The following is a 47,356-nucleotide window of genomic DNA, read 5'->3' as shown; positions in this document are numbered from 1 at the left end:
TCCAAGTAGGCGATACACACGAAGCCCGCCGGACCTCGCGGTCCGGCGGGCTTTTTGCTGCGTCCACTGACCCGCGCCTACTGGCCGGCGCCCCGCCAGACCTTCGCGTCGAGGGTCACGTTCTTGCCCTCCGTCTTGCCCTGGAGCGTCAGAAGACCGACGTCCCCCGAGCCGCTGACCAGGCAGAGCCGCTGCCCCACGGACAGGTTGTAGACCCAGAAGAAGTCCTGCGCCCCCTCCGCCTCGCGGCACGCGTCGGGGGTGGCCGGCTGGTCCGCGGGGAGCGGCGCGAGCGTGCTCCCCGACCCCGTGCCGGGCGACAGCTTGGCGCCGTTTTCGTACACGTCGTAGGTCAGATCCTCGCTCGGCTGCCCGTCGTCCGCCCTGGCCTGCACCGGCTCGTCCGAGAGGAACAGGTCCTGGCCGTCCGTCAGCACGATGCCGTTGTACGTCGACGGGGCCGGCGGCTCCGACGTCTCCGGCTCGCTCGTACCGGGGGACGGGGGAGCCGGAGACGCGCCGTCGTCCGGCGCCCCCGACGGCGCGGGCATCGCGGCGCCCCCGGACTTCCTCGGTGACGCGGGCGCGTTCGGCGAGGCGGACTTCGAGGGCGCGGCCGACTTCGACGCGGACCCCGTCGCCTCGGGCGCACCCGTAGCCACCTGGCCTCCCGCACTGTCGTCCCGCGTCCCGCCGCCCGGCACGAAGTACAGCGCGGCCGCCGCACCGCACGCGACCAGCGCGACCCCGGCGGCCGCCAACAGCCAGGCACGGGAACGCCTGCGCCGGGGACCGGTGCTCACGGCGGCGGTCTCGGCGCTCGCGGCCTTCGCGGGGTTCACGGTCGCGGGGGAGCCCGGCGAGGCGCTGTCGGGGGCCGTCGGCGGACGGCCCTCCTGCTGCGGCTGCACGTACTGACCGGGCGCGTCCTGCGCGAACGCGGCCGGCGGCCCGAACACCCCCGCGGGGGCGGAATGCACGGGATCTGCGGGATTTACGGGATTCGCGGGCGTCGCGGACTTCGCGTCGGAACCACCGGCACCGCTCGGCGGCGTCGCCGGGCCGGTCGGCGCCGCCCCGGCCACCCGCGCGCCCTCGACACGCGCCGCGATCCCGTCGGCGAGCTCGCCCGGCAGCCACGCGTCCGTCGCGGGCCCCGGACCACCGGGCTGCGCCTCACGTATCTTCTGGACCGACTCGATGACCTCCGTCACCGTCGGCCGGTCCTCGGCCTCCTTGCTGAGACAGCCGGAGACCAACTCCCGCAGGGTGTCCGGAACCTCGGACAGGTCCGGCTCCTCGTGCACCACGCGGTACAGCACCGCGTGCGGCTCGCCCTCCCCGTACGCGGTACTGCCCGTCGCGGCGAACACCGCGGTCTGGCCGAGCGCGAACACATCGGCGGAGCCGCTCGCGGAGCCACCGAGCACCTGCTCGGGCGCCATGTACGCGACCGTGCCCACGGCGCCCCCGCTGCGCGTCACGGACGTCGCGTCCGCCGCCCGCGCCACACCGAAGTCGATGACACGGGGCCCGTCGGAGGCCAGCAGTACGTTCGACGGTTTCAGGTCGCGGTGCACGATCCCCGCGTCGTGCACCGCCTGCAGCGCCTCCGCGATCCCGGCCGTCATCCGCAGCACCGTGTCCACCGGCAGCGGCCCGTGCTCGCGCACCGCCTCCGCGAGCGAGGGCCCCGGCACGTAGGCGGTCGCGCACCACGGCACCGAACTCTCCGTGTCGCTGTCGACGACCGGCGCCGTGTAGAGCCCGTGCACCTTGCTCGCCGCGGCGACCTCCGTGCGGAACCTGCGTCTGAACTCGGGATCCTCGGCCAGCTCGGGTCTGATCACCTTGACCGCGACGGCCCGGCCGCCCGGCGTGTGCGAAAGATAGACCCGTCCCATGCCGCCGGAGCCGAGCCGCGCGACCAGGCGGTAGCCGCCCGCGGTCCGCGGATCACGGTCGTCCAGCGGATCGAATTCACCGCTGCCGGGCTCCCTGTTCGCCCACACGTCCCGCTGCACCCCCATGTCCGTCGAGAGCTCCATTGCATCACGTGACGCACGGCACCCCCTCGGCGGTGCCGGGGCAACGCAAAAGACCCCAGAAGAATCTGGGGTCTTTCTCTGTGTCCGAGGGGGGACTTGAACCCCCACGCCCGATAAAGGGCACTAGCACCTCAAGCTAGCGCGTCTGCCATTCCGCCACCCGGACAAGGTGTCTGCCGCCTGTGTGCGGGGCGTTTCCCGCGGCGACACAGAGAACATTACCAGGGATTCCGAGTGCCTCGATCAGCCCCCCCCGGCCCGGCGCCCCGGCTGTGAACGGCGCATGACGAGAGGCGACCGGCCTTTGGGCACGAGGGCCGGGGGAGAGAGGATGAGGGGTATCCACGGCAAGAGAGGAAGCAGCGTGAGCGAGCCGAGCACGGGCAGGGCGGTCTCCGGGCAGGACGAGGTCGTCGACCTCTGCCGCGAACTGATCCAGATCGACACCAGCAACTACGGCGACCACTCCGGCCCGGGCGAGCGCAAGGCCGCCGAGTGGACGGCGGAGAAGCTCGCCGAGGTCGGCCTCGAACCGAAGATCTTCGAGTCCCACCCCGGGCGCGCCTCCACGGTCGCCCGGATCGAGGGCGAGGACCCGTCGCGGCCCGCCCTCCTCATCCACGGCCACACCGACGTCGTCCCGGCGAACGCGGCGGACTGGACCCACCACCCGTTCTCCGGCGAGATCGCCGACGGCTGTGTCTGGGGCCGCGGCGCCGTCGACATGAAGGACATGGACGCGATGACCCTCGCGGTCGTCCGCGACCGGCTGCGCACCGGCCGCAAGCCCCCGCGCGACATCGTCCTCGCCTTCCTCGCCGACGAGGAGGCCGGCGGCGTCTTCGGCGCCCGCCACCTGGTGCGCAACCACCCGGACCTCTTCGAGGGCGTCACCGAGGCGATCAGCGAGGTCGGCGGCTTCTCGTTCACCGTGAACGAGCAGCGCAGGCTCTACCTCGTGCAGACCGCCGAGAAGGGCATGCACTGGATGAAGCTGTCCGTGGCCGGCACCGCCGGGCACGGCTCCATGATCCACCGGGACAACGCGATCACCGAGCTGTCCGAGGCCGTCGCCCGCCTCGGCCGCCACCAGTTCCCCGTCCGTGTCACCAAGACGACGCGCGCCTTCCTCGACGAGCTGGGCGACGCCCTCGGCACCGAGCTCGACCCGGAGAACATGGAGGAGACGATCGCCAAGCTCGGCGGCATCGCCAAGCTGATCGGCGCCACGCTCTCCAACACCGCCAACCCCACCCAGCTGGGCGCCGGCTACAAGGTCAACGTGATCCCCGGCGAGGCCACCGCCAACGTCGACGGCCGCTTCCTGCCCGGCCACGAGGACGAGTTCCTCGCCGACCTCGACCGGATCCTCGGCCCGAAGGTCCGGCGCGAGGACGTGCACGCGGACAAGGCCGTCGAGACCACGTTCGACGGGGCGCTCGTCGATGCGATGAAGACCTCCATCGAGGCCGAGGACCCGATCGGCAAGGCCATCCCGTACATGCTCTCGGGCGGCACCGACGCCAAGTCCTTCGTGGAGCTCGGCATCCGCAACTTCGGCTTCGCGCCGCTGCAGCTGCCGCCCGAGCTGGACTTCGCCGGGATGTTCCACGGCGTCGACGAGCGGGTGCCGGTCGACGGCCTCAAGTTCGGCGTGCGGGTGCTCGACCGCTTCATCGACGCGTCCTGACGTCAACCCCGCGCAAGGCCGGAAATCGTTCGCACGTGCGTAATGAGCCGGAAAGAGTGAAAGGGGTCGTACGCTCGTAGCCTCATGAGTTCTTCCTCGTTACAGGGAGTGCAGTCCGCGGCTGGGACTGCATTGCCAACAAGGAGGAATAATGATCAAGAAGATCGTCGCCGCTGCGGCTGCCACTGGTGGTCTCGTTCTCGCGGGTGCGGGCATGGCCGTCGCCGACTCCGGTGCCCAGGGTGCTGCCACGCAGTCCCCCGGCGTCGTTTCGGGCAACGTCATCCAGGCCCCGATCCACGTGCCGGTGAACGTGTGCGGCAACACGGTCTCCGTGATCGGGCTGCTGAACCCTGCCTTCGGTAACACCTGCGCCAACGACTGACGTTGTTGTGCCTCACCCTTTGAGGGTTTGAGCCCACGGCCCCGGAGCGCGTCCCATGCGCTCCGGGGTCGACGGGTTGGACATGGTTCCAGGGCAAGACTTATTTAGGCAAGGCAGGGAAACCTATGCGACAGGTCATGCGGAAGGGCCTGATCACCGTGGCGGCGGCGTCCGGCGTCCTCGCCGTCACCGGTGGCTACGCGTCGGCCGACGCGGGTGCGAACGGCAGCTCCTCGGACTCGCCGGGCGTCTTGTCCGGCAACTCCGTCGAGGCTCCCGTGGACGTCCCGGTGAACGTCTGCGGCAACACGATCAACGTCGTCGGGCTGCTCAACCCGGCGTCGGGCAACGGCTGCTCGAGCTCTTCGGACGACAAGGCGGCCGACCAGCCCTCCGGCGGCGGCTCCCACGCGGGCGGGAGCAGCAGCGACTCCCCGGGCGTCGGCTCCGGCAACCACGTGTCGGTTCCGGTGAACGTGCCGATCAACGCGTGCGGAAACTCCATCGGCGCGGGCTCGGTGGGCAACGGCACGACCGGCAACGGCTGCTCGGGCGAGGACGAGAGCGGGGGCGGCAGCACGACCACGCCTCCCGCGGACACGAACACGCCGCCCACGCGCGGCGGGCACGGGCCGTCCGACCCGATTCAGGACCGGGGCACTCCGAACGCGCCGGGGACGCAGACCGTCGCCATGCCGAAGGGCAAGTCCCAGCTCGGACAGACCGGCAGCCCGCAGGCGACCGGGACGCTCGCGGAGACCGGCAGCTCGGTGCCGATCGGTGCCGTCATCCCGCTCGCCGGGGGCGCGCTGCTCGCGGGCGCGCTGCTCTACCGGCGGGCGAACGCCGCGGCGTGACATCGGGCGGTATCAGCGGCAGCAAACGGAGCGGGCCCCGTACGGACGGGGCCCGCTCCGTTTGCTCGCCTTGCTCTCAGGTCACCATGTGGCCCGCACCTGGCGGATGATCCGTCGACGCAGGCGCACGCGGCGACTGCCGTCGCGACGCAGGCTCAAGCGGTCCAACTCCCAGTGTCCGTACTCGGCATGGTCCGTCAGCAGACGCGTCGCTTCCTTGCGGGACACCCCGCGAGGTACGTACACGTCGACAAATTCGTATTCCGGCATCGCATCTATTGTGCGGGCAGCGGCCCGGTACGGATAGCGTCTGCACTATGTCTGATGCTGCGCAGCCCACCGCTGCCGAGGTACGCGCCGCCGCCGAGGCGGTCAAGGCTGCGCTCGACGCCCACTTGGCGGCCGTCGAGCGCCGGTCGGGAGAAGACGATCCGACCGTCTACGAAGCGTTCAACGAGCTCGCCGCGGCGGCCGAGGAGTACGACGAGCTCCTCTACGACCGCTACGACGAGGTCACCCCCTTCGAGATCCCCGGCGGCGAGGACTCGCTGCCGCCGTACGCGGGGCCGGAGGAGCCGAACGCGCTGAGCGTGCTGATCCGACGCGACTACGCCGTGGTCGAGCCGCAGCGACTGCTCTCCCAGGCCGGGCGGGTCGCCGACCTGGACGCGGACGCGGAGGCCGGGAACGGGGCGGGCAGCAGTGTGCATGCCGCGCTCGGGGTCCTCTTCGGCGAGTTCGAGCCCGATGAGATCGCCTCCCGGCACAAGGAGTTCGGCCTGGAGGAGGGGGACTCCACGCTCTGGGTCACGGCGTCGGACGACCCCGCGGAGCCCGGTGAGTGGCTGGAGGCCCCCTTCGAGCAGGTCGATCCGCAGCAGGTGGTGTGCCGCTTCGATGTGAGTTCGGTCTTCGACGACGACGAGTTCGACGACAGTGGCTCCGCCGAACTGGACGGGTCGCTGGAGGAAGTCGACCGCTGAGCCTCGCCGCGGATCGCCTGGCGGCTTTCACCAGGCGATCCCCGACGGCCACCCGTCCCCCGCCCACGGGGCTCCGCCCCGGACCCCGCGCCTCAATCGCCGGCGGGGCTGGAGAGGCCGGGGCTCGGTCCTGGGCCCCGCTGCTCAAGCGTCGGCGGGGCTGGGAAGGTCGGGGCTCTGCCCCGGACCCCGCTGCTCAATCGCCGGCTGGGCTGGAGAGGCCGGGGCTCGGTCCTGGGCCCCGCTGCTCAAGCGTCGGCGGGGCTGGGAAGGTCGGGGCTCTGCCCCGGACCCCGCGCCTCAATCGCCGGCGGGGCTGGGGAGATCGGGGCTCCGTCCTGGGCCCCGCTGCTCAAGCGTCGGCGGGGCTTGAAAGGTCGGGGCCTTGTCCCGGCCCCCGCTGGTCAATCGTCGCAGGGGACGGAATGGCCGGTGGCGGGTTAGGAAGCGGGGAGTTGGGAGCGGACCAGGCCGCGCAGGCGTGTGGTGCGGGGCTTGGCGGGGACCTCTGTCACCGCTCGGGGGAGGGCCGTGTCCACGCCGTGGACCACCGAGAGGTGTCGCTCACCGCGGCCGAAGGCCGTGTAGACCCAGGGGCGGCTGAGCGCCCGCGCCGCATCGCCCGGCAGCACCACCACCGCCGCCGGCCAACGGACGCCCACTGCCTGATGCCCGGTGACAGCCCACCCGTGGCGCACGGCACCCCGGTCCACCTGCTCCTTCGGCACATGGACGGGCGCGCCGTCACACTCGAGCCGCAGCCCCTCCGCGTCGGCCCCGACCACCACACCGGGCCGGATCCGCCCGCGCCCGGTCACGTACACCACCCGGTCCCCGGGGTCGAAGCCCCCGAACCGCCCCGGCCCCGGATTGAGCCGCTCCTTCAGCGCCACGTTCAACGCCCGCGTCCCCGCCGCGCCCCCGTGCCCCGGCGTGATCACCTGCGTCTGCTCGGCCGGCACTCCGATCGCCCGCGGCACCGAGTCCGCGACGAGCTGCACGGTGCGGTGGATCGCCTCGGCCGGGTCCCGCACCGGAACGATCACGACCTCCTTGCCGGGCGCCTCCACCTGGTTCAGCTCACCGATGCCGATACCGGAGACCAGCTCGCCGATCGGCCCGAAGTCCGGCGTGCGGGAGGCGATGCGCGGGCAGATCTCCGCCGCGGCGACGTCCGCGAAGACCCGGCCGGGCCCCGCCGACCACAGCGTCCCCGGATCCCCGCTGAGCACCAGGCACGTACCGTCGGCGAGCAGCTCCACGAGCATCGCGGCCTCGCCCACGTCCAGCTGCGGCGCGTCCAGGACGACCAGGAGGTCGAGGGCGAACGCCCCGTCCCGGTCCCGCCCCGGCCCCTCCGCCTGCGCGAGCAGCCCCGCGACGGTCGCGGTGGCCGTCTCGGGCGCGTCGGGCCCGAGGAGCTCGGCGGCCCGGCGCCGGCCGTCCGCATGGTGCGCGGCGACGCACACCCGCGCCCCCAGCCTGCCCACGGCGGCCGCCGCGGCGACGGGCTCGGCGCGGGCCGCCTCACCGCCGGTGTGCAGCACGAGGCGGTGCGCGGCGATCGCGCGGATCAGCTCGGCCGTCGTGCCGCTCGCGGCGTCGGCGGCCTCCGCAAGACCGGAGTCGGCGGCACCTCCGTCCTTCGGCGCCGCGTTGATCAGCCGGGCCAGTCCGTCGGCGAGGCTCTCCTCCGCGAGCGCGTACCGCTCCAGTCCGACCAGGACCCGGACCGGCCGCTCCACTTCCTCTTCCGACTCCTCGTCGTCCGCCTCGGCGGCGGGAGCGGGCGCGGGCGCGTCGTCCAGGGGGTCGTGGAAGATCAGCGCGTCGCCCTCCGCGACGGCGCTCTGCACCGCCTCCTCCGGATCGGGCACCCCCCGCTTGCCGAGCGTCTCCGCGAGCACCGACAGGTCGAGCGCCGTGTGCCCGGCGTCCGCGGCCTGCTCGAGGAGCCATACGGTGACGGCGCGGCCCCGCCGCTCGTCGTCGGGTCCGCACTCCTCGCCGAGCAGCGCCCGCGCGAAGCCGTCGGCCTGCTCGGGCCGCACCCCGCTCACCCGCAGCAACTGCCACGGGTCCGCGCGCAGTTCGTCGCCCGCGCCCTCGCCCAGGGTGGCGGCGGCCGCCCCGGCGAGCGCCTCGGGGGCGCCGCCCTCGGCGAGCACCTCGCGCACCGCGGCGACGGCCTCGGGGGCGGGCCCCGCCGGGGCGGCGGCCTGCGGCCCGCGTACGGGTTCGGCGGAGCCGGAGGTGGCGGCGGAGGCGGAGGCGGGCGGGGCGTCCTGCCGCGCCGCGGGCCGCTCGGGCTCCGGCTGCGCGAGCACGGGGGCGGCGACCGGCTTCTCGCCGCTCTCCACGGCGCGTACGGCGGCCAGCAGATCGGCGGCGGTCCCGCTCAGCTTCGTACCGGCGTCGATCGGCCCTTCCTTGGCCGCCTTGCGCTCCGCGATCCGCGCCCGGAACTCCTTCTGGGCCGCCAGTTCGGCCTCGGCCTCGGACAGCTCGGCGCCGCCCTCGGCGCCTTCCGCCCCGGCTTCCTCCCCGCCTTCGGCCTCGGCCTCGCCGTCGGTGTCCGCGGACACCGGCTCCGACTCCGACTCCGGCGACGGCGCCGCGTCCGACTCCTCGGCCCCGGGCGTGCCCGCGTCGGGCGCCCCGGCAGGGTGCTCCGTGTCCGGCCCGGTGTCGGGGCGGTCCCCTGACTCGTTCTCCGCGGCGGCGGACTCCGTACTCACAACGTGCTCCAGTCCTGATCGGGATAGCGGTGCACGGGCGCCGACACATCGTCGAGCGCCTGGCAGATCTCGTCAGGAAGACTAAGGGCCTCCACTGACAATGCGGCCGTGAGCTGCTGCGCCGTCCGCGCGCCGACGATCGGCGCGGCCACTCCCGGCCGGTCCCTGACCCAGGCCAGCGCCACCTGCAGCGGCGTCACCGCGAGCCCGTCCGCCGCCGTCGTGACCGCGTCCACGATGTGGGTCGCCGCGTCGTCGAGATACGGCGCGACGAACGGCGCCATGTGGTCCGAGCCGCCCCGCGAGTCGGCGGGCGTGCCCGTCCGGTACTTTCCGGTCAGCACGCCCCGCCCCAGCGGCGACGAAGGCAGCAGGCCGATCCCGAGGTCGAGGGCCGCGGGCAGCACCTCGCGCTCCACGCCCCGCTGCAGCAGCGAGTACTCCATCTGTGTACTGGCGAGCCGCGTGCGCAGTCCGGGCGCGGCGAGCTGCCACGTACCGGCCTTGGCGAGCTGCCAGCCGCAGAAGTTCGAGACGCCCGCGTACCGTGCCCGGCCGCTGCTGACAGCGATGTCGAGAGCCTGCAGCGTCTCTTCCAGCGGGGTCCCCGCGTCGTACGCGTGTACCTGCCACAGGTCGACGTACTCCGTGCCGAGCCGGGCCAGCGAGGCGTCCAGGGCCGCGAGCAGATGCCCGCGCGAGCCGTCGAACCGCCGGTCGGGATCGGGCACGCTGCCCGCCTTGGTCGAGATGACCAGATCGCGCCGCGGAACCAGGCCCTCCATGAGCTTGCCGAGCAGATACTCCGACTCCCCGTCCCCGTACACGTCCGCCGTGTCGACGAGGGTGCCGCCCGCTTCCCAGAAGGCCTTCAACAGGTCGGCGGCGTCGTGCTCGTCGGTGTCCCGGCCCCACAGGAGGGTGCCGAGCCCGATCCGGGACACACGCAGGCCGGTGCGGCCGAGATGCCTCTGCTCCATGGGCGCTGAGGTTACTGGCCGAAGGTCAAGAACGGGGCCCCTGTGGATATCTGTCGCCGGGGTCGCCGGGTTAGGGTGCCGGACGAGGCACCTTACCCATGGGTAATTCACCTGATCCGGCTAGGCGTTAAGCGTTAAGGGGATGTGGTCAATGAAGCTCGGCATCAACCTCGGCTACTGGGGCGCGGGCATGGACGCGGACAACCTGGCCGTCGCGCAGGAGGCCGACAGACTGGGCTACGCCGTGTGCTGGGCCGCCGAGGCGTACGGCTCCGACGCCGCGACCGTCCTCGCGTACGTCGCGGCGCAGACGGAGCGGATCGATGTCGGTTCGGCCATCTTCCAGATCCCGGCCCGCCAGCCCACGATGACGGCGATGACGGCCGCCACCCTCGACTCGCTGTCCGGGGGCCGCTTCCGGCTCGGCCTCGGCGTCTCGGGGCCGCAGGTCTCCGAGGGCTGGTACGGGGTCAAGTTCGACAAGCCGCTGGCGCGCACGCGCGAGTACGTCGAGATCATCCGCAAGGCGATGAGCCGCGAGCGGGTCAGCCACGACGGCACGCACTGGACGCTGCCGCTGCCCGACGGTCCCGGCAAGCCGCTCAAGCTGATCGTGCACCCGGAGCGCGAGCGGATCCCGCTCTACATCGCCGCGATCGGCCCGAAGAACCTGGAGCAGACCGGTGAGATCGCCGACGGTGCCCTGCTGATCTTCCCGGCGGCGGAGCACCTGGAGGAGACCGCGCTCCAGCACATCCGCGCGGGCCGCGAGAAGGCCGGCAAGACCATGGAGGGCTTCGACGTCTGCCCGACGGTTCCGCTGGCACTCGGCGAGGACAAGGATGTGAGCGCGCTCGCCGACATGTTCCGGCCGTACACCGCCCTCTACGTGGGCGGCATGGGCAGCCGCAAGCAGAACTTCTACAACCAGCTCGCACAGCGCATGGGCTACGAGAAGGAGGCCGCCGAGATCCAGGACAAGTACCTGGCCGGCGACAAGGAGGGCGCTGCCGCGGCGATCCCGCAGCAGCTCATCGACTCCACGACACTGCTCGGCTCGGTGGACCGGATCGCGGACCGGATGCGGGCCTACGCCGAGGCCGGTGTCACCACGCTGACCATCAACCCGGCGGGACTCACGCTCGACGACCGCCTGGCCTCGCTGCGCGCGGGCACCGAGGCGCTGGAGCGGGCCGGGGTGGCGTAACGCCTTCGCGGGGGAGTCTCTGCGGCCGTGGTGGGGGCTCGGGGGGTCTTCCCCGCCACGGCCGACATCTTGTTCAACGCGCTACGAGTGGCCGGGTTACGGCTCCTCACGTGCCCCGCGTCCTCCTTTCGGACGAGTTGACCCGCATAGCTGTTGCCTCGCCTCACGTCCCGCATTTGACTCGGACTTTGCACTGCTGTGGAGTCCGGCGCGGCGATACGGAGGTAGCGGATGCTGTCGGCCAGGAGTCTTTTCCAGGAGATCATCGACAACGACGAGTCGTTCCGGCTGTTCTGTTCCATCGCGGCCAGCGGCGAGTCCCAGGGCGGCTGGGAGAACGGGCGGATCGCCGCGCTGGTCCCCGAGAGCGAGCGCGGCCTCGCCCCCAAGATCGCGCGGCACGGCGCCGACGAGGACAAGCACGGGCGGATCTTCAACGCCCTCATGAAGAAGCGCGGCCTCGACCCGGCGCCCGTCCCCGCCGAGACCGACTACACGATGCTTCTTGAGAAGCACGGCATCGGCCTCGCGCACGAGCAACTGCGGCGCGACGAGCGGCTGTCCGTCCAGGACGTCGTCACGTACCTGGCACACAGCCGCGTCACCGAGCAGCGGGCCTCCGAGCAGATGGACATGCTCCGCAAGCACTTCGCCGACCATCCCGACCTCGGCCGCGCGGTCAAGATGATCTCCAACGACGAGGACAACCACCTCGCCTACTGCCACGAGGAATTGCTGCGCTTCGCCTACGCGGGCCACGGTCGGGCCATCCAGCGCACCCTGCGCGAGTGCGCCCTCGCCGAGATCGCGATCTACCGGGACGTGAGCCTCGCCGTCATGGCCCACATGGGCCGCGTCCTGGGCTGGCCCCGGCCGAAGGCGGCCGCGCTCGCCGCTGGGATCCACGCCGTGTACGCGTACGAGCGGCTCGGTGGCTGGCGGCGGATGGTGTCGCTCAGAATGCCGGAGCGGCGCGATGCCCTTGGCGGGCCGGCGGCCACGTCGGTCGAGTTCGCTTGAGTCGCACGGCGTTGCGGTCGCGGGGCTCTGCCTCGGACCCCGCTGCTCAATCGCCGCAGGGGCTTGATTGTCACAGCCACCCGCGGCGCTTGAACGTGCGGTACAGCAGTAGTTCCAGAGCGGCCATCAGCACGATCACCGCGGGGTACGCCCACACCCAGTGCAGCTCCGGCATGTGTTCGAAGTTCATGCCGTAGACGCCCGCGATCATCGTGGGCACCGCGGCCATCGCCGCCCACGCCGAGATCTTCCGCATGTCGTCGTTCTGCCGCACGCTCATCTGCGCCAGGTGCGCCGAAAGGATGTCCGACACGAGGCGGTCCAGGCCGTCCACGGACTCGTTGACCCGCGTCAGGTGGTCGTTCACGTCCCGGAAGAACGGCCGCGCCTCCTCGTGCACGAACGGCACGGCGGCCAGGCCCCACGGGCCGACCCCGGCGAGCCGGGCCAGCGGCATCGCCAACGGGCCCGTCGCGCGCCGGAATTCGAGGATCTGGCGCTTGAAGGTGTAGATCCGCTCGGCGGTGTCGCGGGAACCCCCGCCCTCCGGGGAGAAGACCTCCGTCTCCAGCTCCTCCAGGTCGGTCTGCAGCTCGCCCGCGACCTCCAGGTAGTGGTCCACGGTGGCGTCCGCGACCGAGTACAGGACCGCCGTCGGCCCCTGTTTCAGGAACTCCGGCTCGGCCTCCAGGCGCTGTCGCACGGCCTTCAGGGGCGCGCCCTCGCCGTGCCGCACTGTCACCACGAAGGAGTCGCCCAGGAACAGCATCAGCTCACCCGTGGACACCTTGTCGCTCTTCGGCTCGTACACGACCGGCTTGAGGACCACGAACAGCGAGTCGTCGTAGATCTCCAGCTTGGGCCGCTGGTGCGCCTTCAGGGCGTCCTCCACGGCCAGCGGGTGCAGAGCGAACTCCTTGGCGACCCGGTCGAACTCCTCCTCGCTCGCCTCGTGCAGCCCGATCCACACGAACGCGTCGCCCGCCGCCCGTGCCTCGTCCAGGGCATCGGAGAAGTCCGCGGGCCGCTCGGTGCGACGCCCGTCCCGGTAGATGGCGCAGTCGACGATCACGATGTGAATTCTTCCCGGGACCGGACGTCGCCGCACGTCGTCGTATGCCTAGGGTGGGGCACATGCCCACGCTGATCCTTGTCCGGCACGGACGTTCCACCGCCAACACCGCGGGCGTGCTCGCCGGGTGGACGCCCGGTGTGGCGCTCGACGAGCGCGGCGCCGCGCAGGCCGCGCGGCTGCCCGAGCGGCTGTCGGGCCTGCCCCTCGCCGAGATCGTCGCCAGCCCGCTGCAGCGCTGCCGCGAGACCGTCGCGCCGCTGCTCGCCGCCCGGCCGGAGCTGACCCCGCACACCGACGAGCGCATCGGCGAGTGCGACTACGGGGACTGGTCCGGCCGCAAGCTCGCCGAGCTGTCCGACGAGCCTCTGATGCAGGTCGTGCAGCAGCGCCCGACGGCCGCCGCGTTCCCCGGCGGCGAATCGATGCGGCAGATGCAGCACCGGGCCGCCGAGGCGGTACGTGAGTGGAACGCGCGCGTGGAGCGCGAGCACGGCGAGGACGCCGCCTATGTGATGTGTTCGCACGGCGACATCATCAAGTCCCTTGTCGCGGACGCCATCGGGCTGCATCTGGACCTCTTTCAGCGGATCTCCGTAGAGCCGTGTTCCATCACAGCGATCCGTTACACCCGCCTGCGCCCCTTTCTCGTACGCCTCGGAGACACGGGGGACTTCGCGTCGCTGGCGCCGCGGGAGACGCCGCAGGGGCCCGATGCGCCCGTCGGGGGCGGCGCGGGCGCACCGTGATCGTCGCCCGCAGTAGGGTGAAGCAGCCGTAAGCACAGTCGGGCCCGGTCGTCCATGACCGGTTCCAGCCAGTCGATCTCGATCCCATGGAGACAGGACGTGTCCCGTCAGGTGTTCCTCTACGACCCTCCGGAGCGCTTTGTGGCCGGTACGGTCGGGCTCCCCGGGCGCCGCACCTTCTTCCTGCAGGCCACGGCAGGAGCCCGGGTCACCAGCGTGGCGTTGGAGAAGACCCAGGTGGCCGCGCTCGCCGAGCGCATGGACGAACTGCTCGACGAGGTCGTGCGGCGCAGCGGGGGCAACGCCCCGGTGCCCGCCGTGGCCCCCAGTGAGATCTCCGACACCGGGCCCCTCGAGGCGCCCGTGGAGGAGGAGTTCCGCGTCGGCACCATGGCACTCGCGTGGGACGGCGACGAGCAGCGCATGATCGTCGAGGCGCAGGCCCTCGTCGAGCTCGACGCCGAGTCCGAGGAGGACCTGGCGGAGGCCGAGGAGAAGCTCCTCCAGGACGAGGAGAACGGTCCGCCGATGCTCCGCGTCCGGCTCACCGGGAACCAGGCCCGCGCCTTCGCCAAGCGGGCCCTCGACGTCGTGAACGCGGGCCGCCCGCCGTGCCCGCTGTGCAGCCTGCCGCTCGACCCGGAGGGACACGTATGTCCGCGCCAGAACGGATACCGGCGCGACGCGTGAGCGACCGGGACCTGCTCGCCCTCGGTGAGCTGCACGTCGAAGGACAGATCCGCGAGGCGTCGAACGCGGTGCTGGTGTGCACCGTCACCCACGACGGCCGCGAGGCCCGGTGCGTCTACAAGCCGGTGCGCGGTGAGCGCCCGCTGTGGGACTTCCCGGACGGGACCCTGGCGCAGCGCGAGGTCGCCGCGTACGAGATCTCCGAGGCGCTCGGCTGGGGCCTGGTGCCGCCGACCGTGCTGCGCGACGGGCCGTACGGCGAGGGCATGTGCCAGCTGTGGATCGACGGACCCGAGGGGGACGCGGAGGACGCCGAGGAAGCGGACGGCCCCGGGCTGCTGGCTCTCGTCGACCGTGAGGAGCCGGAGGAGGGCTGGAAGGCCATCGGCTTCGCCGAGGTCGGCGAGGGTCGCACGGCGCTGCTCGTGCACGCCGACGACGCCCGCCTGCGCCGGCTCTCCGTGCTCGACGCCGTGATCAACAACGGCGACCGCAAGGGCGGCCACCTGCTCGTCGACGCCGAAGGACGCCTGTACGGCATCGACCACGGCGTCACCTTCAACGCCGAGGACAAGCTGCGCACGCTGCTGTGGGGCTGGGCGGGGGAGCCGCTGACCGAGGAGGCGACCGCCGCGCTGGAGGCGCTGCGCGGGGCGCTGGCGGAGGGCGGGCCGCTGGCCGCCCGGCTCGGCGAGCTGATCACCGGGGCCGAGGTCGAGGCCGTACGGGAGCGGGTCGCGGACCTGCTCAAGACCGGACGGCACCGGGAGCCGGGCGGGGACTGGCCGGCGATCCCCTGGCCGCCCGTCTAGACGCCTGCCGGTGATCGCCCCCTAACGTCCCCGGCAAGATCGCGCAAGGGGGCGGGTTCGGCCATTGAGCCTGGTCCGGTTCGTATCCGGAAGCACCGTCCGGTTACGCTCGTGGCATGCATGCCTGGCCCGCTTCTGAGGTCCCCGCCCTGCCCGGCAAGGGCCGCGACCTCCGGATCCACGACACCGCGACCGGTGGGCTCGTCACCCTTGCCCCCGGTCCCGTCGCCCGTATCTACGTCTGCGGCATCACGCCGTACGACGCGACCCACATGGGTCACGCGGCGACCTACAACGCGTTCGACCTCGTGCAGCGCGTGTGGCTCGACACCAAGCGGCAGGTTCACTACGTCCAGAACGTGACGGACGTCGACGATCCTCTGCTGGAGCGGGCCGTGCGCGACGGCGTCGACTGGGAGGGCCTCGCCGAGCGCGAGACCGCCCTGTTCCGTGAGGACATGACCGCCCTGCGGATGCTGCCGCCGCAGGACTACATAGGCGCCGTCGAGGCGATACCCGGCATCGTGCCGCTCGTCGAACGACTGCGTGACTCCGGTGCCGCCTACGAACTCGAGGGCGACACCTACTTCTCCGTCGAGGCCGACCCGCACTTCGGGTCCGTCTCGAACCTCGACGCCGCCGCGATGCGGCTGCTCTCCGCCGAGCGCGGGGGCGACCCGGACCGTCCGGGCAAGAAGAACCCGCTCGACCCGATGCTGTGGATGGCCGCGCGCGACGGCGAGCCCAGCTGGGACGGCGGCTCGCTCGGCCAGGGACGCCCCGGCTGGCACATCGAGTGCGTCGCCATCGCCCTCGACCACCTCGGCATGGGCTTCGACGTCCAGGGCGGCGGCTCCGACCTGGCGTTCCCGCACCACGAGATGGGTGCGTCGCACGCCCAGGCGCTGACCGGCGAGTTCCCCATGGCGAAGGCGTACGTGCACGCCGGCATGGTCGGGCTCGACGGCGAGAAGATGTCGAAGTCCAAGGGCAACCTGGTCTTCGTCTCCAAGCTGCGCCACGAAGGCGTCGACCCCGCCGCGATCCGGCTCGCGCTCCTCGCGCACCACTACCGCTCCGACTGGGAGTGGACCGACCAGGTGCTCGCCGACGCCGTGGCCCGCCTCGACCGCTGGCGCGCCGCCGTCTCCCGCCCCGACGGCCCGTCCGCCGACGCGCTCGTCGAGGAGATCCGCGAGGCGCTCTCCGACGACCTGGACGCGCCCACCGCGCTGACCGCCGTCGACCGCTGGGTCGAGACCCAGTCGACCGTGGGCGGCACGGAGGAGGGCGCCCCCGGCGTCGTCTCGCGTGCCGTGGACGCCCTGCTGGGCGTGGCCCTGTAGCCACCGGCACACCCGAAGAGGGGCACTTCCTCCGTGGAGGAAGTGCCCCTCGTGTCACTTGGTGCGGTGCGATCCGGCGCGCCGGATCAGATCTTGCGCACCTGGATGCTGCGCAGGACGTTCGGTGAGCCCGAGTCCCAGATACCGATGACCTGGTGGCCGAAGGCGAAGGCCTCCTGAACCTGGTCGTGGGTCTGGGGGTTGGGGTTCGCGAAGATCCTGAACTGGTTCTGGATCCGCAGCGCGATGAGGCTGGGCTGACCGGGCAGCGGCTGCACCACGTCGACGTAGGCGTCCGCGATGCCGGCCTGGAGCACCTGCTGCTGGACCTGCTGCTGGACGTGCTGCACCGCGATCTGGGCGATCTGGTGCAGGTGCTGCTGGACCTGCTGCTCGACCTGCTGCTGCTGGCCCTGCTGCTGACCCATCTGCTGCTGGCCCATCTGCCCCATCGGCTGCTGTTGGCCGAGCTGCTGGAGCAGGCCCTGGAACGGCTGCTGCTGGCCGAGCTGGTGCAGCTGCTCGAGCGAGCCGCCCATGCCCATCTGCTGCTGGCCGTAGCCCTGCTGACCGAACGGCTGCTGCTGGCCGAAGCCCTGCTGGCCGTAGCCCTGCTGGCCGAACGGCTGCTGCTGCTGGCCGTAGCCCTGCTGGCCGAACGGCTGCTGCTGTTGCTGCTGGTAGGGCGAAGTGCTCGGGAACTGCTGCCCCTGCTGGCTCATCTGGGGGGTGATGCTCATGCGGGTGCCACCTTCCATCAAGGGTTGGTTGCGTTCCTCAGCCTGTGACGACCAGGCCCACGACCTCGTCGTCCGAGAACCACACACGTACGTCCGGACGTCCCCCCGCGAAGGCCGCGTGCACGGCCTGCCGGGTTTCGGGGGACGGGTTGTTCAGACTCCGCCAGGCGCCCGCCACGAAGAGCCGGAGCCTGGGCGGGAGTTCGGGCGGATACGGGATCAGCTCGTCCCAGTACCGCTCGGCCTGGCCCGAACCGACCGTCGAGGGCAGCAGATTGGTGACTGCCCCCTTGATGTCGGGCCGGTTGCCGATCCGCTGCGAAGCGGGTCGGCCCGGGGCGTCCTGCTGCGGAGAGCCGGTCGCCCGGAGAACTTCGCGCGCCCGCTGCGATGTCATCGGGCGCTGACCGCCCGCCTTCAGCATGCCCTGGAGAGCGGTCAGCGCGCCGACGACCACCGGGGAGGCGGACGAGGTGCCGGAGAAGGTGTCCGTGTACCAGGCGATCTCCTCGGTGCCGCCCTGCAGATCGCCGGGCCGGTCCCAGAAGCCGCCGGTGGTGGTGACCTCGCGGCCCCAGCCCTGGGCGTCCACACGGGCGCCGTAGTTGGAGAACCCGAGGCGGGAGCGGTCCGGTCCGTGGTCGCGGCCGTGGGTGCCGGGCGGCGGAGCGCCCGCGCCGACGATGACCGCGTCGGAGGACCGGTTCGAGGGGTTGAACGGGTTGTGCCACCACGCCGGGAACTCGTCCGGCCGCCGCTCGTACAGCGCGTCGTCGAGGGACTCGGCGCCGTTGCCCGCCGCGCCCACGACCACGATGCCCTTCGCCGTCGCGTACCGGATGGCCGCGAAGTCGTCGGGCCACCATTCGAGAGGGATGTAGCCGCGCTGGTCGTCGCGCGGTTCGAAGTCGAACCGCGGCCCGGGACGGTGCAGTTCGATCAGGATGACGTCGCCGGGGCTCAGCCGCTCGGCCGCCGCGTGGATCGCCGCCGCCGTCCCCACGCCCTGGAACGAGGCCGCCGCGGTCACCGCCTCCGGCGCGATACCGGTGATGCCGCGCTCGTTGCGGTCCCCGCCGATCACGCCGAGCACCGCCGTGCCGTGGTTGCGCCACGCCACGTCCGCGATCGGCGTGCCGACGACGATCCCCGCGAGCTTCGCCGACAGGTCCTCGTGTCCCAACTGCCAGGCGCCCTCGACGTCGATGACGGTGATGCCCTCGCCGCTGCCGCCGAGCCGCCGCCATGCCCACTGCGCGTCGACGCCGGCGGGTGCGGGTCCCAAGTAGCCCTGGCGGCCCGTGTAGTCGGGCGTCGCGGCCGTCTTCTCCTTCAGCCGCCGCGCCTCGTCGAAGTTCTCCGGCGAGGGCGACGGCTCCGACGCGTGCGTCGCGGGCACCGCGCCCGGCTTCACGTACGCCGTGTCGATCTCCGGGAGCGCCGCCATCCGCGAGCGCAGCTCCTGCGCCCGGGAGGCCCCGCCGCGCACCCGGTAGAACAGCGCCAGATCGGGTACATCCGCCCCGACGGCGGACGCCTCGCCGCCGCCGCGTACCCGCTCCTCGCCGCCGAACAGCGGTTCAAGAGCGAGCTGTTCGTCCCCGAGGAACATGTTCAGGGCCGATACGTCGGCGCCCGCCGCCGAGCGGACGCCGTCCGCCTGCACCCGCAGGCGGGCCTCCGGCCGCGCCACGACGATCAGTTCCTCTTCCGCCCCGCGATAGGTGAAACCGGATCCCTCCGGTCCGGGACCCGCCGCTCCCGGCCCCTGCGCCGGGCTCGCGTGCTGGTCGGTCATCGGTCCACAGCTCCCCTCGCCACATCTGATCGTGCGGGTCTGCTTGTGCCGTGCTGCCGTGCTGCCTTGAGGTCGTCGGGGGCCACCCTGCTACGCCGAAGCCCGTCCGTCCAGACCTCAATTCCCAACTGAGTTTGAAATCCAGTTGAATTGGGAACCCCCTGCAATCTGTCCTGAAACAGATGTCACGGATCAAACCGGCCAAAGCCTGCGGATCGTCGTGTCATGTGGTGTCATATCGGCGTCATTCGACCCGACGGCCGAACGGCCCTCCAGCCGCTTCGGCCCCTGCGGAAGGACGTTCCATTGCACCGTTCCTTCGCACGTAGAAGATTCCTGGCCGCCGGCGCCGCGGGCGCGGCGGCCGTCACCGGTCTCGCGGGCGGCGCCGCCCGCGCGGCCGATTCCTCCGCGGCGGCGGCCGGTTGGCCCCGCCGCTTCTTCCTGCCCGACGGATTCCAGCCCGAGGGCATCGCGGTCGGCACCACCCCGTACGCGTACTTCGGCTCGCTCGCGAGCGGAGACCTGTACCGCGCCTCGCTCGCCACCGGACGCGGCACCGTCCTCCCCACCGGCCTGGGCGCAGGGCACCCGACGGCCGGGCTCAAGGTCAACGAATACGGCCGGTTGTATCTGGCGGGCGCCACCAGCCGGGAGATCCGGATCGCCTCGGCGCACGACGGCCGGATCGAGCGCACGTACGTCGTCGGGGCCGAGGGCTCGATGGTGAACGACGTCGTGCTCACCCCCGGCGTCGCCTGGTTCACCGACTCCTACCGGGCGCAGCTCTACGGTGTCGCGCTCGGACGGCGCGGGGAGCCCGGCCGGCAGTGGACGCTGCCGCTCAAGGGGGACTGGGAGCAGGGCCCCGACTTCACGGCCAACGGCATCGAGCGCACACCCGACGGCCGCGCCCTCGTCGTCGTCAACACCGTCGCCGACGACGGCAGCCTGATGCGCGTCGACCCGCACACCGGCGTGGCGCGCGCCGTCGACCTGGGCGGCGCGAAAGTGCCCAACGGCGACGGGCTGCTGCTCGTCGGGCGCCTGCTGTACGTCGTCCAGCAGTGGCAGAACGCCGTGGACGTCTTCCGGATCGACGCGGCGGGCACGCGGGGTGTGGCCGTGGCCCGGATCACCGATCCGCTGTTCCGGATCCCGACGACCGCGGCGGCCAGGGGCGGGCGGCTGTACCTGCCGAACGCCCGCTTCGACGTGGAGGTGCCCACGCCGGGCACCGAGTACGACGTGATCGCCGTCGACCAGGTGTGACACCACCGTCGGCGTGACACGAAGAGCGGGCCGGGACCTGTGGGTCCCGGCCCGCTGCTGTCACTCGTCCGTCACTCGTCGCCGTCGTCGCTCTCCGGGCGCGGCGGCTTCGGCGGTCTGGTGCGGCCGCTCGGGTTGTCGCGCAGGTGCGAGGAGCCCTCGCTGCCGTCCGTCGCGTGGCCGCCCGGCCCGGCGTCCGGATCGCGGCGCCGCAGATAGCGCTCGAACTCGCGGGCGATGGCATCGCCGGACGCCTCGGGCAGCTCCGCGGTGTCGCGGGCCTCCTCGAGCGACTGCACGTACTCGGCGACCTCGGTGTCCTCGGCCGCCAGCTGGTCCACGCCCAACTGCCAGGCCCGCGCGTCCTCGGCCAGATCGCCCAGCGGGATGCGCAGGTCGATCAGGTCCTCAAGACGGTTGAGAAGGGCCAGCGTCGCCTTCGGGTTCGGCGGCTGCGACACGTAGTGCGGGACGGCGGCCCACAGCGAGACCGCGGGGACCCCGGCGTGCGTGCAGGCCTCCTGGAGGATGCCGACGATGCCCGTCGGACCCTCGTACTTGGTCTCCTCCAGGTCCATCCGCGTGGCCAGGTCCGCGTCCGACGTGACACCGCTGACCGGCACCGGCCGGGTGTGCGGGGTGTCGCCGAGCAGCGCGCCCAGGACGACGACCAGCTCGACGCCCAGCTCGTGCGCGAAGCCGAGCAGTTCGTTGCAGAACGAGCGCCAGCGCATGGACGGCTCGATGCCCCGGACCAGGACGAGGTCGCGCGGCTTGTCGCCGCCCACACGGATCACCGAGAGCCGGGTCGTCGGCCATGTGATCTTTCGCACGCCGCCGTCCACGAACACGGTCGGGCGGTTGACCTGGAAGTCGTAGTAGTCCTCGGCGTCCAGCGCCGCGAACACCTCGCCCTTCCACTCCTTGTCGAGATGCGCGACCGCGGTGGAGGCTGCGTCGCCGGCATCGTTCCAGCCCTCGAACGCGGCCACCATGACCGGGTCGACCAGCTCGGGTACCCCCTCGAGCTCGATCACCCAGCGCCTCCTTCCGACGTGCCCTCGCGTACCTGCCCACCTTACGGCGTCGGCGGGGGCCCTCCGCAGCCCCCTTTGAGCGCGGGCTGCCCCGAACACTGCCCCGCCGCGGAGTGGTCCACTCCACCCGTCGGGTGGCCGTCAGGTCCGTACGAGGTGCGCGGCGTCGGATTCGCCGGCCGGTGCCCCGCCGATCGGCCTGACCAGCAGCCACGCCCCGCACACCAGGGTCAGCGCCTGGGCCCCGGCGAGAAGGGTGAATCCGGCGCCGAAGCCGTGGCCGCCGCTCGCCGCGATGGCCACGCCCATGAGGGTGGGCATGAACGCCGAGACGAGGTTGCCGACCCCGTTCACGACTCCGTAGGCGCTGCCGACGAAGTGGGCGGGCGCGCAGTGCTGGACGAGGGTGGGGATCGCCGGGCCCTGAAGGCCCCAGAAACCGCCGGCCAGGATCAGCCCGGTGGCCGCGAGGCCGTCGCTGTCCGCGCCCGCGACCAGCAGCACACAGACCGCCGTGCCCGCCGAGCCCACCACGAACGGCAGCGCGAGCAGCCGCCGCGGCAGCCGGTCGAGCACCAGACCGCCGAGGAATCCGGACACCAGTGACATCAGGAACGGCAGCGCGGACACCACGCCCATCGCCGACAGCGAGAAGTGCCGCTCGCGCAGCAGGTACGAGGGCAGCCAGGCGCTCGACCCCCACAGGTAGGCGAGCGTGGCGATCTCGATGACCAGGATGGGCGCCAGGCGCGGCATGCGCAGTGCGCCCTTCATCGTGGCCCCGAAGCCGGGCCGCTCGGCGCCGCGCACCCCGCGGCCGCGGACGAACAGCAGGATCAGCGGGAGGCCGACCACCGCGTTCAGCGCGGCGAGCACGACGAAGGAGGTGTGCCAGTCGAAGCGGTAGACGAGGTACGTGATCAGGGGCAGGCCCGCGGCCGTACCGAGCGAGACACCCATCGAGCTGACCGCGTTCGGGCGGCCCGCCTCGTGCGGCGCGAAGTGCTCGCGCACGTACATCGTCTTCAGCGAGAACAGCGGGCCCTCGGCGCCGCCGAGCAGGGCCCGCAGCACGGTCAGCGTGAGCGCGCCGAGCGCGTACGGGGAGAGCAGTGTCATCAGCGACCACAGGGCGACGCTGACGACGAGCCCGCGGCGCACCCCGAGCGACGTCTCGTAGAACGGGGTGAGGACAAACGCCGCGATGCCGTACCCGACGAGGAACACGGTCGACAGGGCGCCCTGCGCCGTCGGGTCACCAGTGATGCCGAAGTGGTCGGTGAACGCCTTGTCCGTGATGAGGACGGAGACGTTCACCCGGTCCACGTAGCTGATCAGCACGATGACCAGCAGGCTCAGGACGCCCGCCCAGCGTGCTCTCGCACTCATGCGGTCGTCTGCTTCTCGGCCTCGCCGCGGTACATGCGGCGCAGGCGGACCACGCCGAGGTCGTGCTGGTACAGGTTCTCCCGCTGGTCGGCGTCGGCCGGCATGGCCTCCAGCATCTGCCGGTCCTGCTCAAGGACCTCCCAGTGGCGCTTCTCGATCAGCGTCTTGTAGAGGAACCGCCAGGTGTCGCGCTCCCAGCCCTGGACCGTGCGGTAGCGCCAGAAGAAGACGGCGCAGCGCTCGGCGTCGACCGGGCGGACCATGCCGACGATGCCGAACGGGCCACCGGGGCCCGCGGACGGCGGGTAGGGGATCGACAGGTCGACCCAGTCCACGCCCGTGCGGCACAGCTCCACCCAGTCGAAGTTCACGCCCCGCTGGTCGGTCTTCTCGAAGAAGTAGCCGCGGTCGGTCTCGCGGATGCGGAACTTGGCGGTGGTGTCACCGTCGAACATCGTGTGCGAGTCGTGGTGCAGGAACTGGCCGTGCATCGGGTCGAGCAGGTTCTCGACGCCGTAGCGCCACGGCACGTCCCACTCGGCGTAGCACAGGATCGCGTCGGTGTCGGGGTCCGTCAGCGGGTCGGGGAGCGTCAACTCGACCGGTTCCGGGTGCTGTTCGTCGCCGAAGTAGGCGAGGACCGCGCCGGACACCTCGCGCACGGGCAGCGACTGGACGAGCTTCTTGCCCTCCAGGTTGCAGCCGGGCAGACCGGGCACGGAGGAGACGGTGCCGTCGGTCTCGACCTCGACGCCGTGGTACCAGCAGGCCACCCGGTCGCCCAGGTGTTTTCCGAGCGAGAGCGGGGCGCCGCGGTGCGGACACCGGTCGGCCAGCATGCTCAGGGTGCCGTCGGAGCGGCGGAAGAGCAGCCACTGCTCGCCGAGCACGGTGACCTTGCGCATGGCGCCGGGCGCGACGAAGGAGGACGGCACGACGGGGTGCCACTGGTTGCGCAGACCGGTCGCGTAGACGTGGTCGGCGGTGAGGGTCTTGGCGGTCACGGCGGTCACGCTCCCAGTCGGTGCATCTCGGCGCGGAAGGATTCCTCGGTCCACGGCTGCCCGTCGGGGGCGTGGACCTGGCGGGCGTTCAACCCGCTGACGACATCGGCGAGTTCGTGGCCCACCTTGGTGAAGACGTCTTCGAGGGAGGCCGCGAGCTTGTACTCGTACGGGCTCGGCTCGTGGGTGCGGGACTGGTGGACCTCCAGGTACGGCCAGTCGGTGGTCTCGGTGCTGCTCATGTGCGTCTCCTACGTCTTCTACGTCTTCAGGAGGGGGTTACAGGTCCAGGACAAGGCGGGAGCCGGCCGCGCAGCGCGAGACGCAGATCATCATCGAGGCGTTCGCGGCGTGCTCGGACTCCGACAGGAGGAAGTCGCGGTGTTCGGGGGCGCCTTCGAGGACGCGGGTCTCGCAGGAGCCGCAGATGCCGTCGCGGCACGAGCTGGTGACGTCGATGCCCGCGGTCTCGGCGGCCTCCAGGATCGAGGTGTCGGCACCGACGGTGAGCGTCTGCCCGGAGGCGCGGCACTCGACCTCGAACTCGCCGTCGTCCGCCGACCGCTCGACGACCGGAGCGGCGAACCGCTCCAGGCGCAGCCGCTCGGCGGGGCAGCGCTCCTCGACGGCGGCGAGCAGCGGCTCGGGCCCGCAGGAGTAGACGAGCGCCCCTTCGGGGAGGGCGGCGAGCGTCGCGTCCAGGTCGATGTGCCCCTGCTCGTCCTGCGGTACGAGGGTCAGCTCGCCGCCGAGCGCGGCCAGCTCGTCGGTGAACGCCATCGAGGCGCGCCCCCGGCCGCCGTACACCATGCGCCACTCGGCGCCGCGCCGCGCGGCCTCCCGTGCCATCGCGAGGATCGGCGTGACACCGATGCCGCCCGCGATGAACACGTACGAGGACGCGTCTTCCAGGGCGAAGTGGTTGCGCGGCTCGGACACCGTGACCTGCTGGCCGGGGCGCAGCTTGGTGTGCACGTGCCGCGAACCGCCGCGCGAGGACGGCTCGTTGAGCACGCCGATCCGGTACGTGCCGCAGTCGGCCGGGTCGCCGCACAGGCTGTACTGGCGGACCTGCCCGCCGACGTGCACGTCGAGGTGCGCGCCCGGCTCCCACGTGGGCAGCGGCTTGCTGTCCGGGTGGCTCAGCTCGACGGACAGGACGCCGTCGGCCTCCCAGGTCATCCGCCGGACCAGCAGGTCCAGGAGACGGTCGTCGGTCATGGTGGTCTCCTTACGCGCCGGGGATCTTCACGGGCGGGGTGAACGGGTTTTTCATCGGGCCGAGCGAGGCCAGGTCGACCTCGACGAGCGTCGGCCCCTCGGCGCCGACGGCCTGCTCGATGACCGGCCGCGCGTGCTCGGCGTCGGCGATCCGCAGATACGGCAGACCGCAGGCGCGGGCGAGCAGTTCGAAGTCGGGCGTGGCGAGGTCGACGCCGGAGCGGCGCTCGCTGTACCGGTCCTGCATGTTGCGCAGCACGCCGTAGCCGCCGTCGTTGAAGACGAGGACGGTCAGCCGTAGCCGCTCCTGGGCCACGGTCAGCAGCTCGCCGAGGTGCACGGCGAGACCGCCGTCGCCCGCGATGACCACGGTGGGCCGCTCGGGGTCGGCGAGCGCGGCGCCGATGCCCATGCCGAGGCCCTGCCCGATGCCGCCGCCGCGCGGGAAGACGTTGGAGCGCGGGTCGTACATCTCCAGGAGCCGGTTGCCCCAGCTGCTGGACGGGATGGTGACGTCACGGGCGACGACCGCGTCGCGCGGCAGCACGGCGCGCAGCGCGTCGCAGATGGCGGCCTGGGGGCCGATGTTGTCGTGCAGCGTGGCGCGGACCTCGGCGCGTACGTCCTTGATCCGCTGCGTCCACGACGGCTCGGCGGCGCGGGCGTGGGGGAGGAGGGCGGCGAGCGCGTCGGCGGCGTCGGCGTGCAGGGTGTGCGCGGCCGGGTAGACGCGGCCGAGGGCGGCGGCGTCGACGTCGATCTGGATGTGCCGCTCGGCGTCCGGGAGCTTCAGCCCGTAGTCGGCGGTCTCGTTGGACCGGAAGTGCGTGCCGACGGTCAGCAGCACGTCCGCGTCGGCGAGCAGGGCGCGTCCGGCGGGCGTGGTCGCGAAGTTGCCGATGACCTGCGGGTGGTCCTCGGGCACGGCGCCGCGCCCGGAGTTGGAGGTGAGCACCCCGGCGCCGGTCGCCTCGACGAGCGCGGTGAGCTCGGCCCCTGCGCGGTTGGCGCCGCCGCCGGCCCAGATCAGGGGACGTTCGGCGGAGGCCAACAGTGCGGCAGCGGCCGCGAGTTCACCCTCGACCACCGGCGTGACGGTCGGCTCCACGGCCTCGGGAGCATCCGTCTGCGCCGCGTACTGCAGGTCGATCGGCCACTCGACGCTCGCCGGGCCGCCGGGCGAGGCGAGCGCGGCGCGGGCGGCGGACCGCAGCACGTCGCCCGCCTCCTCGGTGGAGCGGACCGTCGCCGCGTACGCCGACACGGCGTCGAGCATGCCGAGCTGGTTCTTCGTCTCGTGGATGAACCCGCGCCCGCTGCCCAGGAACTCGGCCTCGACCTGCCCGGTGACGTGCAGCACGGACGTGCCGGATGCGAGCGCCTCGATCAGCGAGCCGGCCGCGTTGCCCGCGCCCGTGCCCGTCGAGGTGAGCGCGCAGCCGATCGAGCCGCGGGCCCGGCCGTACGCGTCGGCGGCGTTGACGGCGCTCGCCTCGTGCCGCACGGGGACGAAGCGCAGCTCGCGGTCGACGGCCTCGACCAGCGGCAGGTTGTGCACGGACACGATTCCGAAGACCGTGTCGACGCCGAGCTCCTTCAGGACGGCGACGAGGAGGTCACCGCCATTGGTGTACTGCATGCGAACTCCTCAGAGAATGCCGCGGCCGACGCCGCCGCAGACATCGATGCCGGTTCCGGTGATGTACGAGGCGCGCGGCGAGAGCAGCGCGACGATCGCGTAGGCGACCTCTTCGGCGCGGCCGAGGCGCCCCAGGGAGACGCCCCGGTCGGCGGCCAGCTCCGCCTGCCAGTCCTCGTAACTCATCCCGGAGTCCGCGGCGGCGTGCCGGCGCGTCCACTGGCCGGTGTCGACGAGGCCGAGGCAGACCGAGTTGACCCGGATGCCCTCCGGGGCCAGCTCCTGGGACAGGGACTTCGAGAGGTTGAGGATGCCGGCGCGGGCGGCGCTCGTCGTGATCAGCCGCGGCTCGGGCTGCTTGGCGAGCACCGCGTTGACGTTGACGACGGACGCCGCGTCGGACGCCCGCAGGTACGACCGCGCCGCCTGCAGCGGGTTGAGCACGCCCGCGAACTTCAGCTCCAGCTCGTCGCGCCAGTCGTCCTCGGTCGTGTCGTCGAGGCGCTTCATGCGGGACTGGCCCGCGTTGTTGACCAGCCCGTCGAGCCGCCCGCCGAACGCGTTCGCGGACGCCGCCACGAAGTCGCGCACGGCTTCGGCGTCCCGCACGTCGCAGGTGGCCGTGAACAGGCGGTCGTACGTACCGATCCGCTTCAGGCGGTCGGCGTCGCGCCCGCAGGTGGCGACGTTCGCGCCTTCGTCGAGGAGGGCGCGGACCGTGGCCAGGCCGACGCCCGAGCTGCCTCCGGTGACCACATAGGTCCGGTCGGCGAGGCCCAGATCCATAACTCAAGTCTCCATTGGGTCAGTTCATGGTGAAGCCGCCGTTGACGGCGATCACCTGTCCGGTCAGATAGCGGGACTCCTCGGAGAGGAGGAAGGAGGCGAGACCGGTGAGGTCCTCGGGCTGCTGCGGCCGGGAGATCGCCCGGTTCGCGGCGTACAGGCCGTGCCGCTCCTCCGGGACCGTCTCGGTCGCCTCGCACTCGGTGAGACCCGGCGCGAGGGCGTTGACGGTGATGCCGCGCTCGCCGAGCTCCCGTGCCATGGCCCGGGTGAGGGCGATGACCGCGCCCTTCGACGTGATGTAGTGCGCGAGCCGGGGAGAGCCGTAGAGCGCCGCGTCCGAAGCGATGTTGACGATGCGTCCGGTCGGGCCGAACAGCGGGTGCAGCGCCTTGGCCACCAGCCAGGGGCCGCGCGCGTTGATCGTCATCAGGCGGTCCCAGGTCTCGATGTCGATGTCCTGGAACTCCTTGCCGCCGACGCCGTTGGCGAGGGCCGCGTTGTTGACGAGGCCGTAGAGGCCGCCCAAGTCCCGTACGAAAGAAGCGAGTTCCTCGACGGACTCCGGGTCGGCCACGTCACAGCGCGTGAAGTGCGCGTCGTGGCCCTCCGCCCGCAGCTCCTCGGCCGCGCGGGCGCCGCGCTCGGGGTCCAGTTCGGCGAGGACGACCCGGAAGCCGTCCGCGCCGGCCCGGCGGGCCATGGCCAGTCCCAGGCCACGGCCCGCCCCGGTCACGACGACCGTGCGCGCGTCCTTGGGGGAACGCTCAGTCACGGGTGACGCCGTGCATCGGCGAGTACTCGGGGTACGACGGCACCTGCGGCTTCTGCGTGCCGATGACGACGCAGAACAGGGCGTCGGTGTCGCCCTCGTTCTTCAGCGAGCGGGTCACACCGGCGGGCACCACGATCATGTCGCGGTAGCCGAGGGTGCGGTACTCGACCTCGTCCGGGCCGCGGTGCACGCCCACGCGGACCTCGCCCTCCAGGACGAAGAACGCCTCCTCCACGTCGTGGTGGGTGTGGGCCGGGCCCTCGGCGCCGGGCGGCAGCAGCATGTTCGAGAAGGTGAAGCCGCCCGAGGGGAGGATGCGGCTGTCGCCCTCGTGGTTGCCGGTGGCGCCGGAGCCGACGTAGCGGATCTGGCCGCGGCGGTACTGCTTGCCCGCCTTCTCCTGGAAGGAGAGCGTGTCGAAGTCCGCGACGCGGGACTCCTTGGAGGCGATCAGCGAGTCGGTGTACTTGCCGAGGTCGCCGCCGTTGTCGTACTCGGTGGTCGTGAGAGGCATGGTGTTCCGTCCTTGGCTAGGCAGTGACGATGTGCAGGTGGGACAGGACCCAGGCGTTGAACCGCCCGGGCTGTTCCTGGTTGGCCAGGTGACCGGCGTCCTTGACGATCACGTAGGCGGTCTTGTGCAGGCCCCCGGCGATGACCTGGGAGGCCTCGACGCCGGTGACCTTGTCGCGGTCGCCGCAGATCACGAGCGTGGGAGCGGTGACGGCGGACAGTTCGGGGCGCAGGTCGGCGCCGGCCATGGCCTCGGCGGCGTACCCGTAGCCGGGCAGCCGCACGGAGGAGGCCATGGTGTCGACGACCCGCTCGACCAGTTCGGCGGGCGCCAGGTCGGAGACGAGGCGCGGTCCGCGCTTCTCGGCGAAGGCGCGCGGCCCGGCCTCGGCCAGCTCCGCGGCCCTGGCCCGCATCCCGGCGGCCTTCGCCTCGTCGGTGCCGGAGCCCGCGCTGGAGTCGGCGACGATCAGCGAGTCCACGAGGTCCGGGTGGCGGGTCGCGAGCCGCAGCGCGATCACGCCGCCCCAGGAGACGCCGAGGACGTGCGCGGAGGTGCCGTACGAGCGGATCACATCGGCCGCGGCGTCGGCGAAGCCGTCGAGGTCCAACGGGCCGTCCGGGTCGGCCGACTTGGCGTAGCCGGGCGCGTCCCAGGCGACGACGCGGGCGTGCGGCGCGAGCCCTTCGAGCTGCGGCGCGAACGCGGCCGACGAGGAGCCGATCCCGTGCAGGCACAGCAGCAGGGGGCCCTCGGTGCCCGCCTCCTCCACATGGACGGCCGGGTGGACGGCCGTCACAGGATCTGCCCCGACCGGCCGGCGAGCGCGGCCACCGACCGCAGCACCGAGTACGGCACGACCTGGCTGGTCGCCGGGTTCTCCGGGTCGGGCCGGTGCGCGACCTCGAAGCGGTACGCGCCGTGCTCCCCGGACGCCTCGATCACGTGCCGGGTGCGCGAGGCCCCCGGATCGGCGACGACCTCGACCCGCACAGCGTCCAGGTCACCGACGGCGAGGGCGACCGAGGCGGCCACGTTCGTCGACTTGGGGAACTTCACCGGCACGTCGCGCGCCGTACCGGACATGACCGTGACGGGGCCGGTCGCCGAGCGCATCCGGCCCAGCAACTCCTCGTCCATCCACGGCTGTTCGAGGGTGGACGGCAGCTTCGTGGTGGTGAGCCGGACGTCCTCGATCGGCCCCAGGGCCCGCACGGCCTGGAGCAGATCGAGGCCGCCGACCGCGCCGCCGGTGAAGAACACCCGGCCGGGACCGGCGGCGAGCAGCCGCTTGGCCAGCTCGTCGTCGGTGAGGGCCCCGGTCGAGGCCACCAGCAGATCGGTGCCGGAGGTGAGGACGCGCTCGCCCCACTCCCGTACGACTCCCTGGCCCGCCGCCTCGACGACGAGGTCGCAGCGCTCGACGGCCTCCTCGAAGGTCACCTGCGGCGCGGGCGCCGCCTCGCCGAGCGGCCGGTTGTCGACGACGCACGTCAGCTCGGCGCCCTGGACGTCGCCCCGGGCGAGCGCGGTGCCGACGACGCGGCCGATGGCGCCCCAGCCGACGAGTCCGACCTTCAGCGTGCTCATTTCCGTACTCCTTCGGGAACGACCGGGGATTCCGGCGAACCGGCCATGTGACAGCGGATCTCCTTGGACGGCGCGCCCGCCGTGCCCCACAGGTCGGACAGCTCCGGCACCCGCCGCCACACCTTGGCGATCCACCGGTCCTCGACGATCTGCGCGACCTCGGACGTGTACTCGCACACGAGCCCGGTCGGGTCGGTGAAGTAGGAGAAGGTGTTGTTGCCGGGCCCGTGCCGCCCCGGACCCCACTGCGGGACGATCCCGTGGTGGCGAAGGCGCCCGAGCCCGCGCATGAAGTGGTCGACCGAACTCATCTCGTACGCCACGTGGTTGAGGGACACCCACTCGGCCTGGTTGAACGCGATGCAGTGGTGGTCGGCGTTGCAGCGCAGGAACGCCATCTGGTGCTCGGACCAGTCGGAGACGCGCAGGCCGAGGACGTCGCAGTAGAAGGCGACGGCGGCGTCGATGTCGGGGGTGTTGAGGACCGCGTGCGTGACGCCGACCGGCACCGCGGCCTCGTGCCCGCGCGGCGCGACCGCCCAGGTCTCGGCGGACAGCTCGACGAGCCGGCCCTCGTGGTCGTTGAACCGCAGCCCGTAGCCGCCGCCGACCTGGTCGAGCGGGCCGGGGCCCGCGACCGGCACGATGCCGCGCGCTTCGAGCCTGCGCGCCGCCTCGTCGATCTCGGCGGGGGTGGCGACGGCGAACACGAGACGGCCGAGTCCGGTGCGCTCGGAGCGGGTGAGCTGGAGGGCGTGGTGCTGCTCGCCGGTGCCGCGCAGCCAGCTCGCGCTGTGCTCGGACTCGACGACCTCCAGGCCCCAGGCCTCTTCGTAGAAGTCGGTGGCCTCGGCGAAGGACGGGGTGAGCAGCTCGACGGAGCGCAGTGCGCGCAGCCGGGCGATCGGGGGGTGGGACATGGGGAACTCCGTTGCGGGGATGGTCAGTTGGCCCAGGGGAGCGGGGCTTCGGACGTGCCCCAGTACAGGGACTTCTGGCGTTGGTAGGCGCGGATGGCGTCACGTCCCTTCTCGGTGCCGAGTCCGCTGTCCTTCATCCCGCTGAACGGGGTGGACGCGCTGAACTGCTTGTACGTGTTGATCCACACGGTGCCCGCGTCGATCCGGCGGGCCAGGTTCCAGGCGGCGCGGTGGTCGCGGGTCCAGATCCCGCAGGCCAGGCCGTACACGGAGTCGTTGGCCTGCTCGACCAGGTCGTCCTCGTCGTCGTAGGGGAGGACCACCAGGACCGGGCCGAAGATCTCCTCCTGGCAGGTGCGGGAGTCGTTCGCGAGGCCGGCGAGGACGGTGGGCAGGTAGTACGCGCCGTTCTCGTACGCGGGACCCTCGGGCGCGGCGCCGCCGCACAGCACCTCGGCGCCCTCGGAGCGGGCGAGGTCGACGTACGCGGCGACCGAGTCCCGGTGCTTCGCGTGCACGAGCGGACCGACCTGTGTGTCGGGGGCGGTACCGGGGCCGACCCGCAACTTGCCTACCCGCGAGACGAGTTCGCCGACGAACGACTCGTACAGCGACGCGTGGACGAACAGCCGCGAACCCGCGATGCAGGACTGCCCGCTGGACGAGAAGATGCCGAACATGACGCCCGCGAGGGCCTGCTCGACGTCCGCGTCGGCCCGCACGATCGTGGGCGACTTGCCGCCCAGTTCGAGGGAGGCGGGGATCAGCTTGCGCGCCGCGATCTCGGCGATGGAGCGGCCGGTCTCCGTGCCGCCCGTGAACCCGATCCGCCCGACGAGCGGATGCTTGACGACGGCGTCGCCGACCACCCGTCCGCTGCCGGGAAGGACCGACAGCAAGGCGGTGGGCAGGCCGAGTTCGGTGAGGGCCCGCGTGATGATCCGGCCGAGCTTGAGGGAGACGAGCGGGGTCCACGCGGCGGGCTTGAGGAGCACCGCGTTCCCGGCGGCCAGGGCGGGCGCGATCTTCTGCGCGTCGCTGGCGACGGGGGAGTTCCACGGGTTGATCGCGCCGACCACGCCGATCGGCTCGTGCACGCTCATCGTGACGTACGGGCCGCGCGAGGGGGTGATCGCCTCTTCGGCGGTCTCCAGGGTGGCGGCCAGATACCGGAAGGTGCCGGCCGCGCTGAGCGCGAGCGCCTTCGTCTCGGTGAGCGTCTTGCCGGTGTCGGCGGTCTGCGTCGCGGCGAGGTCGTCGGCGGCCTCCTCGGTCAGCTCCGCGATCCGGTACAGGAGCCGGGCCCGCTGGTGGGGGAGCAGCTCGCGCCAGGCCGGGTCGGCCGCGGCCGCTGCCGCCGCCCGTGCGGCCTCGTCGACCTCTTCGGCGGACGCGGTGCCCACGGTGGCGAGCACCTGCCCGGTGGCCGGGTCGACGGTGTCGAGCGGGGCGCCCGCACCGCGCCGCCACTGGCCCGCGACGAGTATCTCGGTGGGGAGTTGAGGCACGGCGGGTCCTCCGGCGGGTCGGGGGTGGGGTTGCTCAGGCGCTAGAAATCTAAGCGCTTAAATGTTTCTCCGCAAGGGGTTCTGTTCGTCCGGCTGTTACTTCACCGTTGTTCGTATACCTAAGCGCCTAACCATTGACCGCTTAGGAGTTGGCTTCTACTGTCACCGCATCCACCTTGCGGAAGGACCCCTCCCATGACGACTGTGGCCGGTCAACAGGCCCGCGGCTCGATCGCCGCCAGACTCGAACGGCTGCCGCACTCCCGCTGGCACGTCAAGGTGCGCTTCCTCATCGGCGCCGTGACGTTCTTCGAGGCCTTCGACCAGCTCCTCGCCGCCTCCGCCCTGCCCGTCCTCATCAAGGACTGGCACCTGAGCACGGGGCAGGCGACCTTCGCGGTCACCACGGGATCCGTCGGCATGCTGCTCGGCGCGCTGGTCGCCGGATGGCTGGGCGACCGGATCGGCCGGGTGCGCACGGTGGCCCTCGGCGTGGCCATCACCGGCCTCGCCAGCCTCGCCGTCGCCACGGCGAACGGCATCGAGCTGTTCTCGCTCTTCCGGTTCATCCAGGGCCTCGGCATCGGCGGCGTCGTCCCGGTCGCCGCCACGTACATCAACGAGATCTCCCGCTCGGACAAGCGCGGCCGCTTCGTCCTGCTCTACGAGATGATCTTCCCGGCCGGGCTCGCGGCAGCCAGCCTCGTCGCCGTGTGGGTCGTGCCGAACCTCGGCTGGCGCGCCATGTTCGTCCTCGGGGCGCTGCCCGTCCTGATCGCCGTGGCGCTGCCCAAGCACGTCGCCGAGTCGCCGCGCTGGCTGCTCTCCCAGGGACGGGACGAGGAGGCCGAGCGGGTCATCGAGCGGATCGAGGCCGAGGTCGAGCGCGCCGTCGGCGAACCGCTGCCGCAGCCGGGCCCCGCGCCCGTGCAGGAGACCGGGCGCGGCCGTCTGCGCGACCTGTTCGCCGGCCGCTATCTGCGACGCACCGCCATCCTGTCCGGGCTCTGGTTCGTGGCGTACTACGTCAACCACGGCATCTCGACGTGGCTGCCCTCGCTCTACACCAAGAACTTCGGCCTCGATCTGACGACGGCGCTGGTCTACACGCTGCTCAGCAACCTCACGGGCCTGGTCGGCACCTTCGTCGTCGCGCTCCTCATCGACCGGATCGGGCGGCGCCCGGCCCTGGTCGCGGCGCTCGGCGGCACGGCGCTCACCCTCGGGATCCTGGCCCTGGTCGGGGTCACGTCGGGGCTCCAGGTCGCCCTGTTCGCGTCGTGCACGACGTTCTTCGTCTACGCGATCAACGCGGGCCTCTACCTCTACTCGCCGGAGCTGTACCCGACGCGCAACCGGGCCACGGGCGCGGCCTTCGGCGGCCTGTGGAACCGGCTCGGTGTCATCCTCGGCCCGATCACGGTCGGCGCGATCCTCGGCGCGGGCGGCGGACTCGGCCTCGTCTTCGCGCAGTTGGCGGCCGTGGCGGCGGTGGGCGCGGTGATCGCGCTGTTCGCGGTGGAGACGAAGGGGAAGACGCTGGAGGAGCTCAACTCGTAACTGGAGGAGCTCAACCCGTAAAGGGGGAGAGGGTGGTCGCGGCGCCGGGACCGGACGGGTCCGGCGCCGTCGGCAGGTGCGTCCCCGCTGCTACGAGGGGTCCTGCGGGTCCGCGAGGGCCGCGCCCAGCGTCCCCAGCAGGGCCCGGAGGTCGCGCCGCTCCTGCGCCCGCAGCCCGTCCAGCAGCTTCCGCTCGCCGGCCCTGCGCTCCTCGGCGACCCGGTCGACGAGGTCCCGCCCGGCCTCGCTCAGCCGCAGGTGCACGACGCGCCGGTCCCGGTCGTCCCGCTCCCGCTCGACGAGCCCCGCCCGCTCCAGGCGGTCCGCGTGCTGGGTGACCCCGCCCGCCCGGACCGCTCCGGCCGCCGCCAGCTCGCCCACGGTGCGGCGGTGCGGGGCGGGGGCGCGGCGCAGCTCGGCCAGCAGCTCGAAGGCGGCGAGGCCGATGCCGTGCCGTTTGACGGCACCGCCGATGACGGCGCGGTAGCGGTCGGCGCAGTCGGTGAGCGCGGCGAAGACCCGGGTGTCGGCGTCGGTGGCGGGGGAGTGCTCGGGGCGCGGCTGCCCGGAGGGCGCGGCCGCCCCGACCGCCGCGGCCAGGACGTCGGTGAGCAGCGGCTCCAGGTCGGCCGTCGGCACCGAGCGGGCCGGTTCGTGGGCGAAGAGGTAGCGCTCCATGATGACGCCGAACAGGATGCTGCGGATCATGCCGATCCGGGCCGTCGCCTCGGGCGTGGAGCCGATGACGTCGTGCAGCGGCCCGGTCACCAGACGGTCCAGGAGCTCGCTCAACTGCTCCGCGCTGGGCGGGTGGTTGAGCGCCGAGCGGATCAGCGCCGCCAGCGGATCCTGCGCGGAGAGCCGGTCCCAGCGGTCGAGGTAGGAGTGGGCGAGGGCCTGCGGGAGACGGGCCGGATCGTTGCCCGCCTCGTCGAGCAGGGCCGCCGTGACACCGGTCCCCTCACCGACGACGGCCCGGAACAGCCCGTCCTTGGAGCCGAAGTAGGACATGACGAGCCCGGGCGTCACCCCGGCCTCTGTGGCGATGGCCCGGATGCCGACGCCTTGGTAGCCGTGTGCCGCGAACAGCCGGCGGGCCGCTTCGAGCACGGCCCTGCGGTTCCCCTCGGGATCGTGCGCGCGGCCGCGCCGCTTCTCCTGCTGTCCGTCGTCCACGGCGCAACAGTAGTCGAGGCCGGAGCAGGACACCTTTCTGCACAGTCGTTCAAAAGATTCTGCCCTTGAAAATACTGGTTGAAGTGGAACCCTTGCCAAGAAGGTAGTTCAGCGTCAATCATTTCAGGCCTTAGGCATGCGCCCCCTGTGCGCACCCGCTCGCTCGCTTCGAGAGGCCTGGTGGCAGACGGTTTGAAACCCACACCCTTCGACTACAGCGCCCCGCGCTCCGTCCCGGAGGCGCTCGCCCTGCTCGCCGACGAGGACCGCGACCCCAAGGTGGTGGCGGGCGGCCAGTCGCTGATCCCGATGCTGAGCATGCGGCTCGCCCGCCCCGGCCTCCTCGTCGACATCACCCGCATCCCCGGCCTCGACGACCTGTCCGTCGACGCGTCGGGCGCGCTGCACATCGGCGCCGCCGTCCGGCAGTCCCGCGCGGCGGCCGACCCCCGGATCCGCGACGGCTGGCCGCTGCTCGCCGCCGCGATCGGCCACATCGGACACCCGCAGATCCGCGCCCGCGGCACCGTCTGCGGCAGCCTCGTCCACCACGACCCGGCCGCCGAACTGCCCACCGCCGCCGTGGCACTGGACGCCCGCTTCGTCGTCGCGGGCCCCGCGGGGGAGCGGACCGTCGGCGCCGAGGAGTTCTTCGTCGCCACCTTCCAGACCGCCGTGGAACCGGACGAACTCCTCACCGAGGTCGTGTTCCCCGCGCCGCGCGGCGGCTGGGCCTTCGAAGAGCTCGCCCGCAGGCACGGCGACTTCGCCACGGTCGGCGTCGCCGTCCTGCTCGAGCGCTCGGGCGGCGCCGTGGGCGCCGCCCGCGTCGTCTTCTGCGGCGTCGGCCCCACCCCGGTCCGCCTGCCCGCCGCCGAGGAGGCGCTGACCGGCACCGACGCGGGCCCGACCGCCCTCGCCGCCGCGCGCGCCGCAGCCCTCGCCCACCTCGACCCGTCCGACGACGTCCACGCCACGGCCACGTACCGCCGCGAGGCCGCCGCCCACCTCCTCGTCCGCGCCTGCACCACCGCATGGGAGCGCACCCGATGACCGCCACCACCCCCGCGCCGCGACCCGCGCGGACCCCGCCGCTCGCCGAACCCTCCGGCTGGCACGAGATCCGCCTCACCGTCAACGGCGAACCCGTCACCGCCCAGGTCGAGTCCCGGCTGCTGCTCAGCGACTTCCTGCGCGACCGGCTCCGCCTCACCGGCACCCACGTCGGCTGCGAGCACGGAGTGTGCGGCGCCTGCACCGTCCTCGTCGACGGCACGCCCGTCCGCTCCTGCCTCACGCTCGCCGTCCAGTGCGAGGGCGCCGCACTGCGCACCGTCGAGGGCCTCGCGCCCGGCGACGCGCCGCTCACCCCGGTGCAGCAGGCGTTCCACGCGTGCCACGGCATGCAGTGCGGCTTCTGCACCCCCGGCTTCCTGATGACCGCGACCGCCCTCACCGAACAGGACGAGCGGCCGTGCGACACCGAGGTCGCCGACGCGCTCAGCGGCCACCTCTGCCGCTGCACCGGCTATCGCAACATCCGCCGCGCGCTCGGCCAGGCCCTCGACGAGACGTACGAGGCAGAAGCCGCCTCCGGTTCGGACAACCCGCAGCGAGGGGAGTGACCCGCATGACCACCGCCTGGATCGGCCGCCCCGTCCCGCGCGTCGAGGACGACCGGCTGCTGCGCGGCAACGGCCGCTACGTCGACGACATCGACCTGCCCGGCGCCGCCGAGGCCGCCGTCCTGCGCAGCCCGCACGCCCACGCCCGTATCGAATCCGTCGACGTGAGCGCCGCGCGCGAAGCCCCCGGCGTCCTCGCCGTCTGGACGGGCGCCGACGTCGCCGCGCTGCCCGCCCTGCTCAACCGCGAGGAACTGCGCACCCCGCCCCGCCTCGCCGAACTCCTCGACCCGCGCGTCGCCGTCACACCGATGCCGCTGCTCGCCACCGACAAGGTCCTGTACGTCGGCCAGCCCGTCGCCGTCGTCCTCGCCGACAGCCGCTACCTCGCCGAGGACGCCCTCGAACTCGTCGACGTGCGCTACGCGCCGCTGCCCGTTCTCGTCGACCCCGACCTGGCCCTCACCGACGACGCCCCGCTGCTCCACGACGACCAGCCGGACAACACGGCGGTCGCCGTCGCCACCCGGGTCGGCGACCCCGAGGCCGCGTTCGCCTCCGCGCACACCGTGATCAGCGAGGAGTTCCGGGCCCACCGCTACGTCGCCTCGCCCATCGAGACCCGCGCCGTCGCCGCCCGCGTCGACCCCTACAGCGGCGAACTCGTCGTCTGGTCCAACACCCAGACCCCGCACCGCGTCCGCGAGTCCATCGCCACCACCCTCGGCCTCGACTCCGAGACCGTCCGCGTCATCGCCACCGACGTCGGCGGCGGCTTCGGCCAGAAGGGCATCCTCTACGTCGAGGAAATGCTGATCCCCTACGCGGCGCACAAACTGGGCCGCCCCGTCGTCTGGCGCGAGGACCGGGGCGAGAACCTCACCGCGGCCTCGCACGCCCGCGAGCAGATCCACCGCATCGAACTCGCCGCCGACGCCGACGGCAAGCTCCTCGGCGTCCGCGACCGCATCACCGTCAACTTCGGCGCGTACAACATGACGGGCCTGGTCGTCCCGTACAACTCGCTGTGCCACCTCCTCGGCCCCTACCGCGTCCCGAACGTCGACATCGACGTGCTCGGCGTCCTCACCAACACCGCCTTCGCCACGCCCTACCGGGGTGCCGGCCGCCCCGAGACGGTCTTCGCGATGGAGCGGGCCATGGACCGGCTCGCGGCCGAACTCGACCTCGAGCCGGCCGAGTTGAGGTCCCGGAACCTCATCGGCCCGGACGACATGCCGTACACGACCGGACTCGTCGACCGCTCCGGCAACCCCCAGTCGTACGACTCCGGCGACTTCCCCGAACTGCTGCGCCGGGCCCGCGCCAAGGTCGACCCCGCCCGCCGCGCACCGCGCGAGGGCAAGCACATCGGTGTCGGCTACGCCATGTACATCGAGGCCACCGGGCTCGGCCCGTTCGAGACCGCGCGCATCGACATCGCGCCCAGCGGCCGCGTCAAGCTCGCCATCGGCGCGCCCTCGCAGGGTCAGGGCCACCGCACGTCCATGGCACAGATCGCGGCGGACGCGCTGGGCGTACCCCTCGACGTCATCGACGTGGTGGGCGGCGACACCGAGCGGACCCCCTTCGGCGTCGGCACCATCGCCAGCCGCGCCCTCGTCAACGCGGGCAACGCGACCCACCGCGCCGGGAAACTCGTACGCGAGAAGGCCCTCGACGCCGCGGCCCGCCGCCTCGGCGTCCCGGTCGCCGAACTCACCCTCACCGACGGCGTGTTCACCACCAAGGCGTCCGATGGTCCCACCCTCACCCTCGCCGAACTCGCGGGCCGCGCCCCGCTGCCAGGCACCCCCGAACCCACCGACGGCCGGCACGGCACCGAACTCAGCGAGACCGTCCACTTCCGCCCACCCGGCTTCGCCGTCGCCAGCGGAGCGCACGCCGCCGTCGTCGAAGTCGACGAGCACACCGGCGAGCTGGAAATCCTCCAGTACGTCGTCGTCCACGACGCGGGCGTCATCGTCAACCCGCTCATCGCCGAGGGCCAGGTCACCGGAGGCATCGCCCAGGGCATCGGCGGCGCCCTCTACGAGGAGATGATCTACGGCCCCGACGGCCAGCCCCGCACCGGCACCTACATGGACTACCTCGTCCCCACCTCGTCCGAGATCCCCGACCTCGACATGGACGAGATCCACTCGCCGAGCCCCATGAACGACCTCGGTGTGAAGGGGCTCGGCGAGGGCGGCGCCATCGCCCCGCAGGCCGTGCTCGCGAACGCCGTCGAGGACGCCCTGCGCCCCTTCGGTGTCGTCGTCCGCCGCGGGCCCCTGTCGCCCAGCCGCATCCGCGACCTGCTGCGCGACGCCCCGACAGCCGCCCACTGACCACGATCGGAAGACCCGACCATGCAGCTCGACCACACCTTCACCGTCCCGGCCGCGCCCGACGACGCCTGGAAGCTCTTCCACGACCTCGGCCGCGTGGCCCCCTGCATGCCCGGCGCCGTCCTCGACACCCTTGAGGGCGACACCTTCACCGGCCGCGTGAAGGTCAAGGTCGGCGCGGTGCAGATGAGTTACCGCGGCGAGGGCACCGTCACCCGCGACGAGGCCGCCCGCAGCATGCGGCTCGACCTCAGCGGCAGCGAGACCCGCGGCGCGGGCACGGCCTCCGCCACCGTCACCGCCGAACTCGCCGCCGACCCCGCCGGCACCCGCGTCCGCGTCCGCACCGACCTCGACATCACCGGTCGCCCCGCCCAGTTCGGGCGCGGCATCATGACGGAGGTCGGCGACCGCATCGTCGGCCAGTTCGCCGGGCGTCTCGCCGAGTTGATGAGCGCCCCCGCACCGGTGTCCGACGCCCCCGCCCCGGCGCGCCCCGCCGAACCGGAGGCCGTCGACCTCGGCGCCGCCGCGCTGCCCGTACTCCTGAAGAAGGCGGCCGTTCCGGCCACCGCCGCGCTCGCCGCGGTGATACTGGTGGCAGTGATCGGCAGGCGCCGACGCATATCGTTTGAGGGGTAGAATTTTCAGGGGCGTACGATTTCGTGTCCGCCCGTGAGAATGCGCGCGAGGGGACGGGGATGGCCGAGCGGAAGGCGAAGCGGCAGGACGCCGTGACACAGATCGTGGCGGACTGGGCGCGCGAGCGGCCCGAGCTCGACACCGGTCCGCTGGAGGTGCTGGCCCGCCTGCACCGCTCGTTCCTGCGCTACAACACCAAGCTCAACGCGTCGATCGAGCGGCACGGACTGTCCGTCGCCGGTTTCGACGTGCTCACCGCGCTGCGCCGCGCGGGCAAGCCCTACCGGCTCACCGCCGGACAGCTCGCCGACTCGGGCCTCGTCTCGTCCGCCGGCGTCACGCTGCGCATGGACCGCCTGGAGAAGGACGGCCTGATAGTGCGCGAGCGGGACGCCGAGGACCGGCGCGTCGTCTACTCCCGGCTCACCGACATCGGCCTCGCGAAGGTGGACGAGGTGTTCACGGACCACCTCGCCAACGAGGAACGCATGCTCGCCGGCATCTCCCCGGCCGAACGCCGCCAACTGGCGAGGCTGCTGGGCAAGTTGGAGTACTCGATCCTGGAGTCGGACGACTCGAGCCCCGCCGGCGATTGAGCAGTCGGGCTTGGGGCAGCGCCCCACATCAAGCCCCGCCGGCGATTGAGGCGCGGGGTCCGGGGCGGAGCCCCGAGTCCGCAACACCGTCGCAGCGCAGACAAAAAGGGGCGGCTCCCCCCGTGGGAGCCGCCCCTTTCGCCATGCCGCGGGACTACTTCTTGTCGAGCATGTCCTGCACCTTCGCCCGCACGTCGTCCGTGTCCAGGCCACGGATCGTCAGCGTCGTACGGCGGCGCAGCACGTCGTCCTGCGTCTCCGCCCACTCGTGGTCACGCGCGTACGCGACCTGCGCCCAGATCTCCGGGGCGTCCGGGTGGACACGCTCGGCGAGCTCCGGGTTCTCGTTGGCGAGCCGGGCGATGTCGAAGGACAGCGAACCGTAGTGCGTCGCCAGGTGCTTGGCCGTGTCGGCGCCCATGCGCGGGCCGGGCGCCGGGCTGTCCACCAGGAGACGGTGCGCGACGGCGCGCGGGTTGGCGACACCCGGCAGCGGCAGCTTCTTCGGCAGCGAGCTGATCGGCTCGTAGTCGTCGCCGAGCGGGTGGCCCGGCAGCGACTCCAGCTTCTTCATGACCGTGCGGCCGATGTGCCGGAACGTCGTCCACTTGCCGCCCGAGACGGACAGCATGCCGCCGCTGCCCTCGTTGACGACGGTCTCGCGCTTGGCCTTCGACGTGTCGCCGGGACCGCCCGGCAGCACCCGCAGACCCGCGAACGAGTACGTCATCAGGTCCCGCTTCAGCTGCTGGTCACGGACCGAGAAGGCGGCCTCGTCGAGGATCTGGTCGACGTCCTTCTCGGTGACCGACACATCCGCCGGGTCGCCCTCGTACTCCTCGTCGGTCGTGCCGAGCAGCAGCATGTCCTCCCAGGGGAGGGCGAAGGTGATGCGGTACTTGTCGATGGGGGTCGCGAGCGCGGCCTTCCACGGCGAGGTGCGCTTGAGGACCAGGTGCGCGCCCTTCGACAGGCGGATGGACGGCGCCGCGTTCGGGTCCTCCATCTTGCGCAGGTGGTCGACCCAGGGGCCGGTCGCGTTCAGCACCAGGCGGGCGTTGACGCCGAACTCCTCGCCGTCCATGCGGTCCTTGAGCTCGGCGCCCGTGACCCGGCCGTTCGTGAAGCGCAGGCCGGTGACCTCGGAGTGGTTGAGCACGACGGCGCCCGCGTCGACGGCCGCGCGGACCGTCATCAGCGCCATCCGCGCGTCGTTCATCTGGTCGTCGCCGTACACGGCGACGGCCTTCAGGTTGTCGGTCCGCAGCTCCGGCACGTCCTGCTGCGCCTTGGCGGGGGAGAGCAGGTGCCCGACCCCGTCGCCGAACGCGGACAGCGCGCTGTACGCGAAGACACCCGCGCCCAGCTTGGCCGCGCCGTGCGGGCCGCCCTTGTAGACGGGCAGGTAGAAGGTGAGCGGGTTGGCCAGGTGCGGGGCCACGTTGCGGGACACCGCACGCCGCTCGAAGTGGTTCTCCGCGACCAGCTTCACCGCGCCGGTCTGGAGGTAGCGCAGGCCCCCGTGGAGCAGCTTCGAGGAGGCGGAGGACGTGGCGCCGGCGAAGTCGCCGGCGTCGACCAGGGCCACCCTGAGACCGGACTGCGCCGCATGCCAGGCAGTGGAGATGCCCAGGATGCCGCCGCCGATGACCAGGAGGTCGTACGTCGCCTTGGAAAGCTGCTCGCGGGTCTCGGCGCGGCTCGGGTTGGAACCGGCGACCGGGTGCGTTCCGAGGGCAGGCACGGTCTGCAGGGTGGACTGGGTACTCATGGTGGGGTGTTACTCCTCGACAGAGCTGTCTTCGAGCCAGCCCATGGACCGCTCCACGGCCTTGAGCCAGCTCTTGTACTCACGGTCGCGGGTGGCCGCGTCCATGCGGGGGGTCCACTCGGCGGCCCGGCGCCAGTTGGCGCGGAGCTCGTCGGTGTTGGACCAGAAGCCGACGGCGAGACCGGCGGCGTAAGCGGCGCCGAGGCAGGTCGTCTCGGCGACCATCGGGCGCACCACCGGCGCGTCCAGGAAGTCCGAGAGGGTCTGCATCAGCAGGTTGTTGGAGGTCATGCCGCCGTCGACCTTGAGCGCGGTCAGCTCGACGCCGGAGTCCTTCGTCATGGCGTCGGTGATCTCGCGGGTCTGCCAGGCGGTGGCCTCGAGCACGGCGCGCGCGAGGTGCGCCTTGGTGACATAGCGGGTCAGGCCCGCGATGACACCGCGCGCGTCCGAGCGCCAGTACGGGGCGAACAGGCCGGAGAAGGCGGGCACGAAGTACGCGCCACCGTTGTCCTCGACGCTGGAGGCCAGCGTCTCGATCTCGGCGGCCGACTTGATCAGGCCCATCTGGTCGCGCATCCACTGCACCAGGGAGCCCGTGACGGCGATCGAGCCCTCGAGTGCGTAGACCGGCTTCTGGTCGCCGATCTGGTAGCCGACCGTGGTCAGCAGCCCGGAGTAGGAGTTGATGGCCTTGTCGGCGGTGTTCATCAGCATGAACGTGCCGGTGCCGTACGTGGACTTGGCCTCGCCCTCGGCGAAACAGGTCTGGCCGAACAGGGCCGCCTGCTGGTCGCCGAGCGCCGAGGCGACCGGGATGCCGCCGAGCAGATCGCCGAGCTTGCCGCCGGTGACCTCGCCGTAGACCTCGGCGGAGGAGTGGATCTCCGGCAGCATCGACATCGGGACGCCGATGGAGTGGCAGATCCGGTCGTCCCACTCCATCTCGTGCAGGTTCATCAGCATCGTGCGGGAGGCGTTGGTGACGTCGGTGTAGTGCTTGCCGCCGTCTGTACCGCCCGTCAGGTTCCAGATGACCCAGGTGTCCATCGTGCCGAAGAGGATGTCGCCGCGCTCCGCGCGCTCGCGCAGGCCCTCGACGTTGTCGAGCAGCCAGCGGGCCTTCGGTCCCGCGAAGTACGAGGCCAGCGGGAGGCCGGTCTCGCGGCGGAAGCGGTCCTGGCCGACGTTGCGGCCGAGCTCCTTGCAGAGGGCGTCGGTGCGGGTGTCCTGCCAGACGATGGCGTTGTGGACGGGCTCACCGGTGTTCTTGTCCCAGAGCAGCGTCGTCTCGCGCTGGTTGGTGATGCCGATGGCCTTGATGTCGTCGCGCGTGATGCCGGCCTTGGTGATGGCCCCGGCGACGACCTCCTGGACGTTGTCCCAGATCTCGTTCGCGTCGTGCTCGACCCAGCCCGGCTTCGGGAAGATCTGCTCGTGCTCCTTCTGGTCGACGGAGACGATCCGGCCGTCCTTGTCGAACACGATGCAGCGGCTCGACGTGGTGCCCTGGTCGATCGCCGCGATGAAGGGGCCGGTGGTGTGTGCGTCGGTCACGGTGTGCTCCTCGTGGTGCGTAAGTCTGTGGTCTCGGTGGGCGTCGCTCAGAACAGCTTGTAGATCAAGCCGGCGAGGGCACCGCCGATGAGCGGTCCCGCCACCGGGATCCAGGCGTACGACCAGTCCGAGCCGCCCTTGTTGGGCAGCGGGAGCAGCGAGTGCACGATGCGCGGGCCGAGGTCACGGACCGGGTTGATGGCGTAGCCGGTCGGACCACCGAGGGAGAGACCGATGCTCACCACGACGAGCGCGGTGATCAGGGCGCCGAGGGTGCCCAGGCCGTTTCCTTCGTCGTTGAGGCCCTGTGTGAGGATCGCCAGGACGAGCACGACCGTGGCGATGATCTCGGTCATGAGGTTCTGCGCCAGGTTCCGGATCTCCGGACCGGTGGAGAAGACGCCGAGCACGGGGCCGGCCTCGGGCGCGGCCTTCGGGTCGACGAGACCCTCGTCGTCAACGGCACCGTTGTGCGCGATGAGCACCTCACGGTCGGTGAGGTGGGCGTGGAACTGCCCGTAGTACGCGAGCCAGACCAGGACCGCGCCGATCATGGCGCCGAAGAGCTGGGAGACCAGGTAGAGCGGTACGTCGCTCCACTTGGTGCCGCCCTCGATGGCGAGGCCGACGGTGACGGCCGGGTTGAGGTGGGCTCCGGAGACCCCGCCCACCATGTAGGCACCGGTGAGAACCGCGAAGCCCCAGCCGAACGCGATGGCGACCCAGCCGGCTTCGTAGGCCTTCGAGCGCTTGAAAGTGACGGCGGCGCACACGCCACCGCCCAGCAGAACCAATATGGCGGTACCGATGGTCTCGCCGAGGAAGATGTCGTGGCTGGACACCCGCGACTCCTTTGTCCTTCGTCCAGGGGAAAACCCGAGTAACGAACCTCCCGGGTCCCTTTCCGGTGGTCCGAGCCCTCAGGCGAGGGTCGGGTCCGGTCTGGCCTGTTCACACTCTAACGCGTATTGCCGGTAGGTGTTCGACAATGCCGACCGATGGACGCGAGTCTCGCTCTGGGGTTACCGGCTCGTCAAGGGATCTCTTATCGAATGCGCGATCGTTATTGATCGCCTGCGGTTATCGGCCGTCTGGGCCGGTGGGCGTCCAACGATGGTCACCCGTAACGGTGCAGCCTGCACCTTGAGCCGCGTGGAACCGCGGCCGCTCGGGGGTCGGACGGGTGTGGGACGGGTGCCGGGCGGCCGTCAGAAGCGGCTGGCGCCCAGATCGCGCGAGACCGCGCGGGCGCAGTCGCGGACGGCCGCGATCAGCTCGGGGCGCAGGCTGCCCGATCCGGCGCCGTGCTCGTCGGGGGCCTTGCAGACGCGCTCCACGGCGCCCGTGATGCCCACGGCGCCCACCGGCATCCGGTGCCGGTCGTGGATCGGGGCCGCGACCGAGGCCACGCCCTCCCAGGTCTCCTCGACATCGGCGGCGTACCCGCGGGCCCGGGTGAGATCGAACACGGACTCCAGCTCGTCGGGATCGCACACCGTGCGCGCCGTGAAGTCCTTGCGCTCGGCCTCCATGGCCTCGCTGTGCGCCACCGGGTCGTACGCGGAGAGCACCTTGCCCAGGGCCGTGGAGTGCAGCGGGTGCATCGCGCCCACCTCCAGGACCTGCCGGCTGTCGTCGGGCCGGAACACGTGATGCACGATCAGCACGCCCTGCTGGTGCAGTACGCCCAGGTAGACCGCCTCGCCGCTGGAGCGGGCCAGGTCGTCCGTCCACACCAGGGCGCGCGCCCGCAGCTCGTGCACGTCCAGGTAGCTGTTGCCCAGGCGCAGCAGTTCGGCGCCCAGTTGGTAGCGGCCCGAGGCGGAGTCCTGCTCCACGAAGCCCTCGGCCTGCAGCGTGCGCAGGATGCCGTGCGCCGTGCCCTTGGCGAGGCCGAGCGCGGCGGCGATGTCCGAGAGGCCGAGCCGCCGCTCGCCGCCCGCGAGCAACCGGAGCATGGCCGCGGCCCGTTCGAGCGACTGGATGTTGCGTGCCATCGCAGTCCCTTCCTCCCTCGGTTCTTGTCGCTGACGTCTGGCAGAGGTGGTCACCAAGCAACGTTCGGCAATGCTGAACAGTATCGGTCGTTGCCGACCTCCTGCGAGCGCGGCGTGCGCCAATATTTCCATCGCTCGGTTTCGGCCACGACACGCCCACGCCGTTCCGTCCCGTGGACGCACTCACGGCGCGACCATCGTCCCCGTTACCCTGACCGGGTGCGCCTCCGGGAGTGGAGCCGCAAAGCCGACAGCCGTCGCACCTCTGGGAGAACTTTCATGGCCTCGTTGCCAACGCCCGCATCCGATCCCCGCGCCCGTGTGGACGCCCTCCGAGAAGCCCTCGCCACCCGTGTCGTGGTGGCCGACGGAGCGATGGGCACCATGCTGCAGGCGCAGGACCCGACGCTCGACGACTTCCAGCAGCTCGAAGGCTGCAACGAGATCCTGAACGTGACCCGGCCGGACATCGTCCGCTCCGTCCACGAGGAGTACTTCGCCGTCGGTGTCGACTGCGTCGAGACGAACACGTTCGGCGCGAACTTCGCCGCCCTGAACGAGTACGAGATCCCCGAGCGGAACTTCGAGCTCTCCGAGGCCGGTGTCCGCATCGCCCGCGAGGTCGCCGACGAGTTCACCGAGAAGACCGGGCAGCAGCGCTGGGTCCTCGGCTCGATGGGCCCCGGCACCAAGCTGCCCACCCTCGGCCACGCCCCGTACACAGTGCTGCGCGACGCCTACCAGACCAACGCCGAAGGCATGATCGCGGGCGGCGCCGACGCCCTCCTGGTGGAGACCACCCAGGACCTCCTGCAGACCAAGTCCGCGATCCTCGGCGCCCGCCGCGCCCTGGACGCCACTGGCGTGAACCTCCCGCTGATCTGCTCGGTCACCGTCGAGACCACCGGCACGATGCTGCTCGGCTCCGAGATCGGTGCCGCCCTGACGGCCCTTGAGCCGCTGGGCATCGACATGATCGGCCTGAACTGCGCCACAGGACCCGCCGAGATGAGCGAGCACCTGCGCTATCTCGCCCGCCACTCCCGCATCCCGATCTCCTGCATGCCCAACGCGGGCCTGCCGGTCCTCGGCAAGGACGGCGCCCACTACCCGCTCACGGCGCCCGAGCTGGCCGAGGCCCAGGAGACCTTCGTACGCGAATACGGCCTCTCCCTGGTCGGCGGCTGCTGCGGCACGACCCCCGAGCACCTGCGCCAGGTCGTCGAGCGGGTACGCGGCATGGAGCCCACGACCCGCGCCCCGCAGCCGGAGCCGGGCGCCGCCTCGCTCTACCAGACGGTGCCGTTCCGC

General features: G+C 72.0%; 43 protein-coding genes and 1 tRNA gene. 18 read left to right on the top strand and 26 right to left on the bottom strand.

Features of this window, described 5'->3' with window-relative positions:
• Nucleotides 1–77 precede the first annotated feature (77 nt).
• Nucleotides 78–2,048: a serine/threonine protein kinase gene (locus tag ACY34M_RS40645; protein ID WP_462723726.1), complete on the bottom strand. Its 1,971-nt coding sequence runs from the start codon at nucleotides 2,046–2,048 to the stop codon at nucleotides 78–80.
• 81 nt (nucleotides 2,049–2,129) lie between these two features.
• A tRNA-Leu gene (locus tag ACY34M_RS40640) sits at nucleotides 2,130–2,214 on the bottom strand.
• Nucleotides 2,215–2,412: 198 nt separating this feature from the next.
• Here ACY34M_RS40640 and ACY34M_RS40635 point away from each other — a divergent pair.
• The 3 genes from ACY34M_RS40635 to ACY34M_RS40625 all read left to right on the top strand — a co-directional run bounded on the left by ACY34M_RS40635 (nucleotide 2,413) and on the right by ACY34M_RS40625 (nucleotide 4,980).
• Nucleotides 2,413–3,738, top strand: coding sequence for a M20/M25/M40 family metallo-hydrolase (locus tag ACY34M_RS40635; RefSeq protein ID WP_462723725.1), 1,326 nt, complete (start codon nucleotides 2,413–2,415; stop codon nucleotides 3,736–3,738).
• A 151-nt stretch (nucleotides 3,739–3,889) separates the two neighbouring features.
• A complete protein-coding gene (gene chpH / locus ACY34M_RS40630; RefSeq protein WP_462723724.1) occupies nucleotides 3,890–4,123 on the top strand; it encodes a chaplin ChpH in 234 nt (77 codons plus the stop codon).
• A 137-nt stretch (nucleotides 4,124–4,260) separates the two neighbouring features.
• Nucleotides 4,261–4,980, top strand: a complete 720-nt coding sequence (locus ACY34M_RS40625; RefSeq protein WP_462723723.1) for a chaplin — start codon at nucleotides 4,261–4,263, stop codon at nucleotides 4,978–4,980.
• 81 nt (nucleotides 4,981–5,061) lie between these two features.
• Here ACY34M_RS40625 and ACY34M_RS40620 read toward each other — a convergent pair whose 3' ends face one another.
• A complete protein-coding gene (locus ACY34M_RS40620; protein WP_018535088.1) occupies nucleotides 5,062–5,250 on the bottom strand; it encodes a DUF5703 family protein in 189 nt (62 codons plus the stop codon).
• Between the two features lie 47 nt (nucleotides 5,251–5,297).
• On the opposite strand from ACY34M_RS40620, the gene ACY34M_RS40615 reads away from it, so the two are divergent.
• On the top strand, nucleotides 5,298–5,963 hold the full coding sequence (locus ACY34M_RS40615; RefSeq protein ID WP_462723722.1) for a hypothetical protein: 666 nt from the start codon (nucleotides 5,298–5,300) through the stop codon (nucleotides 5,961–5,963).
• A 440-nt stretch (nucleotides 5,964–6,403) separates the two neighbouring features.
• Here ACY34M_RS40615 and ACY34M_RS40610 read toward each other — a convergent pair whose 3' ends face one another.
• Nucleotides 6,404–8,701, bottom strand: a complete 2,298-nt coding sequence (locus ACY34M_RS40610; RefSeq protein ID WP_462723721.1) for a helix-hairpin-helix domain-containing protein — start codon at nucleotides 8,699–8,701, stop codon at nucleotides 6,404–6,406.
• Nucleotides 8,698–9,681 carry an aldo/keto reductase gene (locus tag ACY34M_RS40605; RefSeq protein ID WP_462723720.1) on the bottom strand — a complete coding sequence of 328 codons (984 nt, stop codon included), beginning with the start codon at nucleotides 9,679–9,681 and terminating at the stop codon, nucleotides 8,698–8,700. The genes ACY34M_RS40610 and ACY34M_RS40605 overlap by 4 nt, the downstream gene beginning before the upstream one ends.
• A 151-nt stretch (nucleotides 9,682–9,832) precedes the next feature.
• On the opposite strand from ACY34M_RS40605, the gene ACY34M_RS40600 reads away from it, so the two are divergent.
• Complete coding sequence (locus tag ACY34M_RS40600; protein ID WP_462723719.1) at nucleotides 9,833–10,888, top strand: LLM class F420-dependent oxidoreductase; 1,056 nt, start codon at nucleotides 9,833–9,835, stop codon at nucleotides 10,886–10,888.
• 231 nt (nucleotides 10,889–11,119) lie between these two features.
• Nucleotides 11,120–11,908 (top strand): ferritin-like domain-containing protein, encoded by a 789-nt coding sequence (locus ACY34M_RS40595; RefSeq protein ID WP_462723718.1) that lies wholly within the window; start codon nucleotides 11,120–11,122, stop codon nucleotides 11,906–11,908.
• Between the two features lie 70 nt (nucleotides 11,909–11,978).
• On the opposite strand, the gene corA is transcribed toward ACY34M_RS40595, so the two are convergent.
• Nucleotides 11,979–12,980 (bottom strand): magnesium/cobalt transporter CorA, encoded by a 1,002-nt coding sequence (corA, locus tag ACY34M_RS40590; protein WP_462723717.1) that lies wholly within the window; start codon nucleotides 12,978–12,980, stop codon nucleotides 11,979–11,981.
• Between the two features lie 62 nt (nucleotides 12,981–13,042).
• Between corA and ACY34M_RS40585 the strand changes: the two genes are divergently transcribed.
• From ACY34M_RS40585 to mshC, 4 genes are all read left to right on the top strand, one after another.
• Nucleotides 13,043–13,729, top strand: a complete 687-nt coding sequence (locus ACY34M_RS40585; RefSeq protein ID WP_462723716.1) for a histidine phosphatase family protein — start codon at nucleotides 13,043–13,045, stop codon at nucleotides 13,727–13,729.
• Nucleotides 13,730–13,828: 99 nt separating this feature from the next.
• On the top strand, nucleotides 13,829–14,419 hold the full coding sequence (locus tag ACY34M_RS40580; RefSeq protein ID WP_462723715.1) for a DUF3090 domain-containing protein: 591 nt from the start codon (nucleotides 13,829–13,831) through the stop codon (nucleotides 14,417–14,419).
• Nucleotides 14,383–15,231 carry an SCO1664 family protein gene (locus tag ACY34M_RS40575; RefSeq protein ID WP_462723714.1) on the top strand — a complete coding sequence of 283 codons (849 nt, stop codon included), beginning with the start codon at nucleotides 14,383–14,385 and terminating at the stop codon, nucleotides 15,229–15,231. Before ACY34M_RS40580 ends, ACY34M_RS40575 begins: the two co-directional genes overlap by 37 nt.
• Nucleotides 15,232–15,347: 116 nt before the next feature.
• Nucleotides 15,348–16,577 carry a cysteine--1-D-myo-inosityl 2-amino-2-deoxy-alpha-D-glucopyranoside ligase gene (gene mshC / locus ACY34M_RS40570; RefSeq protein WP_462723713.1) on the top strand — a complete coding sequence of 410 codons (1,230 nt, stop codon included), beginning with the start codon at nucleotides 15,348–15,350 and terminating at the stop codon, nucleotides 16,575–16,577.
• Nucleotides 16,578–16,663: 86 nt separating this feature from the next.
• Here the strand turns inward: mshC and ACY34M_RS40565 are convergent, their stop codons facing one another.
• Together ACY34M_RS40565 and ACY34M_RS40560 are read right to left on the bottom strand one after the other, a co-directional pair.
• Nucleotides 16,664–17,317 carry a hypothetical protein gene (locus tag ACY34M_RS40565; RefSeq protein ID WP_462723712.1) on the bottom strand — a complete coding sequence of 218 codons (654 nt, stop codon included), beginning with the start codon at nucleotides 17,315–17,317 and terminating at the stop codon, nucleotides 16,664–16,666.
• Between the two features lie 37 nt (nucleotides 17,318–17,354).
• A complete protein-coding gene (locus ACY34M_RS40560) occupies nucleotides 17,355–19,115 on the bottom strand; it encodes a S8 family peptidase (RefSeq protein ID WP_462723711.1) in 1,761 nt (586 codons plus the stop codon).
• A gap of 306 nt (nucleotides 19,116–19,421) precedes the next feature.
• On the opposite strand from ACY34M_RS40560, the gene ACY34M_RS40555 reads away from it, so the two are divergent.
• A complete protein-coding gene (locus ACY34M_RS40555; RefSeq protein ID WP_462723710.1) occupies nucleotides 19,422–20,387 on the top strand; it encodes an SMP-30/gluconolactonase/LRE family protein in 966 nt (321 codons plus the stop codon).
• Between the two features lie 71 nt (nucleotides 20,388–20,458).
• Here ACY34M_RS40555 and ACY34M_RS40550 read toward each other — a convergent pair whose 3' ends face one another.
• From ACY34M_RS40550 to ACY34M_RS40490, 13 genes are all read right to left on the bottom strand, one after another.
• Complete coding sequence (locus ACY34M_RS40550) at nucleotides 20,459–21,424, bottom strand: PAC2 family protein (protein WP_462723709.1); 966 nt, start codon at nucleotides 21,422–21,424, stop codon at nucleotides 20,459–20,461.
• Nucleotides 21,425–21,565: 141 nt separating this feature from the next.
• Nucleotides 21,566–22,813, bottom strand: a complete 1,248-nt coding sequence (locus ACY34M_RS40545; RefSeq protein ID WP_462723708.1) for an MFS transporter — start codon at nucleotides 22,811–22,813, stop codon at nucleotides 21,566–21,568.
• The gene (locus ACY34M_RS40540; protein ID WP_462723707.1) at nucleotides 22,810–23,826 is read right to left on the bottom strand and encodes a Rieske 2Fe-2S domain-containing protein; all 1,017 of its coding nucleotides are present in this window, start codon (nucleotides 23,824–23,826) and stop codon (nucleotides 22,810–22,812) included. Before ACY34M_RS40540 ends, ACY34M_RS40545 begins: the two co-directional genes overlap by 4 nt.
• Complete coding sequence (locus ACY34M_RS40535; RefSeq protein WP_462723706.1) at nucleotides 23,823–24,059, bottom strand: recombinase-like helix-turn-helix domain-containing protein; 237 nt, start codon at nucleotides 24,057–24,059, stop codon at nucleotides 23,823–23,825. The genes ACY34M_RS40540 and ACY34M_RS40535 overlap by 4 nt, the downstream gene beginning before the upstream one ends.
• A gap of 37 nt (nucleotides 24,060–24,096) precedes the next feature.
• The gene (locus ACY34M_RS40530; RefSeq protein ID WP_462723705.1) at nucleotides 24,097–25,038 is read right to left on the bottom strand and encodes a PDR/VanB family oxidoreductase; all 942 of its coding nucleotides are present in this window, start codon (nucleotides 25,036–25,038) and stop codon (nucleotides 24,097–24,099) included.
• Between the two features lie 10 nt (nucleotides 25,039–25,048).
• The gene (locus ACY34M_RS40525; protein ID WP_462723704.1) at nucleotides 25,049–26,677 is read right to left on the bottom strand and encodes a thiamine pyrophosphate-binding protein; all 1,629 of its coding nucleotides are present in this window, start codon (nucleotides 26,675–26,677) and stop codon (nucleotides 25,049–25,051) included.
• 9 nt (nucleotides 26,678–26,686) lie between these two features.
• Nucleotides 26,687–27,463, bottom strand: coding sequence for an SDR family oxidoreductase (locus ACY34M_RS40520; protein ID WP_462723703.1), 777 nt, complete (start codon nucleotides 27,461–27,463; stop codon nucleotides 26,687–26,689).
• Nucleotides 27,464–27,482: 19 nt separating this feature from the next.
• Entirely contained in the window at nucleotides 27,483–28,238 is a 756-nt protein-coding gene (locus ACY34M_RS40515; protein WP_462723702.1) for an SDR family oxidoreductase, read from the bottom strand.
• Nucleotides 28,231–28,752 carry a cupin domain-containing protein gene (locus ACY34M_RS40510; protein WP_461774609.1) on the bottom strand — a complete coding sequence of 174 codons (522 nt, stop codon included), beginning with the start codon at nucleotides 28,750–28,752 and terminating at the stop codon, nucleotides 28,231–28,233. The genes ACY34M_RS40515 and ACY34M_RS40510 overlap by 8 nt, the downstream gene beginning before the upstream one ends.
• Before the next feature lie 16 nt (nucleotides 28,753–28,768).
• Nucleotides 28,769–29,551 (bottom strand): alpha/beta fold hydrolase, encoded by a 783-nt coding sequence (locus ACY34M_RS40505; protein WP_462723701.1) that lies wholly within the window; start codon nucleotides 29,549–29,551, stop codon nucleotides 28,769–28,771.
• Nucleotides 29,548–30,342: an aspartate dehydrogenase domain-containing protein gene (locus ACY34M_RS40500; RefSeq protein ID WP_462723700.1), complete on the bottom strand. Its 795-nt coding sequence runs from the start codon at nucleotides 30,340–30,342 to the stop codon at nucleotides 29,548–29,550. Before ACY34M_RS40500 ends, ACY34M_RS40505 begins: the two co-directional genes overlap by 4 nt.
• The gene (locus ACY34M_RS40495; protein ID WP_462723699.1) at nucleotides 30,339–31,262 is read right to left on the bottom strand and encodes a VOC family protein; all 924 of its coding nucleotides are present in this window, start codon (nucleotides 31,260–31,262) and stop codon (nucleotides 30,339–30,341) included. The genes ACY34M_RS40500 and ACY34M_RS40495 overlap by 4 nt, the downstream gene beginning before the upstream one ends.
• A gap of 23 nt (nucleotides 31,263–31,285) precedes the next feature.
• Complete coding sequence (locus tag ACY34M_RS40490) at nucleotides 31,286–32,770, bottom strand: aldehyde dehydrogenase (protein ID WP_462723698.1); 1,485 nt, start codon at nucleotides 32,768–32,770, stop codon at nucleotides 31,286–31,288.
• 195 nt (nucleotides 32,771–32,965) lie between these two features.
• On the opposite strand from ACY34M_RS40490, the gene ACY34M_RS40485 reads away from it, so the two are divergent.
• Nucleotides 32,966–34,330, top strand: a complete 1,365-nt coding sequence (locus ACY34M_RS40485; protein ID WP_462723697.1) for an MFS transporter — start codon at nucleotides 32,966–32,968, stop codon at nucleotides 34,328–34,330.
• 90 nt (nucleotides 34,331–34,420) lie between these two features.
• On the opposite strand, the gene ACY34M_RS40480 is transcribed toward ACY34M_RS40485, so the two are convergent.
• Nucleotides 34,421–35,506 carry a TetR family transcriptional regulator gene (locus ACY34M_RS40480; RefSeq protein ID WP_462723696.1) on the bottom strand — a complete coding sequence of 362 codons (1,086 nt, stop codon included), beginning with the start codon at nucleotides 35,504–35,506 and terminating at the stop codon, nucleotides 34,421–34,423.
• A 192-nt stretch (nucleotides 35,507–35,698) separates the two neighbouring features.
• Between ACY34M_RS40480 and ACY34M_RS40475 the strand changes: the two genes are divergently transcribed.
• Genes ACY34M_RS40475 through ACY34M_RS40455 form a run of 5 tightly spaced genes read left to right on the top strand, consistent with a single transcriptional unit; the run spans nucleotide 35,699 to nucleotide 40,720 of the window.
• The gene (locus tag ACY34M_RS40475) at nucleotides 35,699–36,559 is read left to right on the top strand and encodes an FAD binding domain-containing protein (RefSeq protein ID WP_462723695.1); all 861 of its coding nucleotides are present in this window, start codon (nucleotides 35,699–35,701) and stop codon (nucleotides 36,557–36,559) included.
• Nucleotides 36,556–37,131: a (2Fe-2S)-binding protein gene (locus tag ACY34M_RS40470; RefSeq protein WP_462723694.1), complete on the top strand. Its 576-nt coding sequence runs from the start codon at nucleotides 36,556–36,558 to the stop codon at nucleotides 37,129–37,131. Before ACY34M_RS40475 ends, ACY34M_RS40470 begins: the two co-directional genes overlap by 4 nt.
• Before the next feature lie 5 nt (nucleotides 37,132–37,136).
• Complete coding sequence (locus ACY34M_RS40465; RefSeq protein WP_462723693.1) at nucleotides 37,137–39,482, top strand: xanthine dehydrogenase family protein molybdopterin-binding subunit; 2,346 nt, start codon at nucleotides 37,137–37,139, stop codon at nucleotides 39,480–39,482.
• Between the two features lie 21 nt (nucleotides 39,483–39,503).
• Nucleotides 39,504–40,124, top strand: a complete 621-nt coding sequence (locus tag ACY34M_RS40460; RefSeq protein WP_462723692.1) for an SRPBCC family protein — start codon at nucleotides 39,504–39,506, stop codon at nucleotides 40,122–40,124.
• Between the two features lie 59 nt (nucleotides 40,125–40,183).
• Complete coding sequence (locus ACY34M_RS40455; protein WP_462723691.1) at nucleotides 40,184–40,720, top strand: MarR family winged helix-turn-helix transcriptional regulator; 537 nt, start codon at nucleotides 40,184–40,186, stop codon at nucleotides 40,718–40,720.
• Nucleotides 40,721–40,874: 154 nt separating this feature from the next.
• Here ACY34M_RS40455 and ACY34M_RS40450 read toward each other — a convergent pair whose 3' ends face one another.
• The 4 genes from ACY34M_RS40450 to ACY34M_RS40435 all read right to left on the bottom strand — a co-directional run bounded on the left by ACY34M_RS40450 (nucleotide 40,875) and on the right by ACY34M_RS40435 (nucleotide 46,045).
• A complete protein-coding gene (locus ACY34M_RS40450; protein WP_462723690.1) occupies nucleotides 40,875–42,491 on the bottom strand; it encodes a glycerol-3-phosphate dehydrogenase/oxidase in 1,617 nt (538 codons plus the stop codon).
• Between the two features lie 9 nt (nucleotides 42,492–42,500).
• Complete coding sequence (glpK, locus tag ACY34M_RS40445) at nucleotides 42,501–44,048, bottom strand: glycerol kinase GlpK (RefSeq protein WP_462723689.1); 1,548 nt, start codon at nucleotides 44,046–44,048, stop codon at nucleotides 42,501–42,503.
• A gap of 47 nt (nucleotides 44,049–44,095) precedes the next feature.
• Nucleotides 44,096–44,890, bottom strand: a complete 795-nt coding sequence (locus tag ACY34M_RS40440; RefSeq protein ID WP_462723688.1) for an MIP/aquaporin family protein — start codon at nucleotides 44,888–44,890, stop codon at nucleotides 44,096–44,098.
• Between the two features lie 366 nt (nucleotides 44,891–45,256).
• Nucleotides 45,257–46,045, bottom strand: a complete 789-nt coding sequence (locus ACY34M_RS40435; RefSeq protein ID WP_462723687.1) for an IclR family transcriptional regulator — start codon at nucleotides 46,043–46,045, stop codon at nucleotides 45,257–45,259.
• A gap of 279 nt (nucleotides 46,046–46,324) precedes the next feature.
• On the opposite strand from ACY34M_RS40435, the gene ACY34M_RS40430 reads away from it, so the two are divergent.
• Nucleotides 46,325–47,356: homocysteine S-methyltransferase family protein (locus ACY34M_RS40430; protein ID WP_462723686.1), on the top strand; the 1,032-nt coding region annotated here is incomplete at its 3' end.

It is taken from the genome of Streptomyces sp. EDA2-14 (assembly GCF_054963755.1).
The sequence above is the reverse complement of the archived record's forward strand: the minus strand, read 5'-3'. Positions and strand labels throughout refer to the sequence as shown.

What these genes read in the sequence shown, in the direction of transcription:
- ACY34M_RS40595 (WP_462723718.1), top strand. Translation starts at nt 11,120, where the DNA reads ATGCTGTCGGCCAGGAGTCTTTTCCAGGAGATCATCGACAACGACGAG.
- ACY34M_RS40495 (WP_462723699.1), bottom strand. Translation starts at nt 31,262, where the DNA reads ATGTCCCACCCCCCGATCGCCCGGCTGCGCGCACTGCGCTCCGTCGAG.
- ACY34M_RS40500 (WP_462723700.1), bottom strand. Translation starts at nt 30,342, where the DNA reads ATGAGCACGCTGAAGGTCGGACTCGTCGGCTGGGGCGCCATCGGCCGC.
- ACY34M_RS40450 (WP_462723690.1), bottom strand. Translation starts at nt 42,491, where the DNA reads ATGAGTACCCAGTCCACCCTGCAGACCGTGCCTGCCCTCGGAACGCAC.
- ACY34M_RS40585 (WP_462723716.1), top strand. Translation starts at nt 13,043, where the DNA reads ATGCCCACGCTGATCCTTGTCCGGCACGGACGTTCCACCGCCAACACC.
- ACY34M_RS40535 (WP_462723706.1), bottom strand. Translation starts at nt 24,059, where the DNA reads ATGAGCAGCACCGAGACCACCGACTGGCCGTACCTGGAGGTCCACCAG.
- ACY34M_RS40615 (WP_462723722.1), top strand. Translation starts at nt 5,298, where the DNA reads ATGTCTGATGCTGCGCAGCCCACCGCTGCCGAGGTACGCGCCGCCGCC.
- mshC (WP_462723713.1), top strand. Translation starts at nt 15,348, where the DNA reads ATGCATGCCTGGCCCGCTTCTGAGGTCCCCGCCCTGCCCGGCAAGGGC.
- ACY34M_RS40620 (WP_018535088.1), bottom strand. Translation starts at nt 5,250, where the DNA reads ATGCCGGAATACGAATTTGTCGACGTGTACGTACCTCGCGGGGTGTCC.
- ACY34M_RS40560 (WP_462723711.1), bottom strand. Translation starts at nt 19,115, where the DNA reads ATGACCGACCAGCACGCGAGCCCGGCGCAGGGGCCGGGAGCGGCGGGT.
- ACY34M_RS40530 (WP_462723705.1), bottom strand. Translation starts at nt 25,038, where the DNA reads ATGACCGACGACCGTCTCCTGGACCTGCTGGTCCGGCGGATGACCTGG.
- ACY34M_RS40460 (WP_462723692.1), top strand. Translation starts at nt 39,504, where the DNA reads ATGCAGCTCGACCACACCTTCACCGTCCCGGCCGCGCCCGACGACGCC.
- ACY34M_RS40575 (WP_462723714.1), top strand. Translation starts at nt 14,383, where the DNA reads ATGTCCGCGCCAGAACGGATACCGGCGCGACGCGTGAGCGACCGGGAC.
- ACY34M_RS40510 (WP_461774609.1), bottom strand. Translation starts at nt 28,752, where the DNA reads ATGCCTCTCACGACCACCGAGTACGACAACGGCGGCGACCTCGGCAAG.
- ACY34M_RS40565 (WP_462723712.1), bottom strand. Translation starts at nt 17,317, where the DNA reads ATGAGCATCACCCCCCAGATGAGCCAGCAGGGGCAGCAGTTCCCGAGC.
- ACY34M_RS40435 (WP_462723687.1), bottom strand. Translation starts at nt 46,045, where the DNA reads ATGGCACGCAACATCCAGTCGCTCGAACGGGCCGCGGCCATGCTCCGG.
- ACY34M_RS40625 (WP_462723723.1), top strand. Translation starts at nt 4,261, where the DNA reads ATGCGGAAGGGCCTGATCACCGTGGCGGCGGCGTCCGGCGTCCTCGCC.
- ACY34M_RS40605 (WP_462723720.1), bottom strand. Translation starts at nt 9,681, where the DNA reads ATGGAGCAGAGGCATCTCGGCCGCACCGGCCTGCGTGTGTCCCGGATC.
- ACY34M_RS40600 (WP_462723719.1), top strand. Translation starts at nt 9,833, where the DNA reads ATGAAGCTCGGCATCAACCTCGGCTACTGGGGCGCGGGCATGGACGCG.
- ACY34M_RS40545 (WP_462723708.1), bottom strand. Translation starts at nt 22,813, where the DNA reads ATGAGTGCGAGAGCACGCTGGGCGGGCGTCCTGAGCCTGCTGGTCATC.
- chpH (WP_462723724.1), top strand. Translation starts at nt 3,890, where the DNA reads ATGATCAAGAAGATCGTCGCCGCTGCGGCTGCCACTGGTGGTCTCGTT.
- ACY34M_RS40455 (WP_462723691.1), top strand. Translation starts at nt 40,184, where the DNA reads ATGGCCGAGCGGAAGGCGAAGCGGCAGGACGCCGTGACACAGATCGTG.
- ACY34M_RS40470 (WP_462723694.1), top strand. Translation starts at nt 36,556, where the DNA reads ATGACCGCCACCACCCCCGCGCCGCGACCCGCGCGGACCCCGCCGCTC.
- ACY34M_RS40465 (WP_462723693.1), top strand. Translation starts at nt 37,137, where the DNA reads ATGACCACCGCCTGGATCGGCCGCCCCGTCCCGCGCGTCGAGGACGAC.
- ACY34M_RS40520 (WP_462723703.1), bottom strand. Translation starts at nt 27,463, where the DNA reads ATGGATCTGGGCCTCGCCGACCGGACCTATGTGGTCACCGGAGGCAGC.
- ACY34M_RS40525 (WP_462723704.1), bottom strand. Translation starts at nt 26,677, where the DNA reads ATGCAGTACACCAATGGCGGTGACCTCCTCGTCGCCGTCCTGAAGGAG.
- ACY34M_RS40485 (WP_462723697.1), top strand. Translation starts at nt 32,966, where the DNA reads ATGACGACTGTGGCCGGTCAACAGGCCCGCGGCTCGATCGCCGCCAGA.
- ACY34M_RS40645 (WP_462723726.1), bottom strand. Translation starts at nt 2,048, where the DNA reads ATGGAGCTCTCGACGGACATGGGGGTGCAGCGGGACGTGTGGGCGAAC.